54 protein-coding genes and 1 pseudogene (2 of these 55 cut by a window edge) are annotated in these 55,848 nt (G+C 62.4%); 25 read left to right on the top strand and 30 right to left on the bottom strand.

Annotated elements, in window-relative coordinates; genetic code table 11:
- On the top strand, positions 1-936 hold the 3' portion of the coding sequence (gene icd / locus PSH78_RS16655) for an NADP-dependent isocitrate dehydrogenase (protein WP_305495545.1). Its footprint begins 321 nt before the window's first position; only the last 936 of its 1,257 coding nucleotides appear in the window; its start codon lies beyond the left edge, outside the window; its stop codon occupies positions 934-936.
- 76 nt (positions 937-1,012) lie between these two features.
- Here the strand turns inward: icd and PSH78_RS16650 are convergent, their stop codons facing one another.
- The gene (locus tag PSH78_RS16650; RefSeq protein ID WP_305495543.1) at positions 1,013-1,312 is read right to left on the bottom strand and encodes a cold shock domain-containing protein; all 300 of its coding nucleotides are present in this window, start codon (positions 1,310-1,312) and stop codon (positions 1,013-1,015) included.
- Positions 1,313-1,536: 224 nt separating this feature from the next.
- On the opposite strand from PSH78_RS16650, the gene clpS reads away from it, so the two are divergent.
- Together clpS and clpA are read left to right on the top strand one after the other, a co-directional pair.
- The gene (clpS, locus tag PSH78_RS16645) at positions 1,537-1,899 is read left to right on the top strand and encodes an ATP-dependent Clp protease adapter ClpS (RefSeq protein WP_305495541.1); all 363 of its coding nucleotides are present in this window, start codon (positions 1,537-1,539) and stop codon (positions 1,897-1,899) included.
- Positions 1,900-1,928: 29 nt separating this feature from the next.
- The gene (gene clpA, locus PSH78_RS16640) at positions 1,929-4,199 is read left to right on the top strand and encodes an ATP-dependent Clp protease ATP-binding subunit ClpA (RefSeq protein ID WP_305495539.1); all 2,271 of its coding nucleotides are present in this window, start codon (positions 1,929-1,931) and stop codon (positions 4,197-4,199) included.
- 233 nt (positions 4,200-4,432) lie between these two features.
- Here clpA and infA read toward each other — a convergent pair whose 3' ends face one another.
- The 4 genes from infA to trxB all read right to left on the bottom strand — a co-directional run bounded on the left by infA (position 4,433) and on the right by trxB (position 7,281).
- On the bottom strand, positions 4,433-4,651 hold the full coding sequence (infA, locus tag PSH78_RS16635) for a translation initiation factor IF-1 (RefSeq protein ID WP_002553999.1): 219 nt from the start codon (positions 4,649-4,651) through the stop codon (positions 4,433-4,435).
- 157 nt (positions 4,652-4,808) lie between these two features.
- Entirely contained in the window at positions 4,809-5,516 is a 708-nt protein-coding gene (locus PSH78_RS16630) for an arginyltransferase (protein WP_305495537.1), read from the bottom strand.
- A gap of 57 nt (positions 5,517-5,573) precedes the next feature.
- Positions 5,574-6,254, bottom strand: coding sequence for a leucyl/phenylalanyl-tRNA--protein transferase (aat, locus tag PSH78_RS16625; RefSeq protein WP_305495535.1), 681 nt, complete (start codon positions 6,252-6,254; stop codon positions 5,574-5,576).
- A gap of 67 nt (positions 6,255-6,321) precedes the next feature.
- Positions 6,322-7,281: a thioredoxin-disulfide reductase gene (trxB, locus tag PSH78_RS16620; protein ID WP_305495534.1), complete on the bottom strand. Its 960-nt coding sequence runs from the start codon at positions 7,279-7,281 to the stop codon at positions 6,322-6,324.
- Positions 7,282-7,617: 336 nt separating this feature from the next.
- Between trxB and PSH78_RS16615 the strand changes: the two genes are divergently transcribed.
- The 6 genes from PSH78_RS16615 (at position 7,618) to cysG (ending at position 15,259) form a co-directional block, all read left to right on the top strand.
- Positions 7,618-10,023: a DNA translocase FtsK gene (locus PSH78_RS16615; protein WP_305495532.1), complete on the top strand. Its 2,406-nt coding sequence runs from the start codon at positions 7,618-7,620 to the stop codon at positions 10,021-10,023.
- 57 nt (positions 10,024-10,080) lie between these two features.
- The gene (gene lolA, locus PSH78_RS16610; RefSeq protein ID WP_186710180.1) at positions 10,081-10,704 is read left to right on the top strand and encodes an outer membrane lipoprotein chaperone LolA; all 624 of its coding nucleotides are present in this window, start codon (positions 10,081-10,083) and stop codon (positions 10,702-10,704) included.
- Between the two features lie 167 nt (positions 10,705-10,871).
- Positions 10,872-12,197, top strand: a complete 1,326-nt coding sequence (locus PSH78_RS16605; protein WP_305495529.1) for a replication-associated recombination protein A — start codon at positions 10,872-10,874, stop codon at positions 12,195-12,197.
- Positions 12,194-12,568 carry a fluoride efflux transporter CrcB gene (gene crcB / locus PSH78_RS16600; protein ID WP_207961507.1) on the top strand — a complete coding sequence of 125 codons (375 nt, stop codon included), beginning with the start codon at positions 12,194-12,196 and terminating at the stop codon, positions 12,566-12,568. Before PSH78_RS16605 ends, crcB begins: the two co-directional genes overlap by 4 nt.
- A gap of 15 nt (positions 12,569-12,583) precedes the next feature.
- A complete protein-coding gene (gene serS / locus PSH78_RS16595; protein WP_305495528.1) occupies positions 12,584-13,864 on the top strand; it encodes a serine--tRNA ligase in 1,281 nt (426 codons plus the stop codon).
- The gene (cysG, locus tag PSH78_RS16590; RefSeq protein WP_305495527.1) at positions 13,865-15,259 is read left to right on the top strand and encodes a siroheme synthase CysG; all 1,395 of its coding nucleotides are present in this window, start codon (positions 13,865-13,867) and stop codon (positions 15,257-15,259) included.
- A gap of 138 nt (positions 15,260-15,397) precedes the next feature.
- Here cysG and PSH78_RS16585 read toward each other — a convergent pair whose 3' ends face one another.
- The 7 genes from PSH78_RS16585 to PSH78_RS16555 all read right to left on the bottom strand — a co-directional run bounded on the left by PSH78_RS16585 (position 15,398) and on the right by PSH78_RS16555 (position 19,431).
- Entirely contained in the window at positions 15,398-16,402 is a 1,005-nt protein-coding gene (locus PSH78_RS16585) for a glutathione S-transferase family protein (RefSeq protein WP_305495525.1), read from the bottom strand.
- Between the two features lie 89 nt (positions 16,403-16,491).
- Positions 16,492-17,493: a glycosyl transferase family protein gene (locus PSH78_RS16580; RefSeq protein WP_305495522.1), complete on the bottom strand. Its 1,002-nt coding sequence runs from the start codon at positions 17,491-17,493 to the stop codon at positions 16,492-16,494.
- Positions 17,490-17,825, bottom strand: coding sequence for a TusE/DsrC/DsvC family sulfur relay protein (locus tag PSH78_RS16575; protein WP_305495521.1), 336 nt, complete (start codon positions 17,823-17,825; stop codon positions 17,490-17,492). Before PSH78_RS16575 ends, PSH78_RS16580 begins: the two co-directional genes overlap by 4 nt.
- Positions 17,822-18,115 (bottom strand): sulfurtransferase complex subunit TusB, encoded by a 294-nt coding sequence (gene tusB, locus PSH78_RS16570; RefSeq protein ID WP_305495519.1) that lies wholly within the window; start codon positions 18,113-18,115, stop codon positions 17,822-17,824. The genes PSH78_RS16575 and tusB overlap by 4 nt, the downstream gene beginning before the upstream one ends.
- On the bottom strand, positions 18,115-18,477 hold the full coding sequence (gene tusC, locus PSH78_RS16565; RefSeq protein ID WP_305495518.1) for a sulfurtransferase complex subunit TusC: 363 nt from the start codon (positions 18,475-18,477) through the stop codon (positions 18,115-18,117). Before tusC ends, tusB begins: the two co-directional genes overlap by 1 nt.
- The gene (gene tusD / locus PSH78_RS16560) at positions 18,477-18,869 is read right to left on the bottom strand and encodes a sulfurtransferase complex subunit TusD (RefSeq protein WP_305495517.1); all 393 of its coding nucleotides are present in this window, start codon (positions 18,867-18,869) and stop codon (positions 18,477-18,479) included. The genes tusC and tusD overlap by 1 nt, the downstream gene beginning before the upstream one ends.
- Positions 18,870-19,098: 229 nt before the next feature.
- Positions 19,099-19,431, bottom strand: coding sequence for a DUF6388 family protein (locus PSH78_RS16555; protein ID WP_305495515.1), 333 nt, complete (start codon positions 19,429-19,431; stop codon positions 19,099-19,101).
- Positions 19,432-19,564: 133 nt separating this feature from the next.
- On the opposite strand from PSH78_RS16555, the gene PSH78_RS16550 reads away from it, so the two are divergent.
- Complete coding sequence (locus PSH78_RS16550) at positions 19,565-19,915, top strand: hypothetical protein (protein ID WP_305495513.1); 351 nt, start codon at positions 19,565-19,567, stop codon at positions 19,913-19,915.
- A 41-nt stretch (positions 19,916-19,956) separates the two neighbouring features.
- On the opposite strand, the gene PSH78_RS16545 is transcribed toward PSH78_RS16550, so the two are convergent.
- On the bottom strand, positions 19,957-20,388 hold the full coding sequence (locus tag PSH78_RS16545) for a GNAT family N-acetyltransferase (RefSeq protein WP_305495511.1): 432 nt from the start codon (positions 20,386-20,388) through the stop codon (positions 19,957-19,959).
- A 161-nt stretch (positions 20,389-20,549) separates the two neighbouring features.
- Here PSH78_RS16545 and ggt point away from each other — a divergent pair, with 161 nt between their 5' ends.
- A complete protein-coding gene (gene ggt, locus PSH78_RS16540; protein ID WP_305495509.1) occupies positions 20,550-22,277 on the top strand; it encodes a gamma-glutamyltransferase in 1,728 nt (575 codons plus the stop codon).
- A gap of 18 nt (positions 22,278-22,295) precedes the next feature.
- The gene (locus PSH78_RS16535; protein WP_305495507.1) at positions 22,296-22,829 is read left to right on the top strand and encodes a cysteine hydrolase family protein; all 534 of its coding nucleotides are present in this window, start codon (positions 22,296-22,298) and stop codon (positions 22,827-22,829) included.
- An 8-nt stretch (positions 22,830-22,837) separates the two neighbouring features.
- Here PSH78_RS16535 and PSH78_RS16530 read toward each other — a convergent pair whose 3' ends face one another.
- Positions 22,838-23,707: a CAP domain-containing protein gene (locus PSH78_RS16530; RefSeq protein ID WP_305495505.1), complete on the bottom strand. Its 870-nt coding sequence runs from the start codon at positions 23,705-23,707 to the stop codon at positions 22,838-22,840.
- Positions 23,708-23,970: 263 nt separating this feature from the next.
- Positions 23,971-24,933: a DMT family transporter gene (locus PSH78_RS16525; RefSeq protein ID WP_305495503.1), complete on the bottom strand. Its 963-nt coding sequence runs from the start codon at positions 24,931-24,933 to the stop codon at positions 23,971-23,973.
- 330 nt (positions 24,934-25,263) lie between these two features.
- Here PSH78_RS16525 and PSH78_RS16520 point away from each other — a divergent pair, with 330 nt between their 5' ends.
- Both PSH78_RS16520 and PSH78_RS16515 read left to right on the top strand, forming a co-directional pair.
- Positions 25,264-26,394 carry a sensor histidine kinase KdpD gene (locus tag PSH78_RS16520; RefSeq protein WP_305495501.1) on the top strand — a complete coding sequence of 377 codons (1,131 nt, stop codon included), beginning with the start codon at positions 25,264-25,266 and terminating at the stop codon, positions 26,392-26,394.
- Between the two features lie 87 nt (positions 26,395-26,481).
- The gene (locus PSH78_RS16515; protein WP_305495499.1) at positions 26,482-27,570 is read left to right on the top strand and encodes an SMP-30/gluconolactonase/LRE family protein; all 1,089 of its coding nucleotides are present in this window, start codon (positions 26,482-26,484) and stop codon (positions 27,568-27,570) included.
- 126 nt (positions 27,571-27,696) lie between these two features.
- Here the strand turns inward: PSH78_RS16515 and PSH78_RS16510 are convergent, their stop codons facing one another.
- On the bottom strand, positions 27,697-28,137 hold the full coding sequence (locus tag PSH78_RS16510) for a hotdog fold domain-containing protein (protein WP_305495497.1): 441 nt from the start codon (positions 28,135-28,137) through the stop codon (positions 27,697-27,699).
- Between the two features lie 161 nt (positions 28,138-28,298).
- On the opposite strand from PSH78_RS16510, the gene PSH78_RS16505 reads away from it, so the two are divergent.
- Positions 28,299-28,916, top strand: a complete 618-nt coding sequence (locus tag PSH78_RS16505) for a TetR/AcrR family transcriptional regulator (RefSeq protein ID WP_305501302.1) — start codon at positions 28,299-28,301, stop codon at positions 28,914-28,916.
- Here the strand turns inward: PSH78_RS16505 and PSH78_RS16500 are convergent.
- From PSH78_RS16500 to PSH78_RS16485, 4 genes are all read right to left on the bottom strand, one after another.
- Positions 28,903-29,304, bottom strand: coding sequence for a DUF1850 domain-containing protein (locus PSH78_RS16500; protein ID WP_305501301.1), 402 nt, complete (start codon positions 29,302-29,304; stop codon positions 28,903-28,905). The two genes, PSH78_RS16505 and PSH78_RS16500, sit on opposite strands and share 14 nt — an antisense overlap.
- Positions 29,301-31,328, bottom strand: a complete 2,028-nt coding sequence (locus PSH78_RS16495) for a TRAP transporter permease (protein ID WP_305495496.1) — start codon at positions 31,326-31,328, stop codon at positions 29,301-29,303. Before PSH78_RS16495 ends, PSH78_RS16500 begins: the two co-directional genes overlap by 4 nt.
- Before the next feature lie 79 nt (positions 31,329-31,407).
- Positions 31,408-32,358: a TAXI family TRAP transporter solute-binding subunit gene (locus PSH78_RS16490; RefSeq protein ID WP_305495494.1), complete on the bottom strand. Its 951-nt coding sequence runs from the start codon at positions 32,356-32,358 to the stop codon at positions 31,408-31,410.
- A 92-nt stretch (positions 32,359-32,450) separates the two neighbouring features.
- Positions 32,451-33,461 (bottom strand): LacI family DNA-binding transcriptional regulator, encoded by a 1,011-nt coding sequence (locus PSH78_RS16485; RefSeq protein ID WP_305495492.1) that lies wholly within the window; start codon positions 33,459-33,461, stop codon positions 32,451-32,453.
- Between the two features lie 176 nt (positions 33,462-33,637).
- Here PSH78_RS16485 and PSH78_RS16480 point away from each other — a divergent pair, with 176 nt between their 5' ends.
- The 3 genes from PSH78_RS16480 (at position 33,638) to PSH78_RS16470 (ending at position 37,406) form a co-directional block, all read left to right on the top strand.
- Positions 33,638-34,813 carry a Gfo/Idh/MocA family protein gene (locus PSH78_RS16480; RefSeq protein WP_305495490.1) on the top strand — a complete coding sequence of 392 codons (1,176 nt, stop codon included), beginning with the start codon at positions 33,638-33,640 and terminating at the stop codon, positions 34,811-34,813.
- 59 nt (positions 34,814-34,872) lie between these two features.
- The gene (locus tag PSH78_RS16475; protein ID WP_370871131.1) at positions 34,873-35,895 is read left to right on the top strand and encodes a sugar phosphate isomerase/epimerase family protein; all 1,023 of its coding nucleotides are present in this window, start codon (positions 34,873-34,875) and stop codon (positions 35,893-35,895) included.
- Positions 35,896-36,173: 278 nt separating this feature from the next.
- Positions 36,174-37,406, top strand: a complete 1,233-nt coding sequence (locus PSH78_RS16470) for a nucleoside permease (RefSeq protein WP_305495487.1) — start codon at positions 36,174-36,176, stop codon at positions 37,404-37,406.
- 22 nt (positions 37,407-37,428) lie between these two features.
- Here the strand turns inward: PSH78_RS16470 and PSH78_RS16465 are convergent, their stop codons facing one another.
- Positions 37,429-38,085, bottom strand: a complete 657-nt coding sequence (locus PSH78_RS16465; protein WP_305495486.1) for a polysaccharide lyase family 7 protein — start codon at positions 38,083-38,085, stop codon at positions 37,429-37,431.
- 248 nt (positions 38,086-38,333) lie between these two features.
- On the opposite strand from PSH78_RS16465, the gene PSH78_RS16460 reads away from it, so the two are divergent.
- On the top strand, positions 38,334-38,669 hold the full coding sequence (locus tag PSH78_RS16460; protein WP_305495484.1) for a hypothetical protein: 336 nt from the start codon (positions 38,334-38,336) through the stop codon (positions 38,667-38,669).
- Between the two features lie 72 nt (positions 38,670-38,741).
- Here PSH78_RS16460 and PSH78_RS16455 read toward each other — a convergent pair whose 3' ends face one another.
- The 4 genes and pseudogenes from PSH78_RS16455 to PSH78_RS16445 form a co-directional block, all read right to left on the bottom strand.
- Positions 38,742-40,505: an L-lactate permease gene (locus PSH78_RS16455; RefSeq protein ID WP_305495482.1), complete on the bottom strand. Its 1,764-nt coding sequence runs from the start codon at positions 40,503-40,505 to the stop codon at positions 38,742-38,744.
- Positions 40,506-40,957: 452 nt separating this feature from the next.
- Positions 40,958-41,032, bottom strand: a pseudogene (locus PSH78_RS26690) (DUF6124 family protein); the annotation flags it as partial.
- 158 nt (positions 41,033-41,190) lie between these two features.
- Positions 41,191-41,571 (bottom strand): RidA family protein, encoded by a 381-nt coding sequence (locus PSH78_RS16450; RefSeq protein ID WP_305495480.1) that lies wholly within the window; start codon positions 41,569-41,571, stop codon positions 41,191-41,193.
- A 110-nt stretch (positions 41,572-41,681) separates the two neighbouring features.
- Positions 41,682-42,365 (bottom strand): SOS response-associated peptidase family protein, encoded by a 684-nt coding sequence (locus PSH78_RS16445; RefSeq protein ID WP_305495478.1) that lies wholly within the window; start codon positions 42,363-42,365, stop codon positions 41,682-41,684.
- A gap of 315 nt (positions 42,366-42,680) precedes the next feature.
- Between PSH78_RS16445 and PSH78_RS16440 the strand changes: the two genes are divergently transcribed.
- Complete coding sequence (locus PSH78_RS16440; RefSeq protein WP_305495476.1) at positions 42,681-42,947, top strand: hypothetical protein; 267 nt, start codon at positions 42,681-42,683, stop codon at positions 42,945-42,947.
- Positions 42,948-43,565: 618 nt separating this feature from the next.
- Here the strand turns inward: PSH78_RS16440 and galE are convergent.
- Positions 43,566-44,612, bottom strand: coding sequence for a UDP-glucose 4-epimerase GalE (galE, locus tag PSH78_RS16435; RefSeq protein WP_305501300.1), 1,047 nt, complete (start codon positions 44,610-44,612; stop codon positions 43,566-43,568).
- Between the two features lie 345 nt (positions 44,613-44,957).
- Between galE and PSH78_RS16430 the strand changes: the two genes are divergently transcribed.
- The 4 genes from PSH78_RS16430 (at position 44,958) to PSH78_RS16415 (ending at position 50,214) form a co-directional block, all read left to right on the top strand.
- Positions 44,958-46,112, top strand: a complete 1,155-nt coding sequence (locus PSH78_RS16430) for a glycosyltransferase family 1 protein (RefSeq protein ID WP_305495474.1) — start codon at positions 44,958-44,960, stop codon at positions 46,110-46,112.
- Positions 46,100-47,281, top strand: coding sequence for a UDP-galactopyranose mutase (gene glf / locus PSH78_RS16425; protein WP_305495472.1), 1,182 nt, complete (start codon positions 46,100-46,102; stop codon positions 47,279-47,281). Before PSH78_RS16430 ends, glf begins: the two co-directional genes overlap by 13 nt.
- Before the next feature lie 63 nt (positions 47,282-47,344).
- A complete protein-coding gene (locus tag PSH78_RS16420; RefSeq protein WP_305501299.1) occupies positions 47,345-48,451 on the top strand; it encodes a beta-glucosidase in 1,107 nt (368 codons plus the stop codon).
- Entirely contained in the window at positions 48,448-50,214 is a 1,767-nt protein-coding gene (locus tag PSH78_RS16415; protein ID WP_305495470.1) for an ABC transporter ATP-binding protein, read from the top strand. Before PSH78_RS16420 ends, PSH78_RS16415 begins: the two co-directional genes overlap by 4 nt.
- A 176-nt stretch (positions 50,215-50,390) precedes the next feature.
- Here the strand turns inward: PSH78_RS16415 and PSH78_RS16410 are convergent, their stop codons facing one another.
- Complete coding sequence (locus PSH78_RS16410; protein WP_305495469.1) at positions 50,391-51,296, bottom strand: LysR family transcriptional regulator; 906 nt, start codon at positions 51,294-51,296, stop codon at positions 50,391-50,393.
- Between the two features lie 100 nt (positions 51,297-51,396).
- Between PSH78_RS16410 and PSH78_RS16405 the strand changes: the two genes are divergently transcribed.
- Positions 51,397-52,269, top strand: a complete 873-nt coding sequence (locus PSH78_RS16405; RefSeq protein WP_305495467.1) for an aldo/keto reductase family oxidoreductase — start codon at positions 51,397-51,399, stop codon at positions 52,267-52,269.
- Positions 52,270-52,451: 182 nt separating this feature from the next.
- Here PSH78_RS16405 and kefC read toward each other — a convergent pair whose 3' ends face one another.
- From kefC to PSH78_RS16390, 3 genes are all read right to left on the bottom strand, one after another.
- Positions 52,452-54,278, bottom strand: a complete 1,827-nt coding sequence (gene kefC, locus PSH78_RS16400; RefSeq protein ID WP_305495466.1) for a glutathione-regulated potassium-efflux system protein KefC — start codon at positions 54,276-54,278, stop codon at positions 52,452-52,454.
- Position 54,279: 1 nt separating this feature from the next.
- Positions 54,280-54,801, bottom strand: coding sequence for a glutathione-regulated potassium-efflux system oxidoreductase KefF (gene kefF / locus PSH78_RS16395; RefSeq protein ID WP_305495465.1), 522 nt, complete (start codon positions 54,799-54,801; stop codon positions 54,280-54,282).
- A 103-nt stretch (positions 54,802-54,904) separates the two neighbouring features.
- A protein-coding gene (locus PSH78_RS16390) for a cell wall metabolism sensor histidine kinase WalK (protein ID WP_305495464.1) crosses the window boundary here: on the bottom strand, positions 54,905-55,848 show its 3' portion. Its footprint extends 406 nt past the window's final position; 944 of the gene's 1,350 nt are visible here — the last part of the coding sequence; the start codon falls outside the window, past its right edge — the gene reads right to left on this strand; its stop codon occupies positions 54,905-54,907.

Raw genomic sequence — 55,848 nt, 5'->3', positions numbered from 1 at the left:
CCGGTCGGTGGCGGTATCCGCTCGTTGAACGTCGCGCTGCGCCAGCAGCTGGACTTGTATGTCTGCCTGCGCCCGGTGCGCTGGTTCGAGGGTGTGCCAAGCCCGGTGAAGAAGCCTGGCGATGTCGACATGACCATCTTCCGCGAGAACTCCGAAGACATCTATGCAGGCATCGAGTGGAAGGCCGGTTCGGCCGAGGCCACCAAGGTCATCAAGTTCCTCAAGGAGGAAATGGGTGTTACCAAGATCCGCTTCGACGAGGATTGCGGTATCGGCGTCAAGCCGGTTTCCAAGCAGGGCACCAAACGTCTGGCGCGCAAAGCCTTGCAATATGTTGTCGACAATGACCGCGATTCGCTGACCATCGTGCACAAAGGCAACATCATGAAGTTCACCGAAGGTGCCTTCAAGGAATGGGCCTACGAAGTGGCGGCCGAAGAGTTCGGTGCGACCCTGCTCGATGGCGGGCCCTGGATGCAGTTCAAGAATCCGCGGACCGGCAAAAATGTCGTGGTCAAGGATGCCATCGCCGACGCCATGCTTCAGCAGATCCTGCTGCGCCCGGCCGAGTACGACGTGATCGCGACCCTGAACCTCAACGGCGACTATCTCTCCGACGCTCTGGCGGCTGAAGTGGGCGGTATCGGTATCGCGCCGGGCGCCAACCTGTCGGACACCGTGGCGATGTTCGAGGCCACCCACGGCACCGCGCCCAAATATGCCGGCAAGGACCAGGTCAACCCGGGTTCGCTGATCCTGTCGGCGGAAATGATGCTGCGTCACATGGGCTGGACCGAAGCGGCCGACCTGATCATCAAGGGCACCAACGGCGCGATCTCGGCCAAGACCGTGACCTATGACTTCGAACGCCTGATGGACGGAGCCAAGCTGGTATCGTCTTCCGGCTTTGGTGATGCACTGATTTCGCACATGTAGGCGGATCGTTACGCAACTGAAAACGCCCGGCTCGAGTGATCGATCCGGGCGTTTTGCCTGAGGAGGGGCGGGTGTGTCAGCCTTTTTCGGAGGCGGTGACGTGCTCCAGGGCGTTGACGGATTCGGGCGTGGCGTCGGCGTTGTCCTGCGCGACGGGCGTGATGGCGACCGCATGTACGCCCTTGGGACCCTGGATCATGCTGAACGACACGGTTTGCCCGGCCTTCAAGGTCTTGTAGCCGTCCATCAGGATCGCCGAGTAGTGAGCGAACAGGTCTTCCTTATTCGGATCGCCATCGCGGTTGATAAACCCGAAGCCCTTGGAGTTGTTGAACCATTTGACCTTGCCCTTGAATGTCATCCCGGTACCCGGCATACCAATATCCCTCTGCAACACACCCCGCCATGGGAGTATCATCCTGACCATCCGCCGTCGATCATTGAAATCGGATTGACTTCACGGACCTTTTTAACCCACGGTGGGCTCTATTGGTTGTAACACCGATTTGCCGATAGTCAAGGTGATCGGGCAGTAGCGGTTGAAATCGCCTGCAAGCGGCCCCATCACTGTATTCGCCAACTAAACGAACCTTTCTTTCCATGCATGCAATCAGCCAGATTCGACTAACATTCAATCAGGATCGCCCGGATCTACATGACGACGATTCAGCGGGTATTGCTGTTCAGGAATCAAAGCCCGCTTTACAGGCTCCACCGATGTACAAGGTGGTTTTGTTCAACGATGACTACACACCGATGGATTTCGTCGTCGAAGTGCTCGAGGTGTTTTTTAACCTGAATCGCGAGCTGGCGACCAAGGTCATGCTGGCCGTCCATACAGAGGGACGGGCAGTATGTGGAGTGTTTACCCGCGACATCGCCGAGACAAAGGCCATGCAGGTCAACCAGTACGCCCGGGAAAGCCAGCATCCGCTACTCTGTGAAATCGAGAAGGACGGTTAACGCCGACCACTTGGGTATGAGGTGAAGCTATGTTAAACCGCGAGCTCGAAGTCACCCTCAATCTTGCCTTCAAGGAGGCTCGTTCGAAGCGTCATGAATTCATGACCGTCGAACACCTGCTGCTGGCCCTATTGGATAATGAGGCTGCCGCCACCGTTTTGCGTGCCTGCGGCGCAAACCTCGATAAACTCAAGCATGATCTGCAGGAGTTCATCGACTCCACCACGCCATTGATCCCCGTTCATGACGAGGATCGCGAAACCCAGCCAACCCTGGGCTTCCAGCGTGTATTGCAGCGTGCTGTCTTTCACGTACAGAGCTCGGGCAAGCGCGAAGTCACCGGCGCCAATGTCCTGGTCGCGATCTTCAGCGAGCAGGAAAGCCAGGCGGTCTTCCTGCTCAAGCAGCAGAGCGTGGCGCGTATCGATGTGGTCAACTACATCGCCCATGGCATCTCCAAGGTGCCCGGGCATGGCGATCATTCCGAAGGTGAGCAGGACATGCAGGACGACGAGGGCGGTGAGTCTTCTTCTTCAGGCAATCCCCTGGATGCCTATGCCAGCAACCTGAACGAACTGGCGCGCCAGGGCCGTATCGACCCGCTGGTCGGGCGCGAGGCGGAAGTCGAGCGCGTGGCGCAGATCCTGGCCCGGCGTCGCAAGAACAATCCGCTGCTGGTAGGCGAGGCGGGCGTGGGCAAGACCGCGATCGCCGAGGGCCTGGCCAAGCGCATCGTCGATAACCAGGTGCCGGACCTGCTGGCCAACAGCGTCGTCTATTCCCTCGACCTGGGTGCCTTGCTGGCCGGTACCAAGTACCGCGGCGACTTCGAGAAACGCTTCAAGGCGCTGCTCGGCGAGCTGAAGAAACGTCCGCAGGCGATCCTGTTCATCGACGAGATCCACACCATCATCGGTGCCGGTGCTGCGTCGGGTGGCGTCATGGATGCCTCGAACCTGCTCAAGCCGTTGCTCTCTTCGGGTGATATCCGTTGCATCGGCTCGACCACGTTCCAGGAATTCCGCGGCATTTTCGAGAAAGACCGTGCCCTGGCCCGGCGTTTCCAGAAAGTCGACGTCTCGGAGCCGTCGGTGGAAGACACCATCGGCATCCTGCGCGGCCTGAAAGGGCGTTTCGAGCTGCACCACAGCATCGAATACAGCGATGAAGCGTTGCGCGCCGCCGCCGAGCTGGCCTCGCGCTACATCAATGATCGGCACATGCCGGACAAAGCCATCGATGTCATCGACGAGGCGGGTGCCTACCAGCGCCTGCAACCGGTGGAGAATCGCGTCAAGCGCATCGACGTGCCGCAGGTCGAGGACATCGTCGCGAAGATCGCGCGGATTCCACCAAAACACGTCACCAGTTCCGACAAGGAACTGCTGCGTAACCTGGAACGCGACCTGAAGCTCACGGTGTTCGGCCAGGATGCGGCCATCGACTCGCTGTCGACCGCCATCAAGCTGTCGCGCGCCGGTCTCAAGTCGCCGGACAAACCGGTCGGTTCGTTCCTGTTCGCCGGGCCTACCGGTGTCGGCAAGACCGAGGCGGCACGGCAGTTGGCCAAGGCGCTGGGGATCGAGCTGGTGCGCTTCGACATGTCCGAGTACATGGAGCGTCACACCGTATCGCGGTTGATCGGTGCGCCTCCAGGTTATGTCGGGTTCGACCAGGGCGGCCTGCTGACCGAGGCGATCACCAAGCAGCCGCACTGCGTGCTGTTGCTCGATGAGATCGAGAAGGCGCATCCGGAAGTCTTCAATCTGCTGCTGCAGGTCATGGACCACGGTACGCTGACCGACAACAACGGACGCAAGGCGGATTTCCGCAACGTGATCATCATCATGACCACCAACGCCGGCGCTGAAACCGCTGCGCGCGCTTCGATCGGTTTCACCCATCAGGACCACTCGTCCGATGCGATGGAAGTGATCAAGAAGAGCTTCACGCCTGAGTTCCGTAACCGCCTGGACACTATCATCCAGTTTGGTCGCCTCAGCCATGAAGTCATCAAGAGCGTGGTGGACAAGTTCCTTACCGAACTTCAGGCGCAGCTCGAAGACAAGCGGGTGTTGTTGGAGGTTACCGATGCAGCCCGCAGCTGGCTGGCCGAAGGTGGCTACGATGTGACGATGGGAGCGCGGCCAATGGCGCGCCTGATCCAGGACAAGATCAAGCGTCCACTGGCGGAGGAAATCCTCTTTGGCGAACTGGCCGAGCATGGCGGTGTGGTCCACATCGACATCAAGGATGGCGAGCTGACGTTCGACTTCGAAACCACGGCGGAAATGGCCTGATCGTTACCTGCAGCAAAGTAAAAAGGCGCCGAAAGGCGCCTTTTTGCTATATGCGACACTGCAATCCCATGTGGGAGCGAGCTTGCTCGCGATGGCTGCGGCACATTCGACACCGATGCAAACTGACCCACCGCTATCGCGAGCAAGCTCGCTCCCACAGTGTTTCGGGGCAGCCATCAAATCCCAGGCAAACAAAAACGCCCGACATGAGCCGGGCGTTTTGTATTGACTTGTTAGCGAGCGCGGTAAGTGATGCGCCCTTTGCTCAAGTCATAGGGCGTCAGCTCGACGCGCACTTTGTCACCGGTAAGAATACGAATGTAGTTCTTGCGCATCTTGCCGGAGATATGCGCGGTTACGACGTGCCCATTTTCCAACTCCACACGAAACATGGTGTTGGGCAGGGTGTCGACGACAGTGCCTTCCATTTCGAAGCTGTCTTCTTTCGACATGCAGTAAAGCCCTCGGTATCCAGTGAATGGCCCGGTGCAACTGCGCCAGGCAAAAGCGGCGTGCATTGTGCCCGAAAAAGGGGGGGCAAGCCAAGGGGTTCTTGGGATACTCGATGAGTCGGGTGCTTGCATCGGGGCGCCAATTGCGAGCGAGCCCTTAGTTCAGGACAACCCACCGCTGGTTGATCAGCAATTCAATGGGCCGATATTGGGTTTTGTAGTTCATTTTTTTGCAGTTCTTGATCCAGTAGCCCAGGTACACCGCATCCAGGCCCAGGCGCCGGCATTCGTTGATCTGCCAGAGAATCGCAAAACGCCCCAGGCTGCGTTTTTCTTCGTCGGGCTCATAGAAGGTGTACACCGCCGAAAGCCCGTTGGGCAGCAGGTCGGTGACGGCGATGGCGACCAGTCGGCCATCGAGGCGGAACTCGTAGAAGCGCGAGAACGGCAGGTCGCGCACCAGGAACGTCGAGAATTGATCCCGGCTGGGCGGGTACATGTCGCCATCGGCGTGGCGTTGCTCGATGTAGCGCTGGTACAGGTCAAAATATTCTTCGGTAAATTGCGGCTTGGCCGGGCGCACCTGCAAGTCGGCGTTGCGCTTGAAAATACGCTTTTGCTGGCGATTGGGCGTGAATCGGGCCACGGGAATGCGCGCCGGAACGCACGCATTGCAGTGCTGGCAATGGGGCCGGTAAAGATGATCGCCACTGCGCCGAAAGCCCATTTCCGACAGGTCTGCGTAGACATGCACATCCATGGGCTGGCTCGGGTCGAGGAACAGGGTCGTGGCCTGCTCCTCCGGCAGATAACTGCAAGAGTGAGGTTGAGTGGCATAGAACTTCAAGCGCGCCAACTCGGTCATGATCAACCCTCGGGATAAAACTTCAATTCAAGTGTAAGCCAGTCGCGCGAATATCGCTCAGCAAAGCCAGGTGGCCTGGTTGGGCTGGTCCAGGTGCGCCTTCAGGTAATCGGCAAACGCTGCGCGGGGAATCGACCGGGCGCCCAGGCTGTGCAGGTGCTCGGTGGGCATCTGGCAGTCAATGAGCACGAAATCCGCTTCCTTGAGATGTTGGACCAGGGTTGCGAAGCCGAATTTCGACGCATTGTCGGCCCGGCTGAACATCGACTCGCCGAAAAACAGCTGCCCCATCGCCAGGCCATACAAGCCGCCCACCAGTTGGTCCTGGTCCCAGACTTCCACCGAATGGGCGAAGCCACGCCGGTGCAGTTCCAGATAAGCGGTCTGCATGGCGTCGGTGATCCAGGTGCCGTCGGCATAGTCGCGGGGGGCGGCGCAGGCCTTGATGACCGCCGCGAAGTCGCGGTCGAACGTCACTTGATAGCGCTGCTTGCGCAACAGCTTGTTCAGGCTGCGGGAAACATGCAGTTCGTCGGGAAACAGCACGGTGCGCGGGTCCGGTGACCACCACAGGATCGGCTGTCCCTCCGAGAACCATGGAAAGCAGCCGTGACGATAGGCCTGGATCAACCGATCGGCGCACAGGTCTCCGCCGGCGGCCAGCAAGCCATTTGGGTCGCGCATGGCTTTTTCCAGCGGTGGAAAATCGAACGTGTTGCGTTGTAACCAGGTCAGCATCGTTATCCGGACTTGCAGAAGGGGAGGGGAGCGGGCCCTGTCATAGGCCCGCCCTAGAGGTTAACCGTCAAACGGCCGGGATGTCATCGAGATACTTCTCTGCATCCAGCGCGGCCATGCAACCGGCGCCGGCGGACGTAATGGCCTGGCGATAGACGTGGTCAGCCACGTCGCCGGCGGCGAAGACGCCTTCGATGTCGGTGGCGGTGGCATTGCCTTCGCTGCCGCCGCGCACGATCAGGTAGCCGTCGCGCATCTTCAGCTGGCCCTGGAACAGATCGGTGTTGGGTTTATGCCCGATGGCGATGAACACCCCGGCCAGGGATAACGTGCTGGTTTCGCCCGTCTCGCTGTGCCGCAGGCGCGCGCCGGTCACGCCGCTGGCGTCACCCAGCACTTCATCCAGGTTCTGGTTCCAGTGCAGGCGCATATTGCCGTTGGCGGCCTTTTCGAAGAGTTTGTCCTGCAATATCTTTTCCGCGCGCAGCTTGTCGCGGCGGTGGACCAGGTGAACTTCCTTGGCGATATTCGACAGGTACAAGGCTTCTTCAACCGCCGTGTTACCGCCGCCGATGACGGCCACCACCTGGTTTCGATAAAAGAAGCCGTCACAGGTCGCGCAGGCCGACACGCCTTTGCCGGCGAAGGTTTCCTCCGAAGGCAGGCCCAGGTATTGAGCCGAGGCGCCGGTGGCGATGATCAATGCATCGCAGGTATAGGTGCCGCTGTCACCGACCAGTTCGAACGGCCGCTGTTGCAACTTGGCGGTGTGGATATGGTCGTAGACGATCTGCGTGTCGAAGCGCTCGGCGTGCCGCTGCATGCGTTCCATCAGTACCGGACCGGTCAGGCCTTCGACGTCGCCGGGCCAGTTATCGACTTCGACCGTGGTGGTGAGCTGGCCACCGGCCTGTATGCCGGTAATGACAACGGGTTTGAGGTTGGCGCGGGCCGCATAGACAGCCGCGCTGTACCCTGCAGGGCCGGAACCGAGAATGATCAGGCGTGAATGCTTCGCTTCGCTCATAAAAAACACCTCATAAGCCTTTGTCACAAAAGAGAATGCATGCTCAAATTGGCGTCCGATGACCCATTTCTGGCCAGGTTGTCGCCGGGCGCGCGGACAATGCCTCGGGCAAGACAAACCCGTACAATGCTTGAGTTTTGAACGCAGGACGGGCAAAAGGTCAAATCTTCGGCAACACCTGCGGTTTTCCGGACGCATGCCACAGTGGTAAAACATGCCTCAGTGGTAAAAGTAGTACCGGTTGAGCACATTCACTTTTTTTTACCTGCTCCCCGTGGGCAGTTTTTATAGTCATTCAACAGATGGACGCGCCATTGGCGCAGGAAAAGAAGCGTTTTGAAGAAATCCACCGCAGCACCCAAGACAGTCGTTCCGCTCTGGCGCCAACAATTGCACTACCGGCTCAAGGAAGGTGCGTTGATCGCCATTGGGGCCTTGTGCCTGTTCCTGATGATGGCCTTGCTGACCTACGGCAAGGACGATCCGGGCTGGAGCCACAACAGCAAGATCGAAGACGTGCAGAATTTCGGCGGGCCGGCCGGTTCCTACAGCGCCGACATCCTGTTCATGGTGCTGGGCTATTTCGCCTATATTTTCCCGCTGCTGCTGGCGATCAAGACCTATCAGATATTCCGCCAGCGCCATGAGCCCTGGCAGTGGAGCGGCTGGCTGTTCTCCTGGCGCCTGATTGGCCTGGTGTTCCTGGTGTTGTCGGGCGCCGCGCTGGCGCATATCCATTTCCACGCACCCACCGGCCTGCCGGCCGGGGCGGGTGGTGCGCTGGGCGAGAGCCTTGGTGATCTGGCACGCAATGCCCTGAATATCCAGGGCAGCACGCTGCTGTTCATCGCCCTATTCCTCTTCGGCCTGACGGTGTTCACCGACCTGTCCTGGTTCAAGGTCATGGACGTGACCGGCAAGATCACGCTCGACCTCATCGAATTGATCCAGGGTGCGCTGAACCGCTGGTGGGCGGCGCGCAACGAACGCAAGCAACTGGTGGCGCAACTGCGTGAAGTGGACGATCGGGTCCACGACGTCGTGGCGCCCACCGTTCCGGACAAACGCGAGCAGGCCAAGGTCAAGGAACGCCTGATCGAGCGCGAGCAGGCCCTGAGCAAGCACATGTCCGAGCGCGAGAAGCAGGTGCCGCCGGTCATCACCATGGCCCCGGCCAAGCCGCCGGAGCAGAGCAAGCGCGTGCAGAAGGAAAAACAGGCGCCGCTGTTCGTCGACAGCGCGGTGGAAGGGACCTTGCCGCCGATCTCGATCCTCGATCCTGCGGAAAAGAAACAGCTCAATTATTCCCCCGAGTCACTGGCGGCCGTCGGTCACCTGCTGGAGATCAAGCTCAAGGAGTTCGGTGTCGAGGTGTCGGTGGATTCGATCCATCCGGGTCCGGTCATTACCCGTTACGAAATCCAGCCGGCCGCCGGCGTCAAGGTCAGCCGTATCGCCAACCTCGCGAAGGACCTGGCGCGCTCCCTGGCGGTCACCAGCGTGCGGGTGGTGGAAGTGATCCCGGGCAAGACCACCGTGGGCATCGAGATCCCCAACGAGGATCGCCAGATCGTGCGCTTCTCCGAAGTGCTCTCGACCCCCGAGTACGACAACCACAAGTCACCGGTCACCCTGGCCCTGGGCCACGACATCGGCGGCAAGCCGGTCATCACCGACCTGGCGAAGATGCCTCACCTGCTGGTGGCCGGTACCACCGGTTCGGGTAAGTCGGTGGGGGTGAACGCAATGATCCTGTCGATCCTGTTCAAGTCCGGCCCGGAAGACGCCAAGCTGATCATGATCGACCCGAAGATGCTCGAATTGTCGATCTACGAAGGCATCCCGCACCTGCTGTGCCCGGTAGTCACCGACATGAAGGACGCGGCCAACGCCCTGCGCTGGAGCGTTGCCGAGATGGAGCGCCGCTACAAGCTGATGGCGAAGATGGGCGTGCGCAACCTGTCGGGCTTCAATGCCAAGGTCAAGGAGGCCGAGGAAGCCGGCACACCGTTGAGCGACCCGCTGTACCACCGCGAAAGCATCCACGACGAAGCACCGCTGTTGCACAAGCTGCCGACCATCGTGGTGGTGGTGGACGAATTCGCCGACATGATGATGATCGTCGGCAAGAAGGTCGAAGAACTGATTGCCCGTATCGCCCAGAAAGCCCGGGCGGCCGGTATTCACCTGATCCTCGCCACGCAACGGCCGTCGGTGGACGTGATCACCGGTCTGATCAAGGCCAACATCCCGACCCGCATGGCGTTCCAGGTTTCGAGCAAGATCGACTCGCGGACCATCATCGACCAGGGCGGCGCCGAGCAGTTGCTCGGTCACGGTGACATGCTCTACATGCCACCCGGCACCAGCCTGCCGATCCGTGTCCACGGTGCGTTCGTCTCCGACGAGGAAGTGCATCGCGTGGTCGAAGCCTGGAAGTTGCGCGGCGCGCCTGAATACAACGACGACATCCTCAACGGTGTCGAAGAGGCCGGCAGCGGTTTCGAGGGCAGCAGTGGCGGCGGTGACGACGATGCCGAGACCGATGCGCTTTATGACGAAGCGGTGCAGTTCGTCCTGGAGAGTCGCCGTGCCTCGATTTCCGCCGTACAGCGCAAGCTGAAGATCGGCTACAACCGCGCCGCACGCATGATCGAGGCCATGGAAATGGCCGGGGTCGTGACGGCCATGAACACCAACGGCTCGCGCGAAGTACTGGCGCCGGGCCCGATGCGCGACTGACAACCCGGGCGGCGTGATGACGCGTCGCTCGCCCCCCACGAATTCATGAGGACTCCCATGCGCCTGATTCGCATGCTGCTGTTGCCCGTATTGGCCTTGTCCACGTTGTCGGCCCATGCCGGCGAGAAAGATGTGGCCCGCCTGACCCAATTGCTGGGTGGCTCCCAGACCCTGACTGCGCGTTTTTCCCAACTGACCCTCGACGGCAGCGGCACCCAGTTGCAGGAAACCGCTGGCGACATGGCCCTGCAGCGTCCCGGCCTGTTCTACTGGCACACCGATGCACCCGCCGAACAGCTGATGGTGTCCGATGGCAAGAAAGTCTCCCTGTGGGACCCGGACCTCGAACAGGTGACCATCAAGACCCTCGACCAGCGCCTGACCCAGACGCCGGCGCTGCTGCTCTCCGGCGATATCTCGGAGATCAGCCAGAGCTTCGACATCACCTCCAAGGAGGCCGGTGGCGTGATTGACTTCACCCTCAAGCCGAAGACCAAGGACAGCCTGTTCGACAGCCTGCGCCTGTCGTTCCGCAACGGCCTGGTCAACGACATGCAACTGATCGACAGTGTCGGCCAGCGCACCAACATCCTGTTCACCGGGGTCAAGGCCAACGAGCCGATCGCCGCGTCCAAGTTCAAGTTCGACATCCCCAAGGGTGCGGATGTGATCCAGGAATAACGCTGTAACCCTTGTGGGAGCGAGCCTGCTCGCGAAGGCGGCGGATCAGTTGACAATGACGTAGCTGACACACCGCTTCGCGAGCAGGCTCGCTCCCACAAGGGATTGTGGTGTTCAATTGTTCAACTGATCGGCAACAGGACCCAGCGGAGGTTGCATAAGCAGTGATGGACCTGTTTCGAAGCGCCCCGATTGCCCAGCCATTGGCCGCCCGTCTGCGGGCCACCAACCTGGATGAGTACGTCGGCCAGGAGCATGTGCTCGCCCGCGGCAAGCCCCTGCGCGAAGCCCTGGAGCAGGGCACCCTGCATTCGATGATCTTCTGGGGCCCGCCGGGGGTCGGCAAGACCACCCTGGCGCGGTTGCTCGCGGAAGTCTCGGATGCGCATTTCGAAACGGTGTCGGCGGTGCTGGCCGGGGTCAAGGAGATCCGCCAGGCGGTGGAAATCGCCAAGCAGCAGGCCGGCCAGTACGGCAAGCGCACCATCCTGTTCGTCGATGAAGTGCACCGCTTCAACAAGTCACAGCAGGACGCCTTCCTGCCCTATGTCGAAGACGGCACGCTGATTTTCATCGGTGCCACCACCGAAAACCCTTCGTTCGAACTGAACAACGCCTTGCTGTCCCGCGCGCGGGTCTACGTGCTCAAGAGCCTCGACGAGGCGGCGATGCGCAAGCTGGTGCATCGCGCGCTCACCGAAGAGCGCGGCCTGGGCAAGCGCCACCTGAGCCTCAGCGACGAAGGTTTCCAGATACTGTTCAGCGCTGCCGACGGGGATGGTCGGCGCCTGCTCAACCTGCTGGAAAACGCCTCGGACCTGGCCGAAGACGACAGCGAGATCGGTGTCGAGCTGCTGCAAAGCCTGCTGGGCGATACCCGGCGCCGCTTCGACAAGGGCGGCGAGGCGTTCTACGACCAGATTTCAGCGCTGCACAAGTCGGTACGCGGCTCCAACCCGGACGGCGCGCTGTACTGGTTTGCGCGGATGATCGATGGCGGTTGTGATCCGCTGTACCTCGCACGCCGTGTCGTACGCATGGCCAGCGAAGACATCGGCAATGCCGATCCGCGTGCCCTGAGCCTGTGCCTGGCGGCCTGGGACGTGCAGGAACGCCTCGGCAGCCCGGAAGGCGAGCTCGCCGTGGCCCAGGCCATTACCTATCTGGCCTGCGCGCCGAAAAGCAACGCCGTCTATATGGGCTTCAAGGCGGCGATGCGCAGCGCCGCCGAGCACGGCTCTCTGGAAGTGCCGTTGCACCTGCGCAACGCGCCGACCAAGCTCATGAAACAGTTGGGCTACGGCGAGGAATACCGTTACGCCCATGACGAGCCTGACGCTTACGCCGCCGGCGAAGACTATTTTCCCGAGGAACTCGACCCCCAGCGGTTCTATCAGCCGGTGCCCCGTGGCCTGGAGCTGAAGATCGGCGAGAAGCTCAACCACTTGGCGCAATTGGACCGATTGAGTCCACGGCAGCGGAGAAAACCGTGATCCCCTTGATTCTCGCAGTCTCCGCCGGCGGCGTTGCCGGTACATTATTGCGTTTCGCCACGGGCAACTGGATCAGCGCAAATTGGCCGCGGCACTTCTATACCGCGACGCTGGCCGTTAATATCGTGGGCTGTCTGCTGATCGGTGTTCTTTACGGCCTGTTCCTGATTCGCCCTGAAGTGCCCATCGAGGTGCGCGCGGGGTTGATGGTCGGCTTTCTTGGCGGCCTGACGACTTTTTCATCCTTTTCACTGGATACGGTGCGCCTGCTGGAAAGCGGGCAGGTGCCGCTGGCCCTGGGCTATGCGGCCATCAGCGTGTTCGGCGGGCTGCTCGCCACCTGGGCCGGCCTGTCCCTGACCAAACTTTGATAACGAGAGACCGACATGCTCGATTCCAAACTGTTACGTAGCAACCTTCAGGACGTAGCGGACCGCCTGGCATCCCGTGGCTTTGCCCTGGATGTCGCGCGCATCGAAGCGCTGGAAGAACAGCGCAAGACCGTCCAGACCCGCACCGAAGCCCTGCAGGCTGAACGTAACGCGCGCTCCAAGTCCATCGGTCAGGCCAAGCAGCGCGGCGAAGACATCGCGCCGCTGATGGCCGATGTCGAGCGCATGGCGGGCGAGTTGAGTGCCGGCAAGACCGAACTGGACGCGATCCAGAGCGAGCTGGATTCGATCCTGCTGGGCATCCCGAACCTGCCTCACGAATCGGTGCCGGTGGGTGAAGACGAAGACGGCAACGTCGAAGTACGTCGCTGGGGCACGCCGAAAGCCTTCGATTTCCCGGTACAGGACCACGTCGCCCTGGGCGAGAAATTCGGTTGGCTGGACTTCGAAACCGCCGCCAAGCTGTCGGGCGCGCGTTTCGCCCTGCTGCGCGGGCCGATCGCCCGTCTGCATCGCGCACTGGCGCAGTTCATGATCAACCTGCACGTCACCGAGCACGGCTACGAAGAGGCCTACACGCCATACCTGGTCCAGGCACCGGCGCTGCAAGGCACCGGCCAGTTGCCGAAGTTCGAGGAAGACCTGTTCAAGATCGCTCGCGACGGCGAAGCCGATCTGTACCTGATCCCGACCGCCGAAGTCTCGCTGACCAACATCGTTGCCGGCGAAATCGTCGACGCCAAGCAACTGCCGATCAAGTTTGTCGCTCACACCCCGTGCTTTCGCAGTGAAGCCGGCGCGTCGGGTCGTGACACTCGCGGCATGATCCGCCAGCACCAGTTCGACAAGGTCGAGATGGTGCAGATCGTCGAGCCGTCGAAATCCATGGAAGCCCTGGAAAGCCTGACCGCCAACGCCGAGAAAGTCCTGCAATTGCTCGAGCTGCCGTATCGTACCCTGGCGCTGTGCACCGGCGACATGGGCTTCAGTGCGGTCAAGACCTACGATCTGGAAGTCTGGATCCCGAGCCAGGACAAGTACCGCGAGATTTCGTCGTGCTCCAACTGCGGTGATTTCCAGGCCCGCCGCATGCAGGCGCGGTTCCGCAACCCGGAAACCGGCAAGCCGGAACTGGTCCATACCCTCAACGGCTCTGGCCTGGCGGTGGGTCGTACGCTGGTCGCCGTGTTGGAAAACTACCAGCAGGCCGACGGTTCGATCCGGGTGCCTGAAGTGCTGAAACCGTACATGGGCGGCATCGAGGTCATCGGCTAAATGGACTATCTGCCACTGTTCCACAACCTGCGCGGCAGCCGCGTGCTGGTGGTCGGCGGCGGCGAGATCGCCTTGCGCAAGTCTCGCCTGCTGGCGGATGCCGGTGCCCTGCTGCGGGTGGTCGCACCCGACATCGAACCGCAGTTGCGGGAACTGGTCAGTGGCAGCGGCGGCGAATGCGTGCTGCGTGGCTACGTCGAAGCGGATATGGACGGCTGCGGCCTGGTCATCGCCGCCACCGACGACGAGCCGCTCAATGCCCAGGTCTCGGCTGACGCCCACAAGCGCTGCGTGCCGGTCAACGTGGTGGACGCGCCCGCGCTGTGCAGCGTGATCTTCCCGGCCATCGTCGACCGCTCGCCGCTGGTTATTGCGGTGTCCAGCGGCGGCGACGCGCCGGTGCTGGCACGGCTGATCCGCGCCAAGCTGGAAACCTGGATTCCATCGACCTACGGGCAACTGGCCGGCCTGGCGGCGCGCTTTCGCAATCAGGTCAAGCAACTGTTTCCCGATGTGCAGCAACGGCGGGCATTCTGGGAAGAGGTTTTCCAGGGCCCGATCGCCGACCGTCAACTGGCCGGGCAGGGCGCCGAGGCCGAGCGGCTGCTGCGCGAGAAGATCGACGGCCAGGCGCCGAACGCGCCGGGGGAAGTCTACCTGGTAGGCGCCGGGCCCGGTGACCCGGACCTGCTGACCTTCCGCGCGCTGCGCCTGATGCAGCAGGCGGACGTGGTGCTTTACGACCGTCTGGTGGCCCCGGCGATCCTCGAGCTATGCCGGCGCGACGCCGAGCGGGTCTACGTCGGCAAGCGCCGGTCCGAACACGCGGTGCCCCAGGACCAGATCAACCAGCAATTGGTCGACCTGGCCCGGCAGGGCAAGCGCGTGGTGCGGTTGAAAGGCGGCGATCCGTTCATCTTCGGTCGTGGCGGCGAAGAAATCGAAGAACTGGCGGCCCATGGCATCCCGTTCCAGGTGGTCCCGGGTATTACCGCCGCCAGTGGTTGCGCGGCTTACGCCGGGATCCCGCTGACCCATCGTGACTACGCCCAGTCGGTGCGTTTCATCACCGGCCATCTCAAGGACGGCAGCAGCGATCTGCCCTGGGCGGACTTGGTATCGCCGGCGCAGACGCTGGTGTTCTACATGGGCCTGGTGGGGCTGCCGGTGATTTGCAACGAATTGATCAAGCACGGTCGAGCGGCGGACACGCCGGCGGCACTGATCCAGCAAGGCACGACTGCAAACCAGCGGGTGTTTACCGGTACCCTGGCGGACTTGCCACGACTGGTAGCCGAGCATGAGGTGCATGCGCCGACACTGGTGATCGTCGGGGAAGTGGTGCAGTTGCGCGAGAAGCTGGCTTGGTTTGAAGGGGCTCAGGGGCAGGTCTGAAGACCGCGCCGCTGCCAATCGCGAGCAAGCTCGCTCCCACAGGGGAATGTGTGTAACCACGGATTGTGGCCAACACCAATCAACTGTGGGAGCGAGCCTGCTCGCGAAGAGGCCCTCAATCACAGCGAAAATCCAGGATCAATCCCCGGCTCCGCGCCAGATCCCTTTCCCACTCAACCTCCCTCGATCATGCGCCACCATGAAATCCTGCTTCGGCCCCTTGGGCACGATCCCATTGGGGTTGATGGTCTTGTGGCTGCCGTAGTAATGCCCCTGGATATGCGTGAAATCCACTGTCTCGGCAATGCCCGGCCACTGATACATCTCCCGCAGCCAGTTCGACAGGTTCGGATAATCGGCGATGCGTCGCAGGTTGCATTTGAAGTGACCGAAGTACACCGCGTCGAAACGGATCATCGTCGTGAACAAGCGGATGTCGGCCTCGGTCAGGTACTCGCCAGCCAGGTAGCGGCGGGTGTCCAGCAGGGCGTCCAGACGGTCCAGCTCGGCAAACAGCTGGTCAAAGGCCTCTTCGTAAGCCGCCTGGGTGGTGGCGAAGCCGGCGCGGTAGACGCCGTTGTTCACCGCCGGATAGATGCGCTCGTTCAACGCGTCGATGTCGGCGCGCAGGTGCTCTGGATAGAGGTCCAGGTCATTGCCGGTCAAGCCATCGAAGGCGCTGTTGAACATGCGGATGATTTCCGCTGACTCGTTGTTGACGATGCGCTGCTGCTGTTTATCCCACAGCGCGGGCACAGTGACACGGCCGGTGTAGTCCGGTGTATCGGCGGTGTAGCGCTGGTGCAGGAAGTCGAAGTGGTCGAGCTTGTCGCCCGTCGAGCCGTGCGCCTGATCGAAGGTCCAGCCGTTTTCCAGCATCAGGTAGCTGACCACTGAAACATCGATCAGCTCTTCCAGGCCCTTGAGCTTGCGCAAGATCAGCGTGCGGTGCGCCCAAGGGCAGGCGAGGGACACATAGAGATGATAACGCCCGGCTTCGGCGGCGAAGCCGCTCTCGCCGGAAGGGCCGGCGCTGCCGTCGGCGGTGATCCAGTGGCGGCGTTGCGCCTGTTCACGCTGGAAACTGCCGTCCTTGCTTTCATACCACTGGTCCTGCCAGCGGCCCTCGACCAACAAACCCATCTCGATCTCCTCAGCCTGATAAACGTTGGAGAAGAGTCTATGCCGATAGGTTCGAACAAAAAGCGCAAAGGTTGGGCGCTGATGATCGACTAAATCGATCTGTTCCGCGCGTCCCAATACTGCCGGGCTTTGTCGAACGCTTCTTCGCGGGACAACCCCAGGCCGCGCAAGGCCAAAGCCATGGTGGCGATCAACGCCAGTTGCGGGTAGCTGTCCTCGACGTCGCCGCGCCAGACGGCCTTCAAATGCTCAGGGTCGAGGCGCTCCGGCTTGACGTGGCGCTGCTCCGACAGGCGTGGCCATTCCTCGTCCCAACTGGCGCCACCGGTGGTGCCGTACAGATGGCTGTCGGCGTCCGGATTGATTTCGATCTCGCCGCCGTCGCCCTTGATCACGATGGCGGTGTCGCCCAGCAACCCGCTGGCCTCGCGATGCACGGCCTGGTAGCCAGGATGGAAGATGCTCTGCAGACCGCAACGCGCGCCCAGTGGATTGAGGATCCGCGCCAGGGAATGGATTGGCGAGCGCAGGCCGAGGGTGTTGCGCAGGTCGATCATCCGTTGCATTTGCGGCGCCCAGTCCACCAGCGGCATGAAAGCCAGGCCGCCGGTGTCCAGCGCCGTGCCGACCTGTTGCCAGTCGCGGCACAAGGGAATATCCAGCAAACCCAGCAACTGTTCGGTGTAGAGCCGACCCGCCGTGTGGGCGCCGCCGCCGTGCATGAAGATCCGCACACCGTTCTGCCCCAGGCATTTGGCCGCCAGCAGATACCACGGCAGGTGGCGCTTCTTCCCGGCGTAGGTCGGCCAGTCGAGGTCCACCGCCAGTTGCGGAACCACCAGGCGTTGACGCAGGGCGTCGGCGAAGCCGGCCATTTCCTCGGCGCTTTCTTCCTTGTGCCGCAACAGCATCAGGAAGGCGCCGAGCTGGGTCTCTTCGACCTGCTCATCGAGCACCATGCCCATGGCCTCGCGGGCTTCTTCACGGGTGAGGTTGCGGGCGCCGCGCTTGCCTTTGCCAAGGATGCGCACAAATTGGGCGAACGGATGTTCGGCCGGGGTCTCGAGGGTCAGCGAAGGAAAGTCGGTCATAAGCAGTTCGTCGGTTTGGGCAGGCCCGCCAGCTTGGCGGCGAGTTTGGCGGGAGTGCCTTTGAACAATCGGTTCAGGTGCAGGCTGTTGCCCTTGTCCGCGCCGAGTTTCAGCGCGGTGTACTTGATCAGCGGCCGAGTGGCGGGGGACAGCTGGAATTCATCGTGGAAGGCCCGGAGCAGTTCGAGGATTTCCCAGTGCTCGGGGCTCAGCTCGATGTCTTCGGCGGCGGCCAGGGCTGTGGCCACTTCCGTTGACCAGTCATTGAGATCGGCGAGGTAGCCGTCCTTGTCCAGCGCGATGCTGCGCGCGCCCACGGTCAGCACGTTCATAACCAGGAGTTGACCTTGTCATGCTCGATTGAGAGCTCGACGAAGGCTGGGTAATCGATGGCTTCGGCCCAGTCCGGAATGTGCAGGGCACGGCCCTGGGCGTCTTCGGCCAGAACGAACACCTTGCGACCGGCAGCCTGGAGCGCAGCGAACGGTTCGGTGCCAGGTTGCAGCGCGTAAGTCGCGTCGCCGCACAGCAGCAGCGCATCCTGGCTCCCCAGTATCCGCAGGCAACTGGCGAGGCGGTTATCACCGAACGGCGAATGGGACAACACATGCAGAGTCGACATCAGAGGGTGATCACCTGGTCGTAACGGTCAATGAGCGCGGCGATGTCCGCTGCGCCCAGCACTTTCAAAGCGTCCAGTGCCAGGGCATCGGTGGCGATGCCACGCTCGGCGGCGCTGTCGGCGCAGACAAACAGGTCTTCGACGCCGAACATCGGCAATGCCTGCAAATTGGCGCTCAGGTCTTTTTGCTGGAGCGCCTTGGCGTCCTGCCCGGCGCTGAGCTGGAACACGCCGTCATCGAGAAACAGCAGGCCGATGGGCAGGTCGAACGCGCCGCCGGCCAGCACGATGTCCAACGCTTCCCGGGCTCCGGGGCCAGACCACGGGGACTGACGGCTGATGAGCAATAACGACTTGGCCATCATGCGCCTCCAAAACAGATCAAGCGGTCGGCGTCCTGGATCGCATCGTGCAGCTGACCCAGTCCGGAAAGGGCCCAAGGCGCTTCGACGCTGATTGCCGAACGCTGATAACGCTGGGCCTCTTCAGCGTTGAGCACACCACGGCGCAACGCCGCCGCGATGCAGACGACGCCGTCGAGCTGATGGCCGCTGACGAAGGTTCGCCATTGCCGGGGCAGGTCCTGCTCATCCTGAGGCGTGACGATGCTGTTATCGGCGTTGTAGACGCCGTCCTGGTAGAAAAACAGCCGCACGATCTCATGCCCACCGGCCAGCGCGGCTTGCGCAAACAGCAAGGCGCGGCGCGAGGAGGGCGCATGGGCGGCGGAAAACAGCGCGATGGCGAACTTCATGACAGACCCGATCCGTAAAACTGCGGCCATGATAAAGCTTTATGGGCGGTGGGGCGATTACCGGGCTTCGATGCAGGATCTGGGTAAGGCTGATGTGGCGAGGGGATTTATCCCCGCTGGGCTGCGAAGCAGCCCTAAAACCATCCAGTGCGGTGTGTCAGGAAGATTGGCTGCGCCTTTAAGGGGCCGCTTCGCGACCCAGCGGGGATAAATCCCCTCGCCACAGGTCTCAGCTTCTTTCGAGGCCATGCAGCTCGCAGTACTCAGCCCACTCCATTCCCGCCATCTCCGCGACTTCCCTGTGCACTTCCATGCGCTGGGCCTGGTAATCCTCGGCTGAGTCCGCCGTCAGCGACAGCGTCAGCTCCCAGGCAAACAGACCCAGGCGCTCGGCCTCGGCTTCGAACGCTTCATGCAAGCGCTCGGCGCGGTACTGCGCAGCGGTTTCGCCCTTGGCCTGGGCCAGCAGGGGGTTGAGGTTGTCCAGCTCGACACGCAACTGCGGGCGTTCGTCGAGAAAGATCTCCAGGGCTCGTTCGTGCTGCTGTCCGGTTGCCGCCATGGTTGCTCCTTGAGTCAATGTCCCGACAGGTTGCGTGAATCGATAGCCATTGTCGCGGGCAAATTTCAGTAAAGCCGCACGTAGGCGCGGATCGCGGTGCTAAAGTCGGTTTTTTTCTCGATGAGTGAATGCGATGCGAATGCTGATGGTGGCCGTGGCCGCAACCCTGCTGGCCGGCTGCGCGGGTTCGGCGATGGAACAGGCCCGGACCCAAGCCCCCTACAAGACCCTGGCCTCGGACAAGCCGGAGCAGAATGTCGCCCAATGCGTGAAGTTCGCCTGGGAAGACGAAGCGGTGTTCGGCGTCGATGCCGGTGCCTACCTGCAACCTGGCAAGCAGGGTGGCTCGACGGTGTACACCCGCTCGGCCGAATCGTTTGTCGATATACACGCCAGTGCCACCGGCACGGCGTTGAACTACTACGCCAAACAGGATGATTTTGTCGCCAAGCGCCGGTTGGCGGCGTTGGCGACTTGCCTCTGAACATCTGATCAGAGTGTGGGATGTCCCACAGGGATGTGGGGTCAGTCAGCGTTCGGCAGGCGTTTCTGGAAAAAGAAACGCTGATGCCCCGGCGGGTAGTCGTCGATCTGCCCGCACTCGGTAAAGCCATGCCGGCGATAGAAGTCCGGCGCCTGGAAATCGAAGGTGTCGAGCCAGATACCCACGCAGTCTTTCTCCCTGGCCAGCTGTTCGGCCATCTGCATCAGTTGCGAACCCGTGCCTTGGCCCCGGGCCTGTTCAGGCACTACCAGCAGTTCGATATAGAGCCAGCGAAAAAATATTCGGCCGTAGAGTCCGCCGACGATTTCGCCGTGCTCGTCGCGCACCAGCCAGGCGACCGGTTCCGGTGCGCTTCCGCCCGTCTGGGCGACGTTGTAGGCGCGTAGCGGCGCGAGGATGGCCTGGCGTTGTTCATCGGTGGGAGCGTCCGTGCGCTCGATTCTTAACGTCATCGGCGATGTCCTTGTGCGGTGGGATGATCGAGCGCCCGAGCCTATCGCAACGAGAGCGATGGCGTAAGCCGCCCGGCGGGAAACAGGCACGTTGCGTAAACCGAGCCATACTGCGTAGTGCTTGAAGCGATCCCGACCCTAAAACAAGAAGAGACCGACTCATGAAGTTCGAATCCCTGGCCCGGACCCTCATCGCCACTTCGCTCTCCCTTTGCTGCCTGACTGCCCACGCTGCGTCCCAGGCCCCGGTTGCCGCCGAGAACGGCATGGTCGTCACCGCCCAGCACCTGGCGACCCACGTCGGCGTCGACGTACTCAAGAATGGTGGCAACGCGGTGGATGCGGCAGTCGCGGTGGGCTATGCACTGGCGGTGGTCTACCCGGCGGCGGGCAACCTTGGCGGTGGCGGCTTCATGACCCTGCAGATGGCGGATGGCCGCAAGACATTCCTGGATTTCCGCGAAAAAGCGCCATTGGCCGCCACGGCCGACATGTACCTGGACAAGGACGGCAACGTCATTCCCGAGCTCAGTACCCGCGGCCACCTGGCGGTAGGTGTGCCCGGCACGGTGTCCGGCATGGAACTGGCGCTGAAGAAATACGGCAGCAAGCCCCGCGAGGAACTGATCGCCCCGGCGATCAGGTTCGCCGAGGAGGGTTTTGTCCTCGAGCAAGGTGATGTCGACCTGCTGGAGACCGCCACGGACGTGTTCAAAAAGGACATGCGCGATTCCGGCGCGATCTTCCTGCACAACGGCGAGGCGATGCAGGCCGGCCAGAAACTGGTGCAGAAAGACCTCGCCAGGACCCTGCGGGAGATCTCCGCCAAGGGCGCCGACGGCTTCTACAAAGGCTGGGTGGCCGACGCCCTGGTGACTTCCAGCCAGGCCAACAAGGGCATCATCACCCAGGCCGACCTGGACAAGTACAAGACCCGCGAGCTGGCCCCGGTGGAATGCGACTACCGCGGCTACCACATCATTTCCGCACCGCCGCCCAGTTCCGGTGGCGTGGTGCTGTGCCAGATCATGAATATCCTCGACGGCTACCCGATGAAGGACCTGGGCTTCCATTCGGCCCAGGGCATGCATTACCAGATCGAAGCCATGCGTCACGCCTATGTCGATCGCAACAGCTACCTGGGCGACCCGGACTTTGTGCAAAACCCCATTGACCATCTGCTGGACAAGAACTATGCGGCAAAACTGCGCGCCGCGATCGAGCCGCAAAAGGCCGGCGACTCGCACAAGATCAAACCCGGCGTGGCGCCTCACGAGGGCAGCAACACCACCCACTATTCGATCGTCGACCAATGGGGCAACGCCGTCTCTGTCACCTACACCCTCAACGACTGGTTCGGCGCCGGCGTGATGGCGAGCAAGACCGGGGTGATCCTCAACGATGAAATGGACGATTTCACCGCCAAGGTCGGCGTGCCCAACATGTACGGCCTGGTACAGGGTGAGGCCAACGCCATCGCACCGGGCAAGGCGCCGCTGTCGTCCATGAGCCCGACCATTGTCACCAAGGACGGCAAGACCGTGATGGTCGTCGGCACGCCGGGCGGCAGCCGCATCATTACCGCGACCCTGCTGACCATCCTCAATGTGATCGACTACGGCATGAACCTGCAGGAAGCGGTGGACGCACCGCGCTTCCACCAGCAGTGGATGCCGGAGGAGACCAACCTGGAAACCTTCGCCGCCAGCCCCGATACGCTCAAGCTGCTGGAAAGCTGGGGCCACAAGTTCGCCGGCCCGCAGGACCCCAACCACATCGCCGCGATCCTGGTGGGCGCGCCCTCACTGGGTGGCAAACCCGTGGGCAAGAATCGCTTCTACGGTGCCAACGATCCGCGCCGCAACACCGGGTTATCGTTGGGCTACTGAGCGCTTGGAGAGGCAAGCATGAGCAGCGCATTGCTGATTATCGACGTCCAGGTCGGGCTGTGCACGGGCGAAGAGGAATGCTTCGACAGCCCACGCCTGCTCGGCACCATTAACGACCTCAGCGCCAGGGCTCGGGCTGTCGGCTTGCCGGTGATCCTGGTCCAGCACGAAGAACTTGAGGGCTCGTTGGCTTATGGCAGTGCCGCCTGGCAATTGGCCGACGGCCTGCTCACCTCCGCGGATGACTTGCGCGTGCGCAAGACCACCGCGGACGCGTTCTACCAGACCGACCTGCTGGCGTTGTTGCAGGCCAGAAGCATTGATCGCGTGGTGATCTGTGGGCTGCAGACCGATCACTGCATCAATGCCACCGTGCGCCAGGCCCATGCCTTGGGGTACGAAGTGGTGTTGGCCGCCGATGCGCATTCGACGGTGGACAATGGCAGCCTGTCGGCCGAGCAGATCATTGCCGATCACAACCAGCGACTGGGGCGGCTGAGCAGCGCGGTGTCGCGCATTGATGTGGTACGGGCCGCCGAGATTCGCCTGTAGCCGTTACATCACGGCGCCCCAAGCACCATCGTCCAGTACACGCCCGCGTCACTGCGGGCGTCGCTGGCGGACGCCGCACCGACCTGGGTGAACATCGGGTTCATCAGGTTGGCGCAATGCCCGGGGCTGGCGAGCCAGTCATGCATGGCCTGGCTTGGCGAACGTTGTCCGGCGGCAATGTTCTCGCCGAGTTTGCGTCCGCGAAAACCGGCGCTCCTGGCCCGCTCGGATGTGGAGCGACCGTCCGGGTCGCGATGGGCAAAATAGTTGCCGCGGGCCATTGACCGACTGTGGCCCTGGGCGGCGCTTCCCAGCGCGGCGTTCCAGCTCAGCGGCCGAGCCGCCGCAAAGCGCTGGCGCCCGCACATGCGGGGCTTGGCCCTGGCGGCATTGACCTGGGCCAGCAGCGTTTTGTCCGGTGCGCCGATGTCGCGCGTGTCGCTGATCCGCGTTCCGCCCAAGGGTTGTGCGAGCACCACGCGCCATTCATCCCCGACCCGATTGACGCCAATGTCGGCGTACTGGCCGTCCAGCAGCGCTGCGCAATGCTCGTCCGCCAGCCTCTCGAACGCTTCTTCGGCGTCCCGCGCATCGGTCAGGCGAATGCTGCGCACTGACCGGGCCTGATAGCCGGATCTGCTCAGGGTTTCGCGCAAGCCACCGCTGAAGCCGATCGGCAAGGCCAGGCTGGAGCGCAACACCAAAGGTTGGGCAGCACGCACTGTTTGCCATTCACAGCGGTGGGGCTGGCTGCGGTAGTCGTTGATGGCACTCACCAGTTGTCCTTCGCCTCGGGCGTGAGCCGGGCTGTTGAACAACGGAAACAGGATCGTGAGGCACAGCGCAGCGAAACGGCGAGAGCGAACAAGGTGGCGCATGGATGGACAGCTCTGGAAGGGAATTGCCGGAGCGCCGGGAGACGGCGCCAATCAGCCCGAAACGCTTCGTTCAGGGCTGGGCTAGGACTGTGGCTTTTGAAACTAGTTTCCGGCGCACCCAGACATAAACGCCTGATCACACAATACTTTCGTGGCGAGGGAGCTTGCTCCCGCTGGCCTGCGTAGCAGGCCCAGGAAATTTGCGACTGCTTCGCAGCCGAGCGGGAGCAAGCTCCCTCGCCACAGAAAAGCGTTCAGTCAGTTCAATTGCGTGCAGCCACCGGCGCCTTGACCCGCTCAGCCTTACGCCAGGTCAGCAACACAATGCCCGCCACCACGATCGCGCCGCCGAGCACCTGGCCCGGGTTGAGCATCTGGTCCAGCACCAGCCAGCCGATCAGCAGGGTCGCCAGCGGTTCGATGTTCATCACCGGGGCATTGCGTGGCATGTCCAGGCGTGGCACGCACATGAACAAGACGATGAACCCGGTGCCGTAAAGCACCACCAGGGTGGCGAGCGCGAGCCAGCCGGTGTTGCTGGCGGGCAGGTCGAGGCCGCCGGGCAGGGCGCCGGTCAGGCCTGCGAGGTTGACGCTGCTGAATACAATGAAAATCGTCAGCAGGCTGCGCACCGAGCCGCGCACCTGGGACAGCTTGTGATCGGTGATCCACAACGCGCAAGCGAACACGCACGCGGCGCAGAATGCCAGGCCAACCCCCAACAGCCATTGCGGGCCGACGTCCGCCTGCGACGATAACCGCGCCGGCACTTCCAGCACGAACACCAGGCCCACCAGGATCATCCCCATCAACATCGCCGTACGCGCAGTGGGGCGCGGCCCGCCGAGGGCCCAGGTCAGCAGCGCCAACAGGATTGGGAACACGTTACCCACCAACAGCGCCAGCGCCACCGGCACCCGCGCCACGGCCGAATAGAGGCACAGACTCTGGGCGCCGATCAACAGGCCCAATACCAACTGCCAGCGCCAGGCCCCGGCGGGCAGGCGCAGGCTCTGGCGTTGCCACAACACCATCGCCGCCAGCACCAGCAATGTCCCGCCCGAGCGCAGCAGGATCGCCAGCAGCACGCCGGCGCCGTCATCGAACGCGGCCCTCGCGGCGACATGGTTACCGGCGAAAGCGCAGCCCATGCAGAGCAGGATGAGTACGGCGACAGGGCGGGAAAAAGGAATGGGAACATCGGCGGCAATGGTGGGGCGGGTCATGGCAGGAATCTCAAATGTGTACCACCGCAGCAGCGAGGCTTCGGTAGTTTATTTTTAGTTATAGGTTGTCGTACAACAAAGGAAGATTTGTACCGGATCCAGCAGAGGGAGACAAGCGCCGGCTCCCGCACATCGAACCGTTCTTCCAGATATTCGCAGCCCCCCGTGGCGAGGGAGCTTGCTCCCGCTCGGCTGCAAAGCAGGCGTCAGCTCCACCAGCTCAACCAATCCGGAGACTGGCGTACATCCCCCGGCGGTTTGCTGTACAACAGCTGACCGCTGTGTTGTTTCCGGCACCCGACCCATCCCGAGTTTCCCGCGGAGCAACCCATGCGCCTGGCTGATTTCATTGTCGACAACATCGAACCGATCCTCCAGGCGTGGGAAGACTTCGCCAGGACCATCACCCCGGCTTCCATCGGCATGGATGCGGTAGCGCTGCGCGACCATGCCGAGCAGATGCTGCGCACCATCGCCATTGACCTGCGCACCTCTCAGACCAAGGAGGAGCAGATCGCCAAATCCCAGGGCGAAGCCCCGGCGGCGGAGGCCGAGACCGCGGCGGAAACCCACGCTGTCATTCGCCAGTCTTCCGGTTTTACGGTGGAGCAGATGGTCTCGGAATACCGTGCGTTGCGCACCAGCGTGCTGATGTTATGGATGCCCCATGCCCAGCTGGACCAGGCGCAGGCGATGTCGGATGTGATCCGCTTCAATGAAGCCGTCGACCAGGCCCTGGCGGAATCGGTGGTCAGTTATTCCGGCGCGGTCGATGCGGCGCGCAATATCTTCCTCGGGATCCTGGGACATGATCTGCGCAGCCCGCTGGGTGCGATCCTGCTGAGTTCCGAAGTGCTCCTGCGCGCCGGCGATCTGCCTGCCAAGGCCACCAAGATTTCCTCGCGCATCTACACCAGCGTCAAACGGGCGAACAAGATTGTCGGCGACCTGCTGGACTTCACCCGTACCCAGCTGGGCGCAGGCATACCGGTACAGCGTTTCAACGGCGACCTGGTCGCGGCGTGCGAAGGCATGGTGGAAGAGGCACGGGCCTATCATCCGGAAAGCAGCATCCTCTTCGAGCCCCACGGTCCGCTTGAAGGATTGTTCGATCCGGCGCGGATGGAGCAGGTTTTTTCCAACCTGATCGGCAATGCCGTGCAACATGGCGCGGAGGGCGCGCCGATCACGGTATCGTTGAGCCGCGAAGGGGATGAAGCCGTCATCGCGATCAACAATCAGGGCAAGCCTATCGAGAAGGACGCCATCGCCAGCATCTTCAATCCCTTGATCCGGCAACTGCGCAGCGGTGACATGCAATACGGCCCCGCGGCCGGCCTGGGACTCGGTCTCTACATCGCCTCGGCGATCGTCGCGGCTCACCAGGGGACCATCGAAGTCCACTCGAAGGCGCGCGGAGGCACCACGTTCACCGTTCGGATCCCACTCCATCCCAAGTAGCAGGGGCGCGAGGATATTGCTTGTACGATGTCCTATCACGAGGTAAAACAAACGTCCCCGTCCAATAATAATTAACGGAGACGCACGATGAATGCTTCGCAACCCGCAACCGCCGATCAGGCGCGCCGGACCTTCCTCAAGAAATCCCTGGTGGTCTCGGCCGCCGCCGCGACGCTCGGCAACCTGCCCGGCCTGACCCAGGCCGAACCGCTGAGCCAGCGTTATCCGGACCCTCTGGTCAATATCCTCGACCCCAGCTTCATGGACCTGCGTGTTTTCAACGCCAGCGTGGAAAAACTCGCCAGCGGCCTGCGCTGGGCCGAAGGGCCGGTGTGGATCGGCGACGGTCGGTATCTGCTGGTCAGTGACATCCCCAACAACCGCATCGTGCGCTGGGACGAAGTCACAGGTGGGCTGTCGGTGTATCGGGAGAATTCGAACTTCTCCAACGGCATGTGCCGTGATCGCCAGGGACGTTTGCTGGTCTGTGAAGGCTCGACCACGTCGACCGAAGGGCGGCGTATCACCCGCACCGAACACAACGGCACGATCACCGTGCTGGCCGATCGTTTCGACGGCAAACCGTTGAATTCGCCCAACGACATCGTCTGCAAACGGGATGGCTCGATCTGGTTCACCGACCCGCCATTCCAGACCGGCAACAATTATGAAGGGCATAAAGTTACTCCCGAGCAGCCTCACGCCGTGTACCGCATCGACGGTGAAACCGGCAAGCTCAGCCGAGTCATCGACGACCTGGCGGGGCCGAACGGCTTGTGCTTTTCCCCGGATGAAAAAACTCTCTATGTGGTCGAAGGCCGGGCCAAGCCCAACCGCCTGGTCTGGGCAATCACGGTCAAGGATGACGGCACCTTGGGCGAGCGCCGCAAGCATATCGAAGGCTTGGATTACGCTGCCATCGACGGCATCAAGTGCGATGAGAGCGGCAACCTCTGGTGCGGCTGGGGCGGCAACGGCGACCCCAAGGCCGATCTGGAAAAACTTGACGGCGTGCGGGTGTTCAACCCCGAGGGCAAGGCCATCGGGCACATCTCCCTGCCGGAACGTTGCCCCAACATCTGTTTCGGCGGCAGGGAGGGCAACCGGTTGTTCATGGCCGGCAGCCACTCGTTGTACTCATTATTCGTGAACACCCGCGGGGCGACGTTTGCCTGACCATCAAAATAGTCCAGCAACGTCTCTCAGTTAGCCGAGCACCTCTCTCTGTGGCGAGGGGATAAATCCCCTCGCCACGATTTTTCCAATTATTGGATAGAGGGCGTTCCAGACGCCCCCGATTTTTCAAGCCAACTTCACATTCATGGTGATCCGCGCCGTGAACACCTTCTTGCCATCCACGTCATGAATATCCACCGGCACGATCTTGTCGCCTTCGGTCTGCCAGTCCACCTCATCGCCGTTCGCCACCGCCGTCACGTCGCTCTTGGCCTTGGCCAGGTATTCCACGGTCATGCCTTTTGGGATCCACCGGGCGCCGTCCGGAATCGAGACGTTGGTCATCATCCCGGCGGCCAGCTCGGCGGCGTTGCACATGGCAATGGCATGCACGGTGCCGAGGTGATTGGTGATTTCCTTGCGAAACGGTACCTGCACCGTCGCTGCGCCCTGGCGCAGCTCCGTGACCAGCGGATCGATGGTGGAGAAGTAAGGTGCCATCTGGCAGGCCATTTTGCTGAACGCATCGGGACCTGCGCTGTTGAACATACCGAGAACCTGATTCATGTGAAGCCTCGCTGACAAGGGATTTGCGGAATGATCTTCCGTTACAGAATATTATTCTGTGACGGAACGGTATTCTGTTGGCGGCGAATCTGTCAAGCTGCGCTCACTTCGTCATGGGCAGTCGTCTGCCTGATCCTTCAACGAACCGGTTTATGCCCAGCATGCAAACAACGGAATTACTCGAACGTGCTTTCCCCGGCAGAAGGGCCGAGCTCAAGCGCGATATCTTCAGAAAGGCCCTGGCGCTGTTCAACGAACAGGGCATCGAGGCGACCACCATTGAAATGATCCGCACCGAATGCCAGACCAGTGTCGGCGCGATCTACCACCATTTCGGCAACAAGGAAGGCCTGGTGGCGGCGCTGTTCTTCACCGCTCTGGACGACCAGGCGCGCTTGCGCGAGCAGTACCTGGCCGAGGCGACGACTGCCGAACAGGGCATGCAAGCCTTGATCTACAGCTATGTCGATTGGGTCGACAGCCAGCCCGACTGGGCGCGTTTCCAGTATCACGCGCGTTTTGCCGTGACCAAGGGGCCGTTCAAGGACGAACTCGCCAACCGCAATACCACGCGCAACGGCCAACTCTGGCAGTGGCTGAGCGCGGCGGCGCAGGGCGAGGCGCTCAAGCGTTATCCAGCCGAGTTGACGTTCTCGCTGATCATCGGCGCGTCGGAAAGTTATTGCCGCGCCTGGCTGGCGGGGCGCGTGCCGACCAGCCCCAAGGTCCATCGGGAGTTACTGGCGCAGGCGGCGTGGCGGTCGATCAGCGCTGAGTGATCGAGCGCCGTTCGCAGCTCCACAGTTCTACCGAGGGGTGTTCCACGGTGGGCGTGCCGAGCCAATGCGCCATGGGCTGGCAATGGCCGGCGTGACACAGTTGGTAATCGCCGGCCTGGGGCGTGCGGCCCAGCTTCAAGGGTTGCAGCGGCGGCAGTTGTCGATAGTAGTGCCAACTGCCGTTTTCCAGCCGGGCGTTTTCCGGAATCTCCATGCCGGCACCGTTGCCCTTGATCCTGGCTTCGCCCAGGACCAGGCCCGTTTCGGTGACACGATAGTCTTCCTCCCAACGGATCTTCTCGATGGTGTGATCCCACGCCAAGGTGAACTCGCTGAGTCCAAGCTGCGCCCAGACTACTCCGGACAGGCCCAGGCACAAGCCGATCACGCCAAGGCCTGCCCGCTGCGACGTGCGCGCCACAGATGCTGCCCGATCAACAGCGCCCCCAGGACAAAGCCGATTTCATCGGTCAACGGCAGCGCCATCACCAACAATGCCCCGGCGGCAAAACACATCAGCCGTTCCCAGACCGGCATCTTCTGTTGCAGGAAACCGGTGGACGCCATGCCCCACAGGCCGACCGCGAGCAAGGTCTTGATCAACATGTACGCCGTCATCCAGAGATTGTCGCCCTGGAGCATCAGCGCCGGGTTGTAGACCGTCATGAACGGAATGACGAAGCCGGCGAGGGCGATGCGCACGGCCCAGAAACTGATTTTCAGGCCACTCTCCCTGGCGATGGGCGCGGCGGCGAAACAGGCCAGGGCCACCGGCGGGGTGAGGTCGGCGAGGATGCCGAAATAGAACACGAACATGTGCGACACGATCAGCGGCACGCCCAGTTCCAACAGGGCGGGCGCGGCGATCGAGCTGGTGATGATGTAGTTGGGGATGGTCGGGATGCCCATGCCCAATACCAGGCAGGTGAGCATGGTCAGGATCAGCGACAGCAGCAGGTTGTCCTTGCCGATGGCCAGGATGTAACCGGCGAAGGTGGAAGCTACGCCGGTCAGCGAAACGATTGCGATGATGCTGCCCACCAAGGCGCAGGCGATCCCCACCGGGACGGCATGGCGTGCGCCATCCACCAATGCGTGTAAACAGATGACCAGGGTTTCCCGCGTGCCCTTCATAAACCAGCAGGCAACCACCAGCACGCCGATCACTGCGAACACGATTCCGATGCCCAGCCGGAAGAAGCCGACGCAGAGAATCCCCAATGCGATCCAGAATGCGCAGCGCAAGGCGTAGTTCGACACTTTGAGGATGATCGCCGAGCCGAGAATCACAATAGCCGTCAATGCCAGCCCGACCATGCCGGAGAACAGCGGAGTGCGCCCGGAAAACAGCAGATAGACCAGGACTGCCAGTGGAATCAGCAGATACCAGTTTTCCTTGACCGCGCCCCAGGCACTCGGGCATTGATCCTTGGGCAGGCCCTTGAGGTTCGAACGCTTGGCTTCCAGGTGAACCATCCAGAACACCGAGCCGAAATACAGGCACGCGGGTATCAGCGCGGCCTTGGCGATTTCCACGAACGGCACGTTGATGGTCTCGGCCATGATGAACGCCACCGCGCCCATCACCGGCGGCATGATCTGGCTGCCCATGCTGGACGTGGCTTCCACACCACCAGCAAATGCCGCCTTGTAGCCAAAGCGTTTCATCAATGGAATGGTGAACTGTCCGGTCGTCACGACGTTGGCAATGCCCGAGCCGGTGATGGTGCCCATCAAGGCTGACGACACCACCGCAACTTTTGCCGGACCGCCCAGCTTGTGACCGAACAGGCCCATGGCGAAATCGGTGAACAGCTTGATCATGCCGGCCTTTTCCAGGAAGGCGCCAAACAGGATGAACAGGAAGATGTAGGTGGCCGAGACGTAGGTCGGCGTGCCGTACAACCCTTCGGTGCCAAACGCCAGCTGGTTGATGATCTGGTCCACGCCGTAGCCGCGATGCGCCAGGTCGCCCGGCAGGTGTTCGCCGAACAGGCCATAGGCGAGGAACAGGCCGCAGATGATCGGCAAGGCGATGCCCATCACCCGCCGCGCCGCCTCGAATACCAGCACGATCAGGATGATGCCGATGACCATGTCGGCGCTCGTCAGGTCGCCGGAGCGCTGGATCAGGTCGGCCTCGAATACCCACTGATAGAGCGCGGTCGCCATCCCCGCCAGCCCCAACGCCCAGGCCAGGGGTTGCCAGGGCCGTTGCTTGCCATGGGCCGGGTAGCTCAAGAACACCACCCACAGCAAAAAGCCCACATGCACCGCCCGCAGCACGATGCTGGATACCGGGGAGAAGGCTGCGGTGACGATCTGAAATATGGAAAACAGCAACGCTACATAGAACAGCGTCTTCGGCCAGTCCCGGGGGTCCGTGGCGATGCCGTGCTGGTCTTCACTCATAAGGTGCCTGCCTGTTGTCTGTAGCCGGTGCGAAACACGACACGGCAACGGCGGTTTACGCCGTTGCCGCCCCAGGGGTCTACAGCGCGCCCACTTCCTTGTAGTAGCGTTCGGCGCCAGGGTGCAGGGCTATCGGCAGGTTCTTCGCGGCGTTTTTCAGGGAAATGTCCTTCGCCGCCGAATGGGACGTGCCCAGGCGAGTGAGGTTGTCGAAGAGCAGCTTGGTCATCTGATAGGCCACTTCGTCCGGCACATCCTCGCGGGTCACCAGGATATTGGTGATGGCGACGGTGGGCACGGGCTCAGCCTGGCCGTCGTAGGTGTTGGCAGGGATCATTGCGCTCTGGTAGGCCGGGTTGCCGATTTTCTGTACCACGTCGGTGGGAATCGACACGTAATTCAATTTCATCGTCGACGCCAGGTCACGAATCGCCGCCATGCCCAGGCCGGAGGACTGCAAGGTGGCGTCCAGTTGCCGGTTCTTGATCAGGTCCACCGACTCGGCAAATGGCAGGTATTGCACCTTCATATCGTCGTAGGTCAGGCCCGCGGCCTTGAAGATTGCCCGGGCGTTGAGCTCGGTGCCGGATTTCGCTGCGCCGACCGAAACGGTCTTGCCCTTGAGATCGGCCAGGGTCTTGATGCCCGATTCCTCGCTGGCGACGATTTGTATGTAGTTGGGGTAAGCGCCAGCGATGGCCCGCAGCTTGGTCAAGGGCGCCTTGAAGCCGGCGTCTTCCACCCCATTCTTGGCATCCGCCACCGAATCGCCCAAGGCAAACGCCAACTCCCCGCGTCCGGCTTGCAGCAGGTTCAGGTTTTCCACCGAAGCCTTGGTGGCCTGGACCGACGTCTTGGAATCCTTGATGCCGCTGCTGTAGATCTGCGAGAGCCCGACGCCAATCGGGTAATACACCCCGCTGGTGCCCCCGGTCAGAATGTTGATGTAGGCCGGCGCAGCATAGGCCGTGGACGTGACCATCACGGCTGCGGCGGCGGCCAGGGAAATGAAGCGTTTGCTGATTGGCATGGCGACTCTCCGTCTTGTTATGGCTTTAGCAGAGTCTTTCCACTGTAGTCGAAACGCGCCTGATGGCGAGTCGACAACTCCGCTGTGCCTGATCAGGCCATGCTGGAGCCTGGCGCTGCGCTGCTGCCGCGTACGGTCAGCTCGAACGGCAACAGCACGTGCCGCTGGGCGATGGGTCTTTTTTCGATGAGGGCGATGAGCATTTCTACGGCTTTGTGACCAAAGGTTTCAGCCGGCTGGGAAATGGTGGTCAGCGGCGGATCGCAATAGGCGGCGAACGGGATGTCGTCAAAACCTACCAGGGAAATATCCTCAGGCACCCGCAGGCCCATCTGCTTGATGCGCTTGAGCGCGCCGATGGCCATCTCATCGTTCTCGCAGAACAGCGCGCTGGGACGCTCGGTCAGGGCGAGCATGGTGCCGGCACCGTCGTAGCCGGCCTTGAGGGTGAAATCGCCGTGGCAGATCAGTTCCGGGACGATGGCGATGCCGGCGTCTTGCAAGGCGTCCTGATAGCCGGCCACGCGATCGAGGGTCAATGGGCTGCTGCGCGGGCCTTTGATGATGCCGATGCGTCGGTGGCCGAGGCCGATAAGGTGCTCGGTCATGGCCCGTGCGGCGCTGCGGTTGTCCAGGCTGATGGTCGGGTAGGGCGCGTCCTTGACCACTTCGCAGGCATTGACCAGCGGCAACGCATCGGCGCCGGGCGGCAACGAAACAAAGGGGTCGCTGGCGCGCAGTTGGATCACGCCGTCGGCCTGGTGGGCGTAGACCAGCGCGGCGAATTCCTGCTCGATGGCTTCGCGGCCCTGGGTATCGCACAGCAGCAATCGATAGCCGGCCGCTTGCGCCGCCTGTTGGGCGCCGCTGATGACCCGGGCGAAAAAGGTATTGGCGATCGCCGGCACCAGGATCACCAGGTTGCCGGTACGGCGGGAACGGAACTGCACGGCCATCAGGTTCGGTCGATAACCGGCCCGTGCCACCGCGGCGTTGACCTTGTCGCGGGTTTCCGGCAGCACGCGTTCGGGTGATTTCAACGTCCTCGACACCGTGGCCACGGAAACACCGGCCAGCCGGGCCACTTCACGGATATTCGACAAGATCACCTCGATTCGGCGCCTGGAGACGCAGGCATGGCCGCGAGCTTACCGCAGGTTCGATGCCTGACAAATGCTCATCGGCATCTTCCAGGGTTTGACACGAAGCTAAACCAGGCCTAGATTTCCGCTCATGATGTAACCGGTTACATCATCAGTCCGGACAAAAGAGAATCGCGATGAAACCTGTAGTACCAAAAATAAGAATGGGCTTCGTCGGCGGTGGGGAGGGTGCCTTCATCGGCCAGGCCCATCGTCAGGCCGCGGGCCTGGACGGTGGTTTCGAGCTGGTGTGCGGCGCGTTCAGCCGTGACCCGCAGAACAACCGGCAGACCGGAGAAGCCCTGGGGCTGGCCGCGTCCCGCTGTTATCACGACTGGCAGCAGATGCTCGACGCCGAGGCGCTGCTGCCGCTGGACCAGCGCATGGAACTGCTGGTGATCGTCACGCCCAACCATCTCCACGCACCCATTGCCCGCCAGGCACTGGCGGCGGGTTTCCATGTGTTCAGCGAGAAGCCCGCGGCACTGAACCTCAAGGAGTTGCTCGCGCTCCGGGACGTGCTGCAGGGCAGCCGTTGTCTCTACGGCCTGGCCCACACCTATCTTGGCTACCCAATGGTCTGGCAGGCCCGGGAGATGGTGCGTTCGGGCGTGATCGGCCAGGTGCGCAAAGTGTTCGTCGAATACCCCCAAGGCTGGCTCAGCCAGGATGTCGCCGCGCAAGGCAACAAACAGGCCGAGTGGCGCGACGATCCGGCACAGTCCGGCTTGGGCGGTTGCATTGGTGACATCGGCACCCATGCCTTTTCTTTGGCGGAGTTCGTCGCCGACCAACCGATCCAGCAGCTCTGCGCCACGCTGGGCACGCATGTCGCCGGTCGGCAACTGGACGACGACGTGGCGATGTTGTTCCAGATGCAACGCGGCGCCAGCGGCGTGTTGCTGGCCAGCCAGGTCTGCACCGGCGAAGAGAACCCGCTGAAGATCCGCGTCTACGGCGACAAAGGCGCCCTGGAGTGGCGCCAGGAAGAACCGTCGAGCCTGATTCATCGCGCCTTCGATCAACCCCTGCGTATCCTGCGTAGCGGGGTTGGCCAGCCGTGGTTGTGCGAGGCCGCGACGCGCCGCATGCGTCTGCCCGCCGGGCATCCCGAGGGTTATCTGGAAGCGATGGCCAACCTCTACGGCGATTTCGCCCGGGCCATTCGCGAACGCGTCGAAGGCCTCGATGTGCCTGGCGTACCCGGCATCGAAATCGGCTTGCGCGGCATGGCGTTCATCGAGGCTGCCATCATCAATCACCGTGGCGAGGCGAAATGGACCACGCTGAAAACCGGAGAATCACAGTTGTGAGCACCCCCGACGAAACACCGAGCGGCCTGCGCGGGCCAGCGATTTTCCTGGCGCAGTTCATGTCCGATGAAGCGCCGTTCGACACTCTGGCCGACATTGCTCGATGGGCCGCGTCGCAGGGCTACAAGGCGATTCAACTGCCGACCCTCGGCACGCGCTACATCGACCTGGCGCGGGCCGCCGAGAGCCAGGATTATTGCGATGAGCTCAAGGCCGTCTGCGCATCGGCCGGCGTCGAGATCAGCGAGTTGTCGACGCATCTTCAAGGGCAGTTGGTGGCGGTGCACCCGGCATTCGACGCGCTGTTCGACGACTTCGCCCCGGCCCACCTGCGCGGCCAGCCCGAGGCGCGCACCGAGTGGGCCATCGAGCAACTGAAACTCGCCGCCCGCGCCAGCCAGCGCCTGGGCCTCAAGGTCCACGCGACGTTTTCCGGTGCGTTGCTGTGGCCTTATATGTACCCGTGGCCGCAACGTCCGTCCGGCCTGGTCGAGCAAGGGTTCGCCGAACTGGCCCGGCGCTGGTTGCCGATCCTCGACTGTTTCGACGCGGCCGGCGTCGACCTGTGCTACGAGATCCACCCCGGCGAAGACCTGCACGACGGCGCCTCGTTCGAGCGTTTCCTGGAAGCCGTCGACCATCATCCACGGGCGGCGATCCTCTACGACCCCAGCCACCTGTTGCTGCAACAGATGGACTACCTGGGCTTCATCGATCGCTACCACGACCGTATCCGCATGTTCCACGTCAAGGACGCCGAATTTCGCCCCGATGCCCGTTCCGGTGTCTACGGCGGCTACCAGGGTTGGGTTGATCGTCCCGGCCGGTTCCGTTCCCTGGGCGATGGGCAGATCGATTTCAAGGCGATCTTCAGCAAGCTGACCCAGTACGGCTTCGACGGCTGGGCGGTGCTGGAATGGGAATGCTGCCTGAAGGATTCGCAACAGGGCGCGGCCGAAGGCGCGGCGTTCATCCGGCGGCACATGATCAATCGGACACGCAAGGCGTTCGACGACTTCGCCGGTGTCACGGCGGATGAGGCATCCAACCGGCGGTTGTTGGGGTGCCCCCCGGAACGATGACCTAACCCCCGTGGCGAGGGAGCTTGCTCCCGCTGGGTGGCGAAGCCGCCCCAAAGCATTGTTCCAGCCAGACCGCGTCGCCTGGTTTTACGACTGCTGCGCAGCCGAGCGGGAGCAAGCTCCCTCGCCACAAGGGCAATCCACAAGGGCAATCCACAAGGGCAATCCACAAGAGCAATCCACAAGAGCAATCCACAAGAGCAGAGCGACAAGGGCAGGGCCACAAAAGCAGGGCACGGCTTTGTTTCAACAAGAACAACAATAAAACGGTGACTACCATGACCACGATGAATGCACGCCTGAGCGTGATGATGTTCCTGCAGTTCTTTATCTGGGGCGGCTGGTTCGTCACCCTCGGCACGTTCCTGTCCACTACGCTGAGTGCCAGCGGCGGGCAGATCGGCATGGCTTTCGCCACCCAATCCTGGGGCGCGATCATTGCGCCGTTCGTCATCGGCCTGATCGCCGACCGCTACTTCAACGCCGAACGCATCCTGGCGGTGCTGCACCTGGTGGGGGCGGTGTTGTTGTATCAGCTGTACTCGGCGGTGGATTTCAACGCGTTCTATCCGTACGTGCTGGCCTACATGGTGATCTACATGCCGACCCTGGCCCTGGTCAATTCCGTGGCATTCCGGCAGATGCGCGATCCGGCGCTGGAGTTCTCGCGTATCCGTGTCTGGGGGACGGTCGGCTGGATCGTCGCCGGCGTGGTGATCAGTTTTGTCTTCGCCTGGGACTCACGCGAGGCGATCTTGGCGGGCGGCCTGCGCAATACGTTCCTGATGGCGGCCATCGCTTCGCTGCTCCTTGGGCTCTACAGCTTCACGCTGCCGGGCACCGCGCCGCTCAAGGCGCAGGCGAGCGCTGGCGCGGTCAAGCAGTCGCTGGGGCTCGACGCGTTAGGCCTGCTCAAGGACCGCAGCTACCTGGTGTTCTTCATCGCCTCGATCCTGATCTGCATCCCGTTGGCGTTTTACTACCAGAACGCCAACCCGTTCCTGGCGGAAACCGGCATGACCAACCCGACGGCGAAAATGGCTATCGGGCAGGTGTCCGAAGTGCTGTTCATGCTGCTATTGCCGCTGTTCATCCAGCGCTTCGGTATCAAGCTGGCGCTGTTGGTGGGCATGCTGGCGTGGGCGTTGCGCTATGTGCTGTTCGCCTACGGCGACAACGGCGGGCTGGCGTTCATGCTGTTCACCGGCATTGCGCTGCACGGCATCTGCTACGACTTCTTTTTTGTCTCGGGACAGATCTACACGGACGCCAAGGCGCCCGCGCACCTGCGCAGCTCGGCCCAGGGGCTGATTACCCTGGCGACGTACGGAGTAGGCATGTTGATCGGTTTCTGGGTGGCGGGGCAGGTGACCGATCACTTTGTGGTGGAAGGCGGCCACGACTGGAAAAGCATCTGGCTGTTCCCGGCCGGTTTTGCCCTGGTGGTATTTGTCTGCTTCCTGCTGACCTTCAGCGGCCGGCAAGCGGTCGTGGCGCCGTCCAAGGCTTGAGCGAGCGTCGGAAGAACGCCAGTCACTTGTGGCTGGCGCTCAGTTTGGTGTAGGTCACTTTTCCGCCTTCACTGGTGCTGCCCTTGTTATCCAAGGTGTAGACGCCGGCCTTGAAGTAGAAATCGTAGCCTTGCCAGGACTTGTCCAGTTTCACCTGTTTGCCACTGCTGCCGATCATTACCGACAGTTGGCCTTGCTTGTCCATTTGCAGCGTGTACGAAAACGATTTGTTCAACGGCACCTTGGGCACGGTCATGATCACCGGGCTTTTTTTGTCCTTGGGCTTGAAGCGGTATTCCACGTCGATATTGCCGATGCCTTTTTCGTAGCGGTAAACCAGTTTCAACAACGGCGTCGGCGCCTCCTTGGCGTGAATCTGCGCCACCACCACACGGCCTTCCGAAGGCACCTGGTTCACCGACAACTCCCCCTTGAGAGTGTTGGTGCCGCTGTTGTAGCGCCAGTTGCGATGTTTCCCGTCTTTGCTGGTTTCCCGCAGTTCGGAACGCGGGTAATCGCTGTTACCGGTATGGGAGCCGGTGACAGGCGCCCAGAAGATGATCCTCTGGCCGTTATTGTCGAAATACTTGTTGTTCAAACTCGGCATGGCTTTGGTCGCCACGACCTGCGCGGGCGTTTGCACCGGCAGGGTAACGCTCCAGACAGTCACGTCAATCATGATGAAACCCTCCAACGGGACCGGCCGTATCTGGCGGTCGTCAAGACAATGAATTGCCTTCCGTGGCGTAGTTTTCATGCTATCGACGGGAGTCTGTTTCGCTGGAGGCCCAACTGACGGATGGCTCTGCGATGAGCCTCTCGGGCCCGTAATTGGAGGGAGATGACGTTGTGTCTTTTTGTTGCTGATCGGTTAGAGTACGCGCCGCCCGAGAGACGGATCCCGGGCGTTTTCCCATGGAGCATCAAATGAAACAATTCAGCAAAGTTGTCGCCTGCGCACTGTTCGGCCTGGTCCTGGCGGGTTGCACCGGCACCCCGATGAAAACCCAGCAATACGACAGCAGCCAATACACCGTGGTTGGCCACAGTGAAGCCAAGGCCACCGGCCTGTTGCTGTTCGGCGTGATCCCGATCCGCCAGAACAACCGTTTCGTGCGCGCCCAGACCGCCGCGATCAGGGCCAAGGGCGGCGACGCCATGATCAACACCCAAGTCCAGGAAAACTGGTTCTGGGCCTGGGTCCTGACCGGCTACACCACTTCGGTGTCCGGTGATGTGGTCAAGCTGAAGAACGTTCAGTAAGTCCGAGCAGGTAAGTACGCCCCGTGGCGAGGGAGCAAGCTCCCTCGCCACAAGAGCTGGTTCATTTCCAGGTTACTTTCCTCCCACCACCATGTGACTGAAGGGCTCCACATACGCCTGCAACGTCACCAGCCCGCCCACCAGAATCGCCAGCACCACCGAGTGGAAAAACACGTAGCGCAGGATTTCCCCTTCGTGGCCGTACCAGCGGGTCGCGGTGGAGGCGACCACGATCGACTGGGCGTCGACCATCTTGCCCATCACCCCGCCGGAACTGTTGGCGGCGGCCATCAACACCGGGCTGATTCCCAACTGCTCTGCCGTGACGCGTTGCAAACCGCCGAACAGCACGTTGGACGCCGTGTCCGAACCGGTCAGCGCCACGCCGAGCCAGCCCAGCAGCGTGCCGAACATCGGATAGAAGATGCCGGTCGCGGCGAACGCCAGGCCCATGGTCGCATCCAGGCCCGAATAGCGGGTGAGAAAACCCAACGCCAACATGGCGACAATGGTGATCAGCGAATAGCGCACCACCCACAGCGTTCGCAGGTATTGGCGCGCCAGTTGCGGGATCGAATAGCCCATCAGCAAGCCGCCGAGAATGGCCGCCAGGAAGATGCCGCTGCCGGTGGCGGTAAACCAGTTGAACTTGTAGACCGCTTCCTCGGTTTTCGGCTGGGGCACCACCGGCGGGACCTTTTCGATTTGCTGGTGGATGGTGCCGAAGGTCAGCAGCGGCGAGAAGATCGGATTCGCCTCGCGCATTGGCTTGCCCTGGGGATCGAGCCTGGCCGATTGGGTCTGCGGGTCGATGGCCGGCCGGGTGTCGAACAGATTCTTGAAGCCCTGGGTGCCCCAGGCAAACACGAAGACCGTGAGGATGATCCACGGCATCCACGCCCGTAGCACGGCGGGGCGGTTATCGCTGGCGAAGGCGCCGCTGGCCACCGGGGTCTGCTGCTCGCTGGCGTCGATCTTCGAATCATCGTGGCGGCCTGACAACGCCGCCGAGGTATGCACCGTGGCCGGTTTCCAGACCTTGAGAAAACCGGTCAGGCAGGCCATGGAAATCAGCGCGGCAATCACGTCCACCAACATCGGGCCGTGGTAGTTCGACACCAGGAATTGCGGGATGGCGAAGCTGACGCCGGCCACCAGGATCGCCGGCCAGACTTCGAGCATCTTGCGCCAACCGGCAAACGCCCAGATCAGCCAGAACGGCACGATCACCGAGAAAAACGGCAACTGCCGACCGACCATCATCGACAGCTCCATTTCATCCAGCCCGGTGACCTTGGCGAGCGTGATGATCGGCGTACCCAGCGCGCCGAACGCCACTGGCGCGGTGTTGGCGATCAGCGCCAGGCCCGAGGCGGCGAGGGGCGAAAAGCCCAGCCCGATCAGGATCGCCCCGGTCACCGCCACCGGCGTGCCGAAGCCCGCCGCGCCCTCGAAGAAGGCGCCGAAACAGAAGGCGATCAGCAGCAATTGCAGGCGTCGGTCGTCGGTGATGCGCGCCAGGGAATCCTGCAGGACCTTGAACGAACCGTTCTCGGTAGTCAGCCGGTGCAGGAAGATGATGTTGAGCACGATCCAGCCGATCGGCAACAGGCCGTTGGCCGCACCATAAAGGGCCGCCGAACCGGCCATGTCGGCGGGCATGCCAAAGGCGAAAATCGCGATGAGCAACGCCGAGGCCAGGGCGTACAACGCCGCCAGGTGCGCCTTGACATGAAAGAACGCCAGGGCCGCCAGCATCACCACCACCGGAACCGCCGCCAGGAGCGTCGACAGCACCGCATTACCGAAGGGATCGTAGACTTGTTGCCAGACCATGTTCCACCTCTGCTTTTTATTGTTGGAAGTGCAGGCCCCGGGGGGATTGGCAGAGAAGTATAGGCGGGGATTTGCTAAGCGATTGCCTGCCAACCCCCCGTGGCGAGGGAGCTTGCTCCCGCTGGTTGGCGAAGCCGCCCCAAAAATTTCTGCCTTGGCAAAAAAGCTTGGGCCTGCTGAGCAGGCCAGCGGGAGCAAGCTCCCTCGCCACAGGGAACTATGCAACGGCGGCTAGCGGGCTTCGACGTTATCCAGCGCGCGGTTCGCCAGCAGGCCGCTCAGTTCGATCAATTGCTGGATGCTCAGCTTTAACAACCCCGTGGCGAGGGAGCTTGCTCCCGCTGGGTGGCGAAGCCGCCCCAAAAATTTCTGCCTTGGCAAAAAAGCTTGGGCCTGCTGCGCAGGCCAGCGGGAGCAAGCTCCCTCGCCACAGGGGAACTGTGCAACGGCAGCTAGCGGGCTTCGACATTATCCAACGCGCGGTTCGCCAGCAGCCCGCTCAGCTCGATCAGTTGCTGGATGCCCAGCTTTAACAACCCCGTGGCGAGGGAGCTTGCTCCCGCTGGGTGGCGAAGCCGCCCCAAAAATTTCTGCCTTGGCAAAAAGCTTGGGCCTGCTGAGCAGGCCAGCGGGAGCAAGCTCCCTCGCCACGAGAGTGATTCGCAAGACCAGAAATACTGCGCGCTCAGCCCTTCGCCGCCAGCGCCGTCACTTCCACTTTCATGCCTTCCACCGCCAGCGCCGCCACGCCGACCGCGGCGCGCACTGGCCAGGGCTTGGCGAAGAAGCGTTTGTAGACTTCATTGAAAGCCGCGCGATCGGCCATGTCGGTCAGGTAGATGGTCAAGTGCAACACGCGGTCCATGGAGCTGCCGGCGCGTTCGAGGGCGGTCTTGAGCGCCTGCAACGTGCACTCGCTCTGCGCCGTGATGTCGCCCAGCTCCAGGCTGCCGTCGGCGCGGGTCGGGATCTGGGTGGAAACCAGCAGGCCGCCGAAACCGGCGACGTCGGAGGAGATGGAGTCTGCGTCCGGGTCGGGGGTGAACGTGATGTCTTGGTTCGCCATGGAAGTCTCGTGCTCGAAAAAAAAGGAGGCCAGTCGCTTCACTACGACTGGCCTGCCAGTTTAACGCCGATCTTCGAGCTGTCAGCCACTTCCTCCGGTTCGAGCCGACATCACCGTCGGCCCTGGACCATCCGCTTGGCGGTCAGCACATGCTCCAGTTGCGGTTCGTCGACCGCCACGTGCGCGGCCATGTCGCGGGCCTGTTCCCAATCCAGCTCCGGGCGCAACCATTCGAGGGCGTTCTCGCCGGTGAAGGCCAGCAATCGCTGTTGTTGATTGACCATGTCGCCGTAGGTCACCAGGGCCAGCCCGTCACAGCCGTTGGGCGTTTCACTGGCCTGGGCCAGGGCGGCGAGGAAGATCGGTGAGGATTGCCGCGACGTCGTATAGCTCAGGCGCTTGGACTGGGTGTGCGCGGCAGTCTCCGTGGCGGCTTCGAACCAACCATCCACCGCCACCAGGACGCGACCGTCGCGCTTGATCCGGTCGAACACCTTGGAGCGCATCACCAGGTGCAACGGCAGGTGGGTCAGCGGCGGCATCGTGCCCATCGACCAGACGGGCGACCACCCCCAGCGCACCTTGATGCACTCCAGCCGCCCGCCACGGTTGCGTATGGCGCTGACCTGCATGTTCGGCTTGATCACGCTTTGTCGCTCATGCAACGCGGGCGACGCCGCGGCGTGAAGACTGTCGGCGGACAAGCTCGATGAGTTGGCACTGAAGGGCTCGCGCTGGGCAAAGAACGCCAGGGAATCCTTGGAAGAGACAGGCTGAACGAAACATTCACACATCGCGAAAACTCCAGGCAGATAGCGACCACATCCCGCCGTGAAAGCTACAAAAACCGATTCGTCTTTGGTGCGCTGCGGCGGTGTTATGTAACTCCGAGCCGGCGCGCCAACGCTTGGTTCGAAAATCCTTGTGGCGACCGGATGAGCGGAAAATCGAGCGGCGTTTGATCCACGTATGCGACCGCTCATCGTCTGCACGGAGAGCCGCGCATTCGTAAAATGTCGTTCGTTTTGCTGGATAACATTTGCTGAATAAAAAGGGACGCCCTGTGCCCGGGGTGGACATCAACGCGAGCTTTCAGAGGACAACCGCCCGTGAGTGAAACCGACCTTGAGATGGAATTGAAAGCCTGGCGATTGTTGCTGGAAGACGATGCGTATCGCCTGGACTTTCCCGAAGATTATTACGACACGTTGATCCGGCGCGCGGATGAACTGGTGTTGCATGAATTGATCAGCCTGCAGGATTGGCAATTGCTCAAGGACGCGGCGGACCAGGCTTATCAACTAACGATGGAAATGCTGGCGCGCAATCAGCGCGATTGCCTGAATGTGCAGGGCATGCGCTTGCCCCGGGCTTGATTTTCGAGCGCGCCGCAGGACCCCTGTGGGAGCGAGCCTGCTCGCGAAGGCGGCGGTACAGGCAATGAAGATGTTGGATGCGCCGGCCTCTTCGCGAGCAAGCTCGCTCCCACATTTGGATCTACGGCGGATGGCAGTTCTCGGACACTCCGCAAAACCCATGTGGGAGCGAGCCTGCTCGCGAAGGCGGCGGTACAGGTGATGAAAATGTTGGATGTGCCGGCCTCTTCGCGAGCAGGCTCGCTCCCACATTGGAGCGCGGTCCGTCCACCTAAAACCAGGTCGGCTTTAAGGCCGCCTCGCGGTGGACGTTGATTTCGGCGCCCCGTTAACCACGCTGGCCGAACGCAGGCATTGCGTAGTGGGCAACCCGGCATGGATGCCGGGTTAGCCGCGCTGGGCCAGGGACGGCCCTTCGCGGCGGCCCACGGAGCAATGCCGGAGTGAGGGCATGCCGAGCCTAGGCGAGGCACCGAGTGGTGGGGCAAAAGCGCTTTGGTTACTTTCACGCTTTTTGAAAGTGACTCGCCGTAAGGGCGAAACCATAAGCAGCCCTCACCGAAAAAACGGATATACCCCCAATCCCAACCCCACCCGTGCGTCCTAAACTAAATCAACTCACCCTTGCTCGATACTCCGCAAAACCACCTCCCGCGGCTCGACCCGAGGAAAATTCAAGCGCTGCCAGCGCCAGGCATCCTCCAGCATCCGCTCAAGCCCATGACGTGCCGTCCAGCCCAATTGCGTGGCCGCCTTGCCAGGATCCGCCCAGCACCGCGCAATGTCCCCCGGACGACGCGCTTCAAAAGCCAGCGGCACGGTCGCCCCGGTCACCCGCTCGAAAGCACTGACCACCTCCAGCACCGAATAACCACGCCCGGTGCCCAGGTTCCAGACGTGCACACCCGTTTGTTCGCGCAGGAATTCCAGAGCCCGCAAATGCCCCTCGGCCAGATCCACCACATGCACATAATCCCTGATCCCGGTGCCATCCGGCGTCGGGTAGTCGGAGCCGAAAATCCGCAGCACCTCACGCTCGCCGTTGGCCACCTGCAGCAGGTACGGCAAAAGGTTGTTGGGCGTCTGCGTCGGCGTCTCTCCCAACAGGCCTGAACAATGCGCGCCGATGGGGTTGAAGTAGCGCAGCAAGCCGATTGACCAGCGAGGGTCGGAGGCGGCGGTGCTGCGCATGACGTGTTCGGCCATCAGTTTCGACTGGCCGTACGGGTTGGTCGGCTGCCCGGTCGGGCAGGTTTCGGCGATGGGCATCTGGGCACAATCGCCATAGACCGTCGCCGATGAACTGAACACCAGGTTGAACACGCCAGCTTCGGCCATCGCCTGGCACAGCGTGACGCTGCCGCTGACGTTCGTGTCGAAATACCTCAGCGGTTCACGCACGCTTTCACCCACGGCCTTGAGCCCGGCGCAATGGACGACGGCCTCGATGGGGTACTCCCTGAATACCCTGTCCAGTGCGCGACGGCTTCTCACGTCGGCATGGACAAAAAACGCTTCACGGCCCGTCACGTCCGATATGCGCTGCACGGTTGCCCGGGAGCTGTTGCACAGGTTGTCGAGGATCACCACCTCGTCGCCCCGGTTCATCAGCTCGACCGCCACATGAGCACCGATATAACCCGCACCACCTGTCACCAGAATCATCATTCAGTCCCCCTCGATTATCCCTGTCCTGGTGTCTCTCGGACGAGACACTTGGCGTTGTCCGGCGGGTCTCTTTCGGCAGTGGTGCGCGTTGGAGACATCAGCCTGTTCTGTTGAGTGTGGTGGCGGGTTCCAGGAGTTCAGAGCAGTTGACTGACCGGTGTGTGCACTTGGTCGGCTGGCTGGAAGAAGATTTGGAACGGCCTCGGAACCGGCTTTCTCAAACGTCCACAAGGCCCAGCGTGAGAGGAGTTTCCAGGTCTTGTTTGCCAGGCGCGGCAGCGCCGGATCGCGGTAGGCCCAGCATCGATCTTCAGACATCGATCTTTAGAAAAGGAATGTCACATGAATCAACAAGAACAACTTCATCCCGACCACAGCGCCGCGCCCGCCACGAGCTTGCGACCTACGCTGTTGTGCCTGTCGCACCTGCGCTGGGGCTTTGTCTATCAGCGGCCGCAACACGTGATGTCGCGATTGGCCAGGGATTACGACGTACTGTTTTTCGAAGAACCGATATTCGAAGGCCGGCAGTCCGCGCACCTGGAAAACTATGCAGTGGCCGAGGGCGTGACGGTGCTGGTGCCCAGGCTCCCCGAGGGGCTGGATGAAGCCCAGGTGATCGCCACCCAGCGCGAATTGCTCGATGCCTGGCTGGCTGAGCACTGGCCGAGTGAGTTGATGCTCTGGTACCTCACGCCCATGAGCCAGGCCTTCACCGATCACCTGGAGGCCAATGTGGTGATTTTCGATTGTATGGACGAGCTCTCGGCCTTCAAGTTTGCGCCGCCCGCGTTGGTGGAGATGGAGCGGCGGCTGATGGCCAAGGCCGATGTGGTGTTCACCGGTGGATACAGCCTCTGGGAGGCCAAGCGCGAGCATCACGACAACGTCCACGCCATGCCCAGCAGCGTTGATATCACGCACTTTGCGGCGGCCAGGCAGCCGATTCCCGACCCGGCGGACCAGGCCGATATCGCTCATCCGCGCCTGGGTTTTTTCGGCGTCATCGATGAGCGTTTTGATATCGAGCTGGTCCGTGAACTGGCAACGCAGCGGCCAGATTGGAACATCGTGTTGATCGGGCCGGTGGTGAAGATCGATCCGCAGACGTTGCCGCGCCTGGCGAATATTCACTACCTGGGCGCCAGGCAATATGAAGAATTGCCGGCGTACCTGGCGGGCTGGGACGTGGCGTTGATGCCATTCGCGTTGAACGAATCCACTCGCTTCATCAGCCCCACCAAGACGCCCGAATACCTGGCGGGCGGATGCCCGGTGGTGTCCACGCCGATCCGCGATGTGATCAATGGCTACGGTGAGAGTGGTGTGGTCGCGATTGCCGATTCGCCCCAGGGATTCATCGACGCGATCCAGGCCGCGCTCGACCTGCGGACCCAGCCAGGAGTGGTCGCGCAGTACGCCGACAAAGCGTTGGACGGCATGTCCTGGGACAAGACCTGTGCGCAGATGAAGGAGCAGATCGAATGCCAACGATAACCCTCGATTCCCTTGATGAGTCCCAGGGCTCCGCGCCGTACGACTACCTGATCGTCGGCGCCGGTTTCGCCGGCAGCGTGCTGGCCGAGCGGCTGGCCGAAGGTTTGGGCAAGCGCGTGCTGCTGGTTGATCGGCGTGATCACATCGGCGGCAATGCATACGATCACTTGGACGAGGCGGGCGTGCTGGTGCATCGCTACGGGCCGCACATCTTCCACACCAATGCCCAGCGCATTGTCGACTACCTGTCGCGGTTCACCGAATGGCGCCCGTACGAGCATCGAGTGCTGGCCCAGGTCGATGAGCACCGGGTGCCGATTCCCATCAACCTGACGACGCTCAACACGCTGTTCGGCTTGTCGATGGATGAAGCGCAGGCCGAGGCCTTCCTGGCGCAGCGGGCGGAGCCGGTCGAGTCGATCCGGACCTCGGAGGACGTGGTCATCAACCAGATCGGCCGCGAGCTCTACGAGAAATTCTTTCGCGGCTACACCCGCAAGCAGTGGGGCCTGGACCCTTCGCAGCTGGACAAATCGGTGACGTCGCGGGTGCCGACACGGACCAACATCGACGATCGGTATTTCACCGACCAGTTCCAGATGATGCCACTGCACGGCTACACGCGGATGTTCGAGCGCATGCTCGCCCATCCGAACATCGATATCTTGCTGGCTACCGATTTCAAAGAGGTTCGCCAGCGCATCCCCTATCGGGAACTGGTCTATTGCGGGCCGATCGATGAGTACTTCGATTACTGCTTCGGCCATCTGCCGTATCGCTCGTTGCGCTTTCAGCATGAAACCCTGGACGCGCCGCAGTTCCAGCCGGTGGCGGTGGTCAACTATCCGGACGAGCGCGTGCCCTATACGCGAATCACCGAGTACAAGCACCTCACCGGGCAGGAGCATCCGCGCACCAGCATCAGCTACGAGTTTCCTTGCGCCGACGGCGACCCTTACTACCCGGTGCCGCGCCCGGAAAACGCCGAGTTGTACAAACGCTACAAGGCCTTGGCCGACGAAACACCCGGGGTGACTTTTCTCGGTCGGCTCGGCACCTACAAGTACTACAACATGGATCAGGTGGTCGGCCAGGCGCTGGCGCTGTATCAGCGCATCGCCGAGGGCGAAGGGGTCGAGGCGAGGGCGCACGAGGTCGAGCCGGGTTGATCCGGCTTCATCCAGACACAGGGAGGCAGCAGCGTGCAGGAGAGGATCTTCAACAGTTTCGTGATGGCCGGCTACGAATGCTCCACCCAGCGCCGTGCCGATGGGCGTCGGCTGGACATGCTCGCGGCGACTCGCCATGACCGTTGGGCCGAACAGGATTACCGCCGGCTCGCCGACTTGGGCATTCGCTGCGCCAGGGATGGCTTGCGTTGGCATCTGATCGAGCAGCAGCCGGGTCGTTATGACTGGAGCAGTTTCCTGCCGATGCTGCGCGCCGCCCAGCGCTGCGATGTGCAAGTGGTGTGGGACCTGTGTCATTACGGCTACCCCGACGACCTGGACATCTGGCGCCCGGCCTTCGTCGAGCGGTTTGCTCGCTTCGCCGGCGCCGTCGCGCGGTTGATGCGCGAGGAGGGGATCGAAACTGCGTTCTACTCGCCGATCAACGAGATCTCTTTCTGGAGCTGGGCCGGCGGCGACGTCGGCTACTTCAACCCCACCGCCCGGCAACGGGGCATGGAGCTCAAGCACCAGTTGGTGCGCGCGAGTATCGCGGCGATCGAGGCGATTCGCGAGGTGACTCCCGCGGCGCGATTTGTCCAGTGCGACCCGCTGATCAACGTGCGGTCCTTATCGCGGCGAGCCGAGGATATCGAGGCCGCCGAGGCGTATCGGATGTCCCAGTTCGAGGCGTGGGACCTGCTCACCGGCAGAAGCTGGCCGGGGCTGGGCGGGCGCGAAGAGTACCTGGATATTCTCGGCGTCAACTTCTACCCGCATAACCAGTGGTTCCTGCACGGCAATCGGATCGAACCGGGCAGCGCGGATTATCGGCCGTTGGTGGGCATGCTCAGCGAAGTCCACCAGCGTTATCGAAGACCCCTGTTGCTCTCTGAGACAGGGGCCGAAGACACCGCCCGCGTGCCCTGGCTGCACTCGATTGGCGATCAGTTGGCGCTGGCCATCGAGCGCGGCATTCCGATAGCAGGCATGTGTTGGTATCCGTTTCTCGATTACCCCGGTTGGGACGATGATCGCTACTGCCCCACTGGCGTGTTTGGCTATGCCGACAACGAGGGCAGCCGCGCGTCTTTTCATCCGTTGTCGATGGCGATGCAGGCGCAGCAGGCGCGGTTTGCTTCGTCCGTGGCCACGGTGCAGATGCCATGAACAGTCATCAGTCCCATGGCGCGCCGCTGCCGAATACCGCCATCGCGTTTTTGTGGCGATACGTCACCCTCAGGCCGTGGCATTTCGCGACGTTGTTTGTGCTGATCGTCGGGGCCGCCAGTTGCGCCGTGGCGGTGCAGTTCGGCATGAAGCTGCTGGTCGACGCGATGGCCCAGGGCAGGGAGGCGGCCGGGCATGTGTGGCTGCCGTTCACGGTGTTCATCGCGCTGATTGTGGTGGAAAACCTGTTCTGGCGTTCGGGCGGCTACCTGGGCTGCCGGACGGTGGTCGCCAGTTGCGCGGATTTGCGTATCGACCTGTTCAATCACCTGACCGGGCACCCGATGCGCTATTTCTCCGAGCATTTCGCTGGAGCCCTGGCCAACCGGATCTCTTCGGCGGGCGCGGCAGCGGGCTCCATCTATGGTGGCCTGGCCTGGAAAATCATTCCACCTTGCGTCGACTTCATCGGTGCGGTGGTGGTGCTGTTCACCGTGCGGCTTTCCATGGGGATCGCGTTGATCGGCGCGGTGATTGTGGTGGCTTCGCTGATCACCGTGATGGGACTGCGGGGCCGCAGCCGGCACATCGATTTCGCTTCCCAGGCCGCACGCGTCGGTGGCGAGTTGGTGGACCAGGTCTCCAACGTCTGGACGATCAAGGCGTTCTCCGCCCGGCATCGCGAACGGCGCCGGCTCGAACAGGCGATCGGCGTCGAGGCCAAGGCCCAGCGCCGTAGCTGGATCTATCTGGAAAAAGCCCGGGTGTTGCACGACATCTGCCTGTCGATCATGGCTGGCGGCATGCTCGGCTGGTCGATCCTGTTGTGGCAGGACGGACAGATCACCCCAGGTGACGTGGTGATGGTCAGCGCGTTGTCGTTTCGCATCCTGCATGGCTCCCGCGACCTGGCGCTGGCTTTGGTGGATACCTCGCAGCAGATGGGCGTGATTGCCGAGACGTTGCGCATCATCGTCCAGCCACACGCACTCAGCGACACCCCGGCGGAACTGGAGCCCGGGCGCGGCAATATCCGTTTTATCGACGTCAGCTACAGCTATGCCGACGGCCGCGGCGCGATCAGGCATTTGTCCCTGGACATTCCGGCCGGCCAGAAAGTCGGCATCGTCGGGCCGTCGGGCGCGGGCAAGTCGACATTGGTCAGTCTGGTCCAGCGCCTGGACGATGTGCGCAGCGGGGTGATCCTGATCGATGGCCGCGACGTGCGCTCGGTCAGCCAGGACAGCCTGCGCAGCCAGATTGCCGTGGTGCCTCAGGAACCGGCGCTGTTCAATCGGACCATCTACGAAAACATCGCCTATGGCCAGCCCGATGCCACCGAGGCACAGGTCATCGACGCGGCCCGCCATGCCTATTGCGAAGAATTCATCCGCGACCTGCCGGAAGGCTTCAACACCTTGGTCGGTGAGCGCGGCGTGATGCTCTCGGGCGGTCAACGCCAGCGCCTCGGGCTGGCGCGGGCGTTCCTCAAGAACGCACCGATCCTGATCCTCGACGAAGCCACCTCGGCGCTGGATTCGGAATCCGAAGCCAAGGTGCAAATGGCCCTGGACGACCTGATGCGCGGTCGCACCGTGCTGGCAGTGGCGCACCGGCTGTCGACAGTCGCGCGGTTCGACCGGATTCTGGTCTTGCAGGGTGGAAGAATCATCGAAGACGGCTCACCCGATGAACTGCGCCAGCGTGAAGGGCCGTTCCAGACGCTATGGCAGGCCCAAGGCATGGAATTGGGCAAGCGCTAGTTGCCGGCATGAATGCTGAACAGGCTGCCGCCATCGCGAGCAAGCTCGCTCCCACAGGGTTTCTGCGGCGCATACACATCCCCACGCCCAACCCCATTCCTGTGGGAGCGAGCCTGCTCGCGAAAGCGGTGGTTCAGTTTATGGAGATGTTCGATGGGGCGCCGCAATCAAGCGCCTCAGTCCCCCCGGTTCTGATTGATGAAGTCCACAAACGCCCGCAGCGGCGACGGCAGGTAGCGGCGGCCGGGGTAGTAGAGGAACGGTCCGCTAAAGCGCTGCCACCACGGTTCGAGTACCGGTTCGAGGACACCGCTGTCCAGGTAGGGGCGCAGCCAGTCCTCGAACAGGTGAACGATCCCCAGTCCATCCACCGCGGCCTGGACGGCCAGGTCCATGGCGCCGCCAATGCGCACTAGCAACGGGCCGTTCGGCTCGACGCTGATGGTTTCGCCGTCACGCTCATACTCCCATAGCGGCAAGGCGCCGCTGGGGAACTTGCCGGCCAGGCAAGCGTGTTGCAGCAGGTCCCGTGGGTGCTCGGGGCGGCCCCGGGCGTCGAGGTATGCCGGTGCGGCGGCGGTCGCGAAGCGTTGAACGCGCGGGCCGATGGGGATTGCGATCATGTCCTGTTCGAGGCGCTCGTCGTAGCGAATACCCGCATCACACCCGGTCGCGAGCATGTCGACAAAGCTTTCTTCGGTAACCACTTCGAGGCGGATGTCGGGGTAGCTTTTGAGGAAGGGCGCAATGATCGAAGGCAGCACCAGCCGGGCGGCGCTGACCGGCACGTTCAACCTGAGGGTGCCGGAAGGGCGGTCGCGAAAATCGTTGACCACGTCCAGCGCGGACTCGACTTCGCCCAGGGCCGGCACGATGCGTTCCATCAACCGTGCGCCGGCCTCGGTCGGCACCACGCTGCGGGTGGTGCGGTTGAGCAGGCGCACGCCGAGTCGGCTTTCGATCCGGCGTACCGCGTCGCTGAGGCTGGAGGCGGATTTGCCGCTGAGCCGGGCGCCTTCTCGAAATCCCCGCGCATTGACCACCGCCACAAAGGCCAGCAAGTCTTGAATGTCCGTCGTCATTGTTCTCTCCGTCGTACAACCCGTTCGGATTGCACCTGATTATCAGTGGAGTGGTCAACGCCTATAGTCGGCTCACACAGACTAATTCAAGGGGTACGCGATGAGCAGGGCAGACAAGGCAGGGACCTTTTTATTCGGTGATCGTACGGTCAACCGCATGGGCTATGGCGCGATGCAACTGGCGGGGCCGCAGGTCTTCGGGCCGCCCAAAGACCCGGCGGCCGCCATCGCCGTGTTGCGCGAAGCCTTGGAGGCCGGGGTCAATCACATCGATACCGCCGATTTTTATGGGCCTCACGTCACCAACCAATTGATCCGCGAGGCGCTGCACCCTTACGCCGACGACCTGGTCATCGTGACCAAGGTTGGCGCGGTTCGTGGCGCCGATGCGTCATGGAACCCAGCCCAGAGCCCCGCCGAGCTGACCCGTGCGGTCCACGATAACCTGCGCAACCTCGACGTCGAGGTGCTGGATGTGGTCAATCTGCGGGTCATGGGCGATGTGCATGCGCCCGCTGAAGGATCGATTGAAGCGTCCTTTACAGCATTGGCCGAGCTGCAGCGCCAGGGCCTGATCCGCCATCTGGGCCTGAGCAACGTCACGGCGGCGCAGGTCAAGGAGGCCCAGGGAATTGCCAAGGTGGTTTGCGTGCAGAATCACTACAACCTGACCCACCGTGACGACGAACAACTCATCGCCGACCTGGGCCACCAAGGCATCGCCTACGTGCCGTTTTTCCCGCTGGGTGGGTTTACGCCGCTGCAATCGGAAACGTTGTCGAACGTTGCCGCGCGCCTGGAGGCGTCGCCGCTGTGTGTCGCGTTGGCGTGGCTGCTGCAACGTGCGCCCAACGTCCTGCTGATACCCGGCACGTCATCAGTGGCGCACCTGCGGGAAAATCTCTCGGCGAGTGAGCTGAAAATCCCATCGCCGATGCTCGCCGAGTTGGACGGGTTGGTGCAGGCAAATTAACAGGCGCGGTCCGCCTGCCTGCACCGTCGCATAAACGCCTGGCACCCACCCCGTGGCGAGGGAGCTTGCTCCCGCTCGATCGCGCAGCGATCGCAAAATTCAGGGGCTGCTACGCAGCCCAGCGGGAGCAAGCTCCCTCGCCACGAAGGACCAGGTGGATCTCAGACTTGCTGTACCAGCGTCTAGCCAGCGCTTTTATCCGTCTCGTTTCGATGGTGTTCCGGCCAGCTGTCGACGGGGCGGGCGCGGTCTTCGTTGAACATCTCGGTGAGCAACGCGTTGGCGCGTCGGTAGGCGTCGTGCCGGAACTTGAGGTCATCTTCCGGTTGGGCGACGATTTCTTCGAGCATCTGCAGATTCAAGCGGCGGAACTGATCGGCGCGCTCGCGCGCCTCGTAAGCGCCGACGCCCATCTGCATCAGCGCCCGGCGACCCAACGCCAGCGCGCTTTCGAAAGTTTCCCGCTCGGCAACCTCGACACCCATCTGCCGCAGGTTGATCAGGTGGCCCATGTCCCGCGCGCGGACGACCAGTTTCAACCTGGGGAAGTGCTCCTGGGCCAACCGGGTCAGCGTCAGGTTGTCTTGCTGATCGTCGATCGCGTTGATCAGCACCGCCGCCTGGGCCGCGCCGGCCGCATGCAAAAGGTCGAGGCGCGTGGCGTCGCCGTAGAACACTTTCACGCCGAATTTGCGCAGCGTCTCGATGTTGTCGGGGTCGTGATCCAGGACCACCACCTCGACGCCGCAGGACATCAGCAAACGCCCGGCGATCTGCCCGAAACGGCCGAAGCCGGCAATGATCACCCGCGGGTTCTGCTGGTCGACGAGGTCGGATTCCTGGCGGTCTTTCTTGCTGCCCGACTCGATTCGCTCCAACAGCAGAATGAGCAGCGGCGTCACGCACATCGACAGGGCCACCGCCAGGGTCAGGCTTTTGCCCCACTGGTCGGTCAGGATGCCCGCCAACGTCGCGGCGCCGAACACCACGAAGGCGAACTCGCTGCCCTGGCCGAGCAATACCGCCTGCCAGGAACGCTGGCCGGCGGGGACATTGAGGAAGCGGCTGACGGCCTTGATCACCAGCAGTTTGATCAGGATGAAACCCAGGGTCAGGGTGATGACTTTCAGCGGTGCGTCGATCAGCGTGCCGAAGTCGATCGACATGCCGACGCCGATGAAAAACAGCCCCAGCAGCAGGCCCTTGAACGGTTCGATGTCGCTTTCCAGGGCATGGCGGTATTCGGAACTCGCCAGCAACACGCCGGCGAGGAACGCGCCCATGGCCATCGACAGGCCGGCTTCTTCCAGCAGAAAGCCGAAGCCGAATACCAGGAACAGCGCCACGGCGCTGAAGATTTCACGCAGGCCCGAGCGCGCGGCGAAGCGCAGCAGCGGCCGTGTCACGTAGCGCCCGAGCAGCACGACGACGCTGATGGCGGCAACGATCTTGACGATCGACAACGCCAGGGCCATGCCCGAGGGGGTGTCGCCATGGGCCGAGAGCAACGGAATCATGGCGACCAGGGGAATGGCCGCGATGTCCTGGAACAGCAGGACGGCAAAACTGCTGCGGCCCACGGCGGTAGCGTTCAGGTTGCGTTCACTCATGGCTTGCATGGCGATCGCCGTGGACGACAGGCTCAGGGTCAGGCCGACCAGCAACGCCGCCGTCCAGCCCAGGCCGAGCGCCGCGCAGAACGCGGCAATGGCGGCGCCGCACGCGAGCATCTGCAGCGCGCCGCCACCGAATACCATCCGGCGCAGCGCCCAGAGGCGCTTGGGGTCGAGCTCAAGGCCGATGATGAACAGCATCAGCACGACGCCGATCTCGGCGAATTCGAGGATGGCCTTGACGTCGGTTATAAGCTTGAGCCCCCACGGGCCGATCACGCACCCGGCCAACAGATAACCCAGCACCGGGCCCAGGCCCAGCCGGACGGCAATCGGTACGATCAGTGTCGCCGAGGCCAGGTAGATGAGCATTTCGATCAGGCTGTGAGTTTCCATATCAAGCTTCCTTCCAGGCGGCCAGGCGTTCGCCATAGTGTTCGATCTGTTCACGTTGGGCCTCGGCGTCGCCGGCAAACGCACCATGCACGACCAGCGGTTCCAGCCAGCGCATATGACAGTAGAGCGCCGTGGCCTGGAGCGGCTGCGCCAGCACGGCAAAGCCGGGGTAGGCGCCCATCTGGAAATGATCGTGTTCGCCACCCGTGGTGACGGCCCACAGCAGGCTTTTGCCGTTCAGGGCCGTGGCGCCTTTGCCGTACGCCCAGCCATGGGTGAAGACTTTGTCGATCCACAATTTGAGCAGGGGCGGCATGCTGTACCAGTACATCGGGTGCTGCAGGACGACCAGCTGTGCCTGTTCGACGGCGCGCTGTTCCGCCTCGACGTCGATGTCGAAATCCGGGTAGAGATCGTAGAGCGAGCGTATGACCACGTCCGGATTGGCGCCGGCGCGCTTGAGCATCTGCTGGTTGACCCGCGACTGGTCGGGGTAGGGATGGGCATAAACGATCAGGATCATCGGGGCAATTCCAGGCGGCTGGGTCCGGGTCAAAAGGCCGGACATCCTACCGGGGAAGGCGCGCGATGTTTAGGAGATTGTTCCCGGGCGAGCCTTGCCAGCATCAATTGAGCGGCAGCGAGACCCTGGCCTCCAGGCCGCCGCCCCGGCGGTTCCTGAGCGTCAGTGTGCCGCCGTGCTCCAGCACCGTCGCCCGAGCGGCCGACAGGCCCAGGCCGACGCCACCGGTATTTTTGTTGCGTGAACCCTCGATGCGAAAGAACGGTGCGAAGACCTGCTCATGGTATTCCGGGGCAATGCCCGGGCCGCGATCCTGGATGCGGATTTCGATGCGATCGATGAAGGTCTTGAGTTGGACACCCGGTTCGCTGGCGTACTTGACCGCGTTGTCGATCAGGTTGGTCAGCGCGCGCTTGATCCCGATGGGACGGCCTACGTAGACCAGCCGCTGGGCGCCTTCGAAAGACACTTCGATGCCGCCGTCCCTGAAATCATCGACGATGGTGTGCAGCAGCTCCGCCAGGTCGAACGCGGTGGCGTGTTCGAGGCGCGCTTCGTCGCGGAAGAATTCCAGCGCGGCGTTGACCATCGCCTGCATCTCGTCGACGTCCCGGAACAAGCGCGATTGCTGATCGGCATCCTCGATGAATTCGCCGCGCAGGCGCATGCGGGTCAACGGTGCCCGCAGGTCATGGGAGATCGCCGCGAGCATCTGCGTGCGGTCCTGGACGAAATGCTTGAGCTGGGCCTGCATGGCATTGAACGCCAGGATCGCCTGGCGGATCTCGAAGGGGCCGACGACCGGGATCGGCGGCGCCCGGAAGTCCACGCCGAAGCGCCGGGCACCCTCGGCGAAGCGCTCCAGCGGGGTTGCCAGGTGCCGCGTGGCAATCAGGGCGACGATGAAGGTCGACAGCAGGATCAACGCGATGATGATCAGGTTGCGCTGCCATTCCCCCAGCCCCCAGCTGCGCGAGCCCACCGAGAAGATGACCCAGGTATGGTCAGACAGCTCGATGATCACCGCGTAGCGTCTGCTCGGGTCAT

It is taken from the genome of Pseudomonas sp. FP198 (assembly GCF_030687895.1).
In the GTDB taxonomy this organism is placed as follows: Bacteria; Pseudomonadota; Gammaproteobacteria; order Pseudomonadales; family Pseudomonadaceae; genus Aquipseudomonas.
Note: the sequence above shows the minus strand (reverse complement) of the source record. Positions and strands in the feature narration are given on the sequence as shown.

What these genes read in the sequence shown, in the direction of transcription:
- PSH78_RS16650 (WP_305495543.1), bottom strand. Translation starts at nt 1,312, where the DNA reads ATGCCGGGTACCGGGATGACATTCAAGGGCAAGGTCAAATGGTTCAAC.
- clpS (WP_305495541.1), top strand. Translation starts at nt 1,537, where the DNA reads ATGCATGCAATCAGCCAGATTCGACTAACATTCAATCAGGATCGCCCG.
- clpA (WP_305495539.1), top strand. Translation starts at nt 1,929, where the DNA reads ATGTTAAACCGCGAGCTCGAAGTCACCCTCAATCTTGCCTTCAAGGAG.
- infA (WP_002553999.1), bottom strand. Translation starts at nt 4,651, where the DNA reads ATGTCGAAAGAAGACAGCTTCGAAATGGAAGGCACTGTCGTCGACACC.
- PSH78_RS16630 (WP_305495537.1), bottom strand. Translation starts at nt 5,516, where the DNA reads ATGACCGAGTTGGCGCGCTTGAAGTTCTATGCCACTCAACCTCACTCT.
- aat (WP_305495535.1), bottom strand. Translation starts at nt 6,254, where the DNA reads ATGCTGACCTGGTTACAACGCAACACGTTCGATTTTCCACCGCTGGAA.
- trxB (WP_305495534.1), bottom strand. Translation starts at nt 7,281, where the DNA reads ATGAGCGAAGCGAAGCATTCACGCCTGATCATTCTCGGTTCCGGCCCT.
- lolA (WP_186710180.1), top strand. Translation starts at nt 10,081, where the DNA reads ATGCGCCTGATTCGCATGCTGCTGTTGCCCGTATTGGCCTTGTCCACG.
- PSH78_RS16605 (WP_305495529.1), top strand. Translation starts at nt 10,872, where the DNA reads ATGGACCTGTTTCGAAGCGCCCCGATTGCCCAGCCATTGGCCGCCCGT.
- serS (WP_305495528.1), top strand. Translation starts at nt 12,584, where the DNA reads ATGCTCGATTCCAAACTGTTACGTAGCAACCTTCAGGACGTAGCGGAC.
- cysG (WP_305495527.1), top strand. Translation starts at nt 13,865, where the DNA reads ATGGACTATCTGCCACTGTTCCACAACCTGCGCGGCAGCCGCGTGCTG.
- PSH78_RS16585 (WP_305495525.1), bottom strand. Translation starts at nt 16,402, where the DNA reads ATGGGTTTGTTGGTCGAGGGCCGCTGGCAGGACCAGTGGTATGAAAGC.
- PSH78_RS16580 (WP_305495522.1), bottom strand. Translation starts at nt 17,493, where the DNA reads ATGACCGACTTTCCTTCGCTGACCCTCGAGACCCCGGCCGAACATCCG.
- PSH78_RS16575 (WP_305495521.1), bottom strand. Translation starts at nt 17,825, where the DNA reads ATGAACGTGCTGACCGTGGGCGCGCGCAGCATCGCGCTGGACAAGGAC.
- tusB (WP_305495519.1), bottom strand. Translation starts at nt 18,115, where the DNA reads ATGTCGACTCTGCATGTGTTGTCCCATTCGCCGTTCGGTGATAACCGC.
- tusC (WP_305495518.1), bottom strand. Translation starts at nt 18,477, where the DNA reads ATGGCCAAGTCGTTATTGCTCATCAGCCGTCAGTCCCCGTGGTCTGGC.
- tusD (WP_305495517.1), bottom strand. Translation starts at nt 18,869, where the DNA reads ATGAAGTTCGCCATCGCGCTGTTTTCCGCCGCCCATGCGCCCTCCTCG.
- PSH78_RS16555 (WP_305495515.1), bottom strand. Translation starts at nt 19,431, where the DNA reads ATGGCGGCAACCGGACAGCAGCACGAACGAGCCCTGGAGATCTTTCTC.
- PSH78_RS16550 (WP_305495513.1), top strand. Translation starts at nt 19,565, where the DNA reads ATGCGAATGCTGATGGTGGCCGTGGCCGCAACCCTGCTGGCCGGCTGC.
- PSH78_RS16545 (WP_305495511.1), bottom strand. Translation starts at nt 20,388, where the DNA reads ATGACGTTAAGAATCGAGCGCACGGACGCTCCCACCGATGAACAACGC.
- ggt (WP_305495509.1), top strand. Translation starts at nt 20,550, where the DNA reads ATGAAGTTCGAATCCCTGGCCCGGACCCTCATCGCCACTTCGCTCTCC.
- PSH78_RS16535 (WP_305495507.1), top strand. Translation starts at nt 22,296, where the DNA reads ATGAGCAGCGCATTGCTGATTATCGACGTCCAGGTCGGGCTGTGCACG.
- PSH78_RS16530 (WP_305495505.1), bottom strand. Translation starts at nt 23,707, where the DNA reads ATGCGCCACCTTGTTCGCTCTCGCCGTTTCGCTGCGCTGTGCCTCACG.
- PSH78_RS16525 (WP_305495503.1), bottom strand. Translation starts at nt 24,933, where the DNA reads ATGACCCGCCCCACCATTGCCGCCGATGTTCCCATTCCTTTTTCCCGC.
- PSH78_RS16520 (WP_305495501.1), top strand. Translation starts at nt 25,264, where the DNA reads ATGCGCCTGGCTGATTTCATTGTCGACAACATCGAACCGATCCTCCAG.
- PSH78_RS16515 (WP_305495499.1), top strand. Translation starts at nt 26,482, where the DNA reads ATGAATGCTTCGCAACCCGCAACCGCCGATCAGGCGCGCCGGACCTTC.
- PSH78_RS16510 (WP_305495497.1), bottom strand. Translation starts at nt 28,137, where the DNA reads ATGAATCAGGTTCTCGGTATGTTCAACAGCGCAGGTCCCGATGCGTTC.
- PSH78_RS16505 (WP_305501302.1), top strand. Translation starts at nt 28,299, where the DNA reads ATGCAAACAACGGAATTACTCGAACGTGCTTTCCCCGGCAGAAGGGCC.
- PSH78_RS16495 (WP_305495496.1), bottom strand. Translation starts at nt 31,328, where the DNA reads ATGAGTGAAGACCAGCACGGCATCGCCACGGACCCCCGGGACTGGCCG.
- PSH78_RS16490 (WP_305495494.1), bottom strand. Translation starts at nt 32,358, where the DNA reads ATGCCAATCAGCAAACGCTTCATTTCCCTGGCCGCCGCCGCAGCCGTG.
- PSH78_RS16480 (WP_305495490.1), top strand. Translation starts at nt 33,638, where the DNA reads ATGAAACCTGTAGTACCAAAAATAAGAATGGGCTTCGTCGGCGGTGGG.
- PSH78_RS16475 (WP_370871131.1), top strand. Translation starts at nt 34,873, where the DNA reads ATGTCCGATGAAGCGCCGTTCGACACTCTGGCCGACATTGCTCGATGG.
- PSH78_RS16470 (WP_305495487.1), top strand. Translation starts at nt 36,174, where the DNA reads ATGACCACGATGAATGCACGCCTGAGCGTGATGATGTTCCTGCAGTTC.
- PSH78_RS16465 (WP_305495486.1), bottom strand. Translation starts at nt 38,085, where the DNA reads ATGATTGACGTGACTGTCTGGAGCGTTACCCTGCCGGTGCAAACGCCC.
- PSH78_RS16460 (WP_305495484.1), top strand. Translation starts at nt 38,334, where the DNA reads ATGAAACAATTCAGCAAAGTTGTCGCCTGCGCACTGTTCGGCCTGGTC.
- PSH78_RS16455 (WP_305495482.1), bottom strand. Translation starts at nt 40,505, where the DNA reads ATGGTCTGGCAACAAGTCTACGATCCCTTCGGTAATGCGGTGCTGTCG.
- PSH78_RS16450 (WP_305495480.1), bottom strand. Translation starts at nt 41,571, where the DNA reads ATGGCGAACCAAGACATCACGTTCACCCCCGACCCGGACGCAGACTCC.
- PSH78_RS16445 (WP_305495478.1), bottom strand. Translation starts at nt 42,365, where the DNA reads ATGTGTGAATGTTTCGTTCAGCCTGTCTCTTCCAAGGATTCCCTGGCG.
- galE (WP_305501300.1), bottom strand. Translation starts at nt 44,612, where the DNA reads ATGATTCTGGTGACAGGTGGTGCGGGTTATATCGGTGCTCATGTGGCG.
- PSH78_RS16430 (WP_305495474.1), top strand. Translation starts at nt 44,958, where the DNA reads ATGAATCAACAAGAACAACTTCATCCCGACCACAGCGCCGCGCCCGCC.
- glf (WP_305495472.1), top strand. Translation starts at nt 46,100, where the DNA reads ATGCCAACGATAACCCTCGATTCCCTTGATGAGTCCCAGGGCTCCGCG.
- PSH78_RS16420 (WP_305501299.1), top strand. Translation starts at nt 47,345, where the DNA reads ATGGCCGGCTACGAATGCTCCACCCAGCGCCGTGCCGATGGGCGTCGG.
- PSH78_RS16415 (WP_305495470.1), top strand. Translation starts at nt 48,448, where the DNA reads ATGAACAGTCATCAGTCCCATGGCGCGCCGCTGCCGAATACCGCCATC.
- PSH78_RS16410 (WP_305495469.1), bottom strand. Translation starts at nt 51,296, where the DNA reads ATGACGACGGACATTCAAGACTTGCTGGCCTTTGTGGCGGTGGTCAAT.
- PSH78_RS16405 (WP_305495467.1), top strand. Translation starts at nt 51,397, where the DNA reads ATGAGCAGGGCAGACAAGGCAGGGACCTTTTTATTCGGTGATCGTACG.
- kefC (WP_305495466.1), bottom strand. Translation starts at nt 54,278, where the DNA reads ATGGAAACTCACAGCCTGATCGAAATGCTCATCTACCTGGCCTCGGCG.
- kefF (WP_305495465.1), bottom strand. Translation starts at nt 54,801, where the DNA reads ATGATCCTGATCGTTTATGCCCATCCCTACCCCGACCAGTCGCGGGTC.